50 protein-coding genes, 3 rRNA genes and 1 pseudogene (2 of these 54 cut by a window edge) are annotated in these 57,188 nt (G+C 69.3%); 36 read left to right on the top strand and 18 right to left on the bottom strand.

Annotation, left to right across the window (positions count from 1 at the left end; genetic code table 11):
• Both DEJ48_RS21080 and DEJ48_RS21075 read right to left on the bottom strand, forming a co-directional pair.
• Window positions 1-818 carry the 5' portion of a DUF2993 domain-containing protein gene (locus tag DEJ48_RS21080; protein ID WP_150217673.1) on the bottom strand. 457 nt of this gene lie to the left of the window's left edge, so the window shows 818 of its 1,275 coding nt (coding positions 1-818); its start codon is at window positions 816-818; its stop codon lies off the left edge, out of view.
• A gap of 126 nt (window positions 819-944) precedes the next feature.
• Window positions 945-2,780 (bottom strand): bifunctional metallophosphatase/5'-nucleotidase, encoded by a 1,836-nt coding sequence (locus DEJ48_RS21075; protein ID WP_150217672.1) that lies wholly within the window; start codon window positions 2,778-2,780, stop codon window positions 945-947.
• Window positions 2,781-3,169: 389 nt separating this feature from the next.
• On the opposite strand from DEJ48_RS21075, the gene mshD reads away from it, so the two are divergent.
• Entirely contained in the window at window positions 3,170-4,105 is a 936-nt protein-coding gene (gene mshD / locus DEJ48_RS21070) for a mycothiol synthase (RefSeq protein WP_150217671.1), read from the top strand.
• A 77-nt stretch (window positions 4,106-4,182) separates the two neighbouring features.
• Here mshD and DEJ48_RS21065 read toward each other — a convergent pair whose 3' ends face one another.
• On the bottom strand, window positions 4,183-4,515 hold the full coding sequence (locus DEJ48_RS21065; RefSeq protein ID WP_150217670.1) for a hypothetical protein: 333 nt from the start codon (window positions 4,513-4,515) through the stop codon (window positions 4,183-4,185).
• 163 nt (window positions 4,516-4,678) lie between these two features.
• Here DEJ48_RS21065 and DEJ48_RS21060 point away from each other — a divergent pair, with 163 nt between their 5' ends.
• The 10 genes from DEJ48_RS21060 to pstB all read left to right on the top strand — a co-directional run bounded on the left by DEJ48_RS21060 (window position 4,679) and on the right by pstB (window position 15,618).
• Window positions 4,679-5,104, top strand: a complete 426-nt coding sequence (locus DEJ48_RS21060; protein ID WP_150217669.1) for a GntR family transcriptional regulator — start codon at window positions 4,679-4,681, stop codon at window positions 5,102-5,104.
• A complete protein-coding gene (locus DEJ48_RS21055) occupies window positions 5,101-6,015 on the top strand; it encodes an ABC transporter ATP-binding protein (RefSeq protein ID WP_150217668.1) in 915 nt (304 codons plus the stop codon). The genes DEJ48_RS21060 and DEJ48_RS21055 overlap by 4 nt, the downstream gene beginning before the upstream one ends.
• Window positions 6,012-7,028, top strand: coding sequence for a hypothetical protein (locus DEJ48_RS21050; RefSeq protein ID WP_223832127.1), 1,017 nt, complete (start codon window positions 6,012-6,014; stop codon window positions 7,026-7,028). Before DEJ48_RS21055 ends, DEJ48_RS21050 begins: the two co-directional genes overlap by 4 nt.
• Before the next feature lie 114 nt (window positions 7,029-7,142).
• The gene (locus DEJ48_RS21045) at window positions 7,143-9,515 is read left to right on the top strand and encodes an RNA degradosome polyphosphate kinase (RefSeq protein ID WP_190537504.1); all 2,373 of its coding nucleotides are present in this window, start codon (window positions 7,143-7,145) and stop codon (window positions 9,513-9,515) included.
• On the top strand, window positions 9,496-10,617 hold the full coding sequence (locus DEJ48_RS21040; protein ID WP_150217667.1) for a CHAD domain-containing protein: 1,122 nt from the start codon (window positions 9,496-9,498) through the stop codon (window positions 10,615-10,617). The genes DEJ48_RS21045 and DEJ48_RS21040 overlap by 20 nt, the downstream gene beginning before the upstream one ends.
• The gene (locus DEJ48_RS21035; protein WP_223832124.1) at window positions 10,614-11,090 is read left to right on the top strand and encodes an NUDIX hydrolase; all 477 of its coding nucleotides are present in this window, start codon (window positions 10,614-10,616) and stop codon (window positions 11,088-11,090) included. Before DEJ48_RS21040 ends, DEJ48_RS21035 begins: the two co-directional genes overlap by 4 nt.
• A gap of 364 nt (window positions 11,091-11,454) precedes the next feature.
• On the top strand, window positions 11,455-12,579 hold the full coding sequence (gene pstS / locus DEJ48_RS21030) for a phosphate ABC transporter substrate-binding protein PstS (RefSeq protein ID WP_150217666.1): 1,125 nt from the start codon (window positions 11,455-11,457) through the stop codon (window positions 12,577-12,579).
• A gap of 114 nt (window positions 12,580-12,693) precedes the next feature.
• Window positions 12,694-13,716: a phosphate ABC transporter permease subunit PstC gene (gene pstC, locus DEJ48_RS21025; protein WP_150217665.1), complete on the top strand. Its 1,023-nt coding sequence runs from the start codon at window positions 12,694-12,696 to the stop codon at window positions 13,714-13,716.
• On the top strand, window positions 13,713-14,786 hold the full coding sequence (gene pstA, locus DEJ48_RS21020; RefSeq protein ID WP_150217664.1) for a phosphate ABC transporter permease PstA: 1,074 nt from the start codon (window positions 13,713-13,715) through the stop codon (window positions 14,784-14,786). Before pstC ends, pstA begins: the two co-directional genes overlap by 4 nt.
• Window positions 14,787-14,841: 55 nt before the next feature.
• Entirely contained in the window at window positions 14,842-15,618 is a 777-nt protein-coding gene (gene pstB, locus DEJ48_RS21015; RefSeq protein ID WP_150169539.1) for a phosphate ABC transporter ATP-binding protein PstB, read from the top strand.
• A gap of 116 nt (window positions 15,619-15,734) precedes the next feature.
• Here pstB and DEJ48_RS21010 read toward each other — a convergent pair whose 3' ends face one another.
• Together DEJ48_RS21010 and DEJ48_RS21005 are read right to left on the bottom strand one after the other, a co-directional pair.
• Entirely contained in the window at window positions 15,735-16,733 is a 999-nt protein-coding gene (locus DEJ48_RS21010; RefSeq protein WP_150217663.1) for an inorganic phosphate transporter, read from the bottom strand.
• Between the two features lie 9 nt (window positions 16,734-16,742).
• Entirely contained in the window at window positions 16,743-17,363 is a 621-nt protein-coding gene (locus DEJ48_RS21005) for a DUF47 domain-containing protein (protein WP_055567145.1), read from the bottom strand.
• 337 nt (window positions 17,364-17,700) lie between these two features.
• Here DEJ48_RS21005 and DEJ48_RS21000 point away from each other — a divergent pair, with 337 nt between their 5' ends.
• Window positions 17,701-18,060, top strand: a complete 360-nt coding sequence (locus DEJ48_RS21000; protein WP_150217662.1) for a metal-sensitive transcriptional regulator — start codon at window positions 17,701-17,703, stop codon at window positions 18,058-18,060.
• 850 nt (window positions 18,061-18,910) lie between these two features.
• Here the strand turns inward: DEJ48_RS21000 and DEJ48_RS20995 are convergent.
• A complete protein-coding gene (locus tag DEJ48_RS20995; protein ID WP_150217661.1) occupies window positions 18,911-19,117 on the bottom strand; it encodes a hypothetical protein in 207 nt (68 codons plus the stop codon).
• Between the two features lie 94 nt (window positions 19,118-19,211).
• Window positions 19,212-20,039 carry a hypothetical protein gene (locus tag DEJ48_RS20990; RefSeq protein ID WP_411757470.1) on the bottom strand — a complete coding sequence of 276 codons (828 nt, stop codon included), beginning with the start codon at window positions 20,037-20,039 and terminating at the stop codon, window positions 19,212-19,214.
• A gap of 118 nt (window positions 20,040-20,157) precedes the next feature.
• On the opposite strand from DEJ48_RS20990, the gene DEJ48_RS39770 reads away from it, so the two are divergent.
• The 4 genes and pseudogenes from DEJ48_RS39770 to DEJ48_RS41080 form a co-directional block, all read left to right on the top strand.
• On the top strand, window positions 20,158-20,328 hold the full coding sequence (locus tag DEJ48_RS39770) for a hypothetical protein (RefSeq protein WP_190537502.1): 171 nt from the start codon (window positions 20,158-20,160) through the stop codon (window positions 20,326-20,328).
• Between the two features lie 102 nt (window positions 20,329-20,430).
• On the top strand, window positions 20,431-22,026 hold the full coding sequence (locus tag DEJ48_RS20985) for an FAD-binding oxidoreductase (RefSeq protein ID WP_150217660.1): 1,596 nt from the start codon (window positions 20,431-20,433) through the stop codon (window positions 22,024-22,026).
• A 205-nt stretch (window positions 22,027-22,231) separates the two neighbouring features.
• Window positions 22,232-23,236, top strand: coding sequence for a hypothetical protein (locus tag DEJ48_RS20980; RefSeq protein ID WP_150217659.1), 1,005 nt, complete (start codon window positions 22,232-22,234; stop codon window positions 23,234-23,236).
• A gap of 26 nt (window positions 23,237-23,262) precedes the next feature.
• Window positions 23,263-23,772, top strand: a pseudogene (locus tag DEJ48_RS41080) (sortase domain-bontaining protein); the annotation flags it as partial.
• Here DEJ48_RS41080 and DEJ48_RS40790 read toward each other — a convergent pair.
• From DEJ48_RS40790 to DEJ48_RS20965, 3 genes are all read right to left on the bottom strand, one after another.
• Window positions 23,727-23,861, bottom strand: a complete 135-nt coding sequence (locus tag DEJ48_RS40790) for a hypothetical protein (RefSeq protein ID WP_263399447.1) — start codon at window positions 23,859-23,861, stop codon at window positions 23,727-23,729. The pseudogene DEJ48_RS41080 and the gene DEJ48_RS40790 overlap by 46 nt on opposite strands.
• A 44-nt stretch (window positions 23,862-23,905) precedes the next feature.
• Window positions 23,906-24,631, bottom strand: a complete 726-nt coding sequence (locus DEJ48_RS20970) for a phosphatase PAP2 family protein (RefSeq protein WP_150217658.1) — start codon at window positions 24,629-24,631, stop codon at window positions 23,906-23,908.
• A 248-nt stretch (window positions 24,632-24,879) separates the two neighbouring features.
• The gene (locus DEJ48_RS20965) at window positions 24,880-25,890 is read right to left on the bottom strand and encodes an NlpC/P60 family protein (protein ID WP_150217657.1); all 1,011 of its coding nucleotides are present in this window, start codon (window positions 25,888-25,890) and stop codon (window positions 24,880-24,882) included.
• A gap of 297 nt (window positions 25,891-26,187) precedes the next feature.
• Here DEJ48_RS20965 and DEJ48_RS20960 point away from each other — a divergent pair, with 297 nt between their 5' ends.
• The 13 genes from DEJ48_RS20960 (at window position 26,188) to DEJ48_RS20900 (ending at window position 39,161) form a co-directional block, all read left to right on the top strand.
• Window positions 26,188-26,610, top strand: coding sequence for a hypothetical protein (locus DEJ48_RS20960; RefSeq protein WP_150217656.1), 423 nt, complete (start codon window positions 26,188-26,190; stop codon window positions 26,608-26,610).
• A gap of 32 nt (window positions 26,611-26,642) precedes the next feature.
• Window positions 26,643-27,446, top strand: a complete 804-nt coding sequence (locus DEJ48_RS20955; RefSeq protein WP_150217655.1) for an ATP-binding cassette domain-containing protein — start codon at window positions 26,643-26,645, stop codon at window positions 27,444-27,446.
• Window positions 27,446-28,747 (top strand): hypothetical protein, encoded by a 1,302-nt coding sequence (locus DEJ48_RS20950; protein ID WP_150217654.1) that lies wholly within the window; start codon window positions 27,446-27,448, stop codon window positions 28,745-28,747. Before DEJ48_RS20955 ends, DEJ48_RS20950 begins: the two co-directional genes overlap by 1 nt.
• A 47-nt stretch (window positions 28,748-28,794) precedes the next feature.
• Window positions 28,795-29,517 (top strand): hypothetical protein, encoded by a 723-nt coding sequence (locus tag DEJ48_RS20945; RefSeq protein WP_150217653.1) that lies wholly within the window; start codon window positions 28,795-28,797, stop codon window positions 29,515-29,517.
• A gap of 72 nt (window positions 29,518-29,589) precedes the next feature.
• Window positions 29,590-30,285 carry a hypothetical protein gene (locus DEJ48_RS20940; RefSeq protein ID WP_150217652.1) on the top strand — a complete coding sequence of 232 codons (696 nt, stop codon included), beginning with the start codon at window positions 29,590-29,592 and terminating at the stop codon, window positions 30,283-30,285.
• 195 nt (window positions 30,286-30,480) lie between these two features.
• Window positions 30,481-31,215 carry a DUF4232 domain-containing protein gene (locus DEJ48_RS20935; protein ID WP_150217651.1) on the top strand — a complete coding sequence of 245 codons (735 nt, stop codon included), beginning with the start codon at window positions 30,481-30,483 and terminating at the stop codon, window positions 31,213-31,215.
• Between the two features lie 60 nt (window positions 31,216-31,275).
• Window positions 31,276-31,494: a hypothetical protein gene (locus DEJ48_RS20930; protein WP_150217650.1), complete on the top strand. Its 219-nt coding sequence runs from the start codon at window positions 31,276-31,278 to the stop codon at window positions 31,492-31,494.
• A 215-nt stretch (window positions 31,495-31,709) separates the two neighbouring features.
• On the top strand, window positions 31,710-32,018 hold the full coding sequence (locus DEJ48_RS20925) for a hypothetical protein (protein WP_055570172.1): 309 nt from the start codon (window positions 31,710-31,712) through the stop codon (window positions 32,016-32,018).
• A 250-nt stretch (window positions 32,019-32,268) separates the two neighbouring features.
• A complete protein-coding gene (locus DEJ48_RS20920; protein WP_150217649.1) occupies window positions 32,269-33,117 on the top strand; it encodes a hypothetical protein in 849 nt (282 codons plus the stop codon).
• Window positions 33,107-34,462: a hypothetical protein gene (locus DEJ48_RS20915; RefSeq protein ID WP_150217648.1), complete on the top strand. Its 1,356-nt coding sequence runs from the start codon at window positions 33,107-33,109 to the stop codon at window positions 34,460-34,462. Before DEJ48_RS20920 ends, DEJ48_RS20915 begins: the two co-directional genes overlap by 11 nt.
• Window positions 34,459-36,018, top strand: coding sequence for an SCO6880 family protein (locus DEJ48_RS20910; RefSeq protein ID WP_150217647.1), 1,560 nt, complete (start codon window positions 34,459-34,461; stop codon window positions 36,016-36,018). The genes DEJ48_RS20915 and DEJ48_RS20910 overlap by 4 nt, the downstream gene beginning before the upstream one ends.
• Window positions 36,019-36,064: 46 nt before the next feature.
• Complete coding sequence (locus tag DEJ48_RS20905) at window positions 36,065-37,465, top strand: ATP-binding protein (RefSeq protein ID WP_150217646.1); 1,401 nt, start codon at window positions 36,065-36,067, stop codon at window positions 37,463-37,465.
• Complete coding sequence (locus tag DEJ48_RS20900) at window positions 37,455-39,161, top strand: TraM recognition domain-containing protein (protein WP_150217645.1); 1,707 nt, start codon at window positions 37,455-37,457, stop codon at window positions 39,159-39,161. Before DEJ48_RS20905 ends, DEJ48_RS20900 begins: the two co-directional genes overlap by 11 nt.
• A 27-nt stretch (window positions 39,162-39,188) precedes the next feature.
• Here the strand turns inward: DEJ48_RS20900 and DEJ48_RS20895 are convergent, their stop codons facing one another.
• Window positions 39,189-39,926, bottom strand: a complete 738-nt coding sequence (locus DEJ48_RS20895) for an SDR family NAD(P)-dependent oxidoreductase (protein WP_190537500.1) — start codon at window positions 39,924-39,926, stop codon at window positions 39,189-39,191.
• 100 nt (window positions 39,927-40,026) lie between these two features.
• Here DEJ48_RS20895 and DEJ48_RS20890 point away from each other — a divergent pair, with 100 nt between their 5' ends.
• Window positions 40,027-40,962: a helix-turn-helix transcriptional regulator gene (locus DEJ48_RS20890; RefSeq protein ID WP_190537498.1), complete on the top strand. Its 936-nt coding sequence runs from the start codon at window positions 40,027-40,029 to the stop codon at window positions 40,960-40,962.
• 44 nt (window positions 40,963-41,006) lie between these two features.
• Here the strand turns inward: DEJ48_RS20890 and DEJ48_RS20885 are convergent, their stop codons facing one another.
• Complete coding sequence (locus DEJ48_RS20885) at window positions 41,007-41,558, bottom strand: GNAT family N-acetyltransferase (RefSeq protein ID WP_150217642.1); 552 nt, start codon at window positions 41,556-41,558, stop codon at window positions 41,007-41,009.
• Between the two features lie 129 nt (window positions 41,559-41,687).
• Between DEJ48_RS20885 and DEJ48_RS20880 the strand changes: the two genes are divergently transcribed.
• The 4 genes from DEJ48_RS20880 to DEJ48_RS20865 are packed head-to-tail and all read left to right on the top strand — an operon-like array spanning window position 41,688 to window position 45,428.
• On the top strand, window positions 41,688-42,650 hold the full coding sequence (locus DEJ48_RS20880; protein ID WP_150217641.1) for an ATP-binding cassette domain-containing protein: 963 nt from the start codon (window positions 41,688-41,690) through the stop codon (window positions 42,648-42,650).
• Window positions 42,647-43,450 (top strand): ABC transporter permease, encoded by an 804-nt coding sequence (locus DEJ48_RS20875; protein ID WP_150217640.1) that lies wholly within the window; start codon window positions 42,647-42,649, stop codon window positions 43,448-43,450. Before DEJ48_RS20880 ends, DEJ48_RS20875 begins: the two co-directional genes overlap by 4 nt.
• 53 nt (window positions 43,451-43,503) lie before the next feature.
• Complete coding sequence (locus tag DEJ48_RS20870; RefSeq protein WP_223832123.1) at window positions 43,504-44,757, top strand: sensor histidine kinase; 1,254 nt, start codon at window positions 43,504-43,506, stop codon at window positions 44,755-44,757.
• The gene (locus DEJ48_RS20865) at window positions 44,754-45,428 is read left to right on the top strand and encodes a response regulator (protein ID WP_150217638.1); all 675 of its coding nucleotides are present in this window, start codon (window positions 44,754-44,756) and stop codon (window positions 45,426-45,428) included. Before DEJ48_RS20870 ends, DEJ48_RS20865 begins: the two co-directional genes overlap by 4 nt.
• 81 nt (window positions 45,429-45,509) lie before the next feature.
• Here DEJ48_RS20865 and rrf read toward each other — a convergent pair.
• The 4 genes from rrf to DEJ48_RS20840 form a co-directional block, all read right to left on the bottom strand.
• A 5S ribosomal RNA gene (rrf, locus tag DEJ48_RS20860) occupies window positions 45,510-45,626 on the bottom strand.
• Window positions 45,627-45,713: 87 nt separating this feature from the next.
• Window positions 45,714-48,835, bottom strand: a 23S ribosomal RNA gene (locus tag DEJ48_RS20855).
• A 312-nt stretch (window positions 48,836-49,147) separates the two neighbouring features.
• Window positions 49,148-50,673 (bottom strand): 16S ribosomal RNA (locus DEJ48_RS20850).
• The 16S, 23S and 5S rRNA genes sit together here, the layout of an rRNA operon.
• A 674-nt stretch (window positions 50,674-51,347) precedes the next feature.
• Window positions 51,348-51,896 (bottom strand): MarR family winged helix-turn-helix transcriptional regulator, encoded by a 549-nt coding sequence (locus tag DEJ48_RS20840; RefSeq protein ID WP_055568202.1) that lies wholly within the window; start codon window positions 51,894-51,896, stop codon window positions 51,348-51,350.
• A 136-nt stretch (window positions 51,897-52,032) separates the two neighbouring features.
• On the opposite strand from DEJ48_RS20840, the gene DEJ48_RS20835 reads away from it, so the two are divergent.
• Complete coding sequence (locus DEJ48_RS20835; RefSeq protein ID WP_190537496.1) at window positions 52,033-53,319, top strand: MFS transporter; 1,287 nt, start codon at window positions 52,033-52,035, stop codon at window positions 53,317-53,319.
• A 23-nt stretch (window positions 53,320-53,342) separates the two neighbouring features.
• Here DEJ48_RS20835 and DEJ48_RS20830 read toward each other — a convergent pair whose 3' ends face one another.
• Both DEJ48_RS20830 and DEJ48_RS20825 read right to left on the bottom strand, forming a co-directional pair.
• Complete coding sequence (locus DEJ48_RS20830) at window positions 53,343-55,040, bottom strand: SpoIIE family protein phosphatase (RefSeq protein WP_150217636.1); 1,698 nt, start codon at window positions 55,038-55,040, stop codon at window positions 53,343-53,345.
• Window positions 55,041-55,205: 165 nt separating this feature from the next.
• On the bottom strand, window positions 55,206-56,600 hold the full coding sequence (locus tag DEJ48_RS20825; protein WP_150217635.1) for an NAD(P)/FAD-dependent oxidoreductase: 1,395 nt from the start codon (window positions 56,598-56,600) through the stop codon (window positions 55,206-55,208).
• Window positions 56,601-56,972: 372 nt separating this feature from the next.
• On the opposite strand from DEJ48_RS20825, the gene DEJ48_RS20820 reads away from it, so the two are divergent.
• A protein-coding gene (locus DEJ48_RS20820) for a TetR/AcrR family transcriptional regulator (RefSeq protein ID WP_150217634.1) crosses the window boundary here: on the top strand, window positions 56,973-57,188 show its beginning. Its footprint extends 552 nt past the window's final position; the window shows 216 of its 768 coding nt (coding positions 1-216); it begins with the start codon at window positions 56,973-56,975; the stop codon falls past the right edge of the window.

The raw sequence follows: 57,188 nt of genomic DNA, 5'->3' as shown, positions 1-57,188 counted from the left end.
TACGTCGCCAGGTCGCCGAGTTGCAGGCTCATGCCGCCGATGTCGGTGGAGATGCCGCGGTCGCCGTTGCGCTGGATGCGTGCGTCGGCGCGGACCTTGAGGTCGTGCCCGGCGACGGGCAGTGTGCCGCGGGCGAGAACCTGGTCGTCGCCGTGGCCGGTGAACGTGACCTGGGACGCCCCCAGTTCGCGGTTGAGGTCGTCGAAGGAGAGCAGGACCTCCCCGTTCATCTCGCCGATGCTGGCGCCCTTGATGGAGGTGGGCCCGTCGCCGTTGATCGTGACGTTCGTGGCGGTCGCGGAGACCTTCGCGAGCGAGACCCGGTCGGCCGCGACGTCGGGGACGGTGACCTTCACCTTGTCGACGCGCTTGTCGAAGACCTGCGTGAGGAAGGGGAACCCTTCGATGTCGACCTCGGGCGCCGCGCTCAGGTTCATCTGGTCCTTGAGCTTGTCCGCGGCCTCGTGCTCGGCGTAGAGCAGCGCCCAACGGTCGCCGAGCGCGAGGAACGCGGCGGCGACGAGGACGGCGACCAGGGCCTTCGCGGCGAGCGGGAGGCCCGCGAAGCGGTTGCGGCGGCGGCTGCCGCGCCGGTGGTTCGGCGGCGTCCACGGCTTCTCGGCCTCGGCCGTGCCGCTCTCGCTCCTGTCCTCGTGGAGGAACTCCTCCAGCGGGTTCGGCGCGAGTGCGGCGAGCTCGTCGTACGGGTTGGTGTACGAGGATGCGGGCAGCTCAGCGGTGTCGTCGCGGTGGTCGTCGTGCTGGTTCAGTGGGGCGTCGTCCGTCGGTCGCGTGGCTATGCGGTGGGGGGAACGCATCAAAGGATCTCACCATACGTTCACACCCCACCCCAAGCCTTACATCCGGTAACGCCCGGTTTCGGCGGCTTCTTTAACGCGCTGTTTTCATCACACGCCACCCGCGGTCCACCGGACGTACACTCCCTACTTCACGATCGTGATGCGGTCCGCCTTCGGCGGTGCGATCGGCTTGTCCGCCGAGGAGTTGGCGGTCAGGTAGTCGCTGAACGCCTTCAGGTCGTCGCTGCCGACGACCGGCTTCGTCCCCTTGCCGAGCTCCGCGAAGCCGTCGCCGCCGCCCGCGAGGAACGAGTTCATCGCGACGCGGTAGGTGGCCGCCGGGTCGATCGCCTTGCCGTTCAGCTTGATCGAGTCGGCGACGACGCGGTCCGCCCCGCTCTTGGTCATGTCCAGCGTGTACGTCAGCCCCTCCGACACCTGCAGAATCTTCGGCGAGGCCTCGTTCGACCCGCTGACCTGCTGCTTCAGCCCGGTGACGAGCTGCGCGCCGGTCAGGTCGACCAGGTTGACGGTGTTGCTGAACGGCTGCACGGTGAACGCCTCGCCGTACGTGACGACGCCGTCGCCCTCACTGCCGCTCGCCTTGAACACGATGTCGGAGCGGATGCCGCCCGGGTTCATCAGCGCCAGATCGGCCTCGGGGTCGAGGGACTTGGCGTGCGCGAGCTGCGCGTCGGAGATGAGGTCGCCGAGCGGGGACTCGGGAACGCCTGCGCCACGACCCGGGATGTCCCCGGAGATGTAGCCCACGGCCTTGTTGGCGACGGGCGCGGCGAGCTTGTCCCAGCGCGAGATCAGCGAGGTCATGTCGGGAGCCTTGGCCTGCTCACGACTGACGACGTGGTTCGCGGACTTCACACTGGTCCGGACGATGTCCTTGGTCCTGCGGTCGTACGTGAGCGTGGTGTCGGTGTAGAGCTTCCCGAACGAGGAGGCCGAGGTCACCATGCGCGGCTTGCCCGCGGGGTCGGGGATGGTGCAGACGTACGCGTTGTGGGTGTGCCCGGTGACGAGGGCGTCGACCTTGGGCGTGATGCCCTTGGCGATGGTGGTGATGGGGCCGGAGATCCCGTCGCCGGCGCCGGGCGAGTCACAGTCGTAGTTGTACGTCTGGGTCTTCGGCACGCCGCCCTCGTGGATGAGCGTGACGATCGACTTCACGCCCTGCTTGTCGAGGATCTTCGCGTACTTGTTGACGGTCTCGATCTCGTCGTGGAACTTCAGCCCCTTGACTCTGTCGGCGGAGACGATGTCAGGGGTGCCTTCGAGCGTCACACCGATGAATCCGACCTTGACGCCCTTGTGCTTCCACACCCAGTAGGGCTTCAGGATGGGCTTGCCGGTCTTCTCGTCGGTGACGTTGGCGGCGAGATAGGGGTAGTCGGCCCCCTTGAACTTCTTCCCCTTGCCCTTCCTGTCCTTCTCGAAGCAGCCGTCCTTGGGGTGGCAGCCGCCGTTCTGCATGCGGGCCAGCTCCTTGGCCCCCTCGTCGAACTCGTGGTTGCCGACGCTGGTGACGTCCAGGTCGAGCTTGTTCATCGCCTCGACGGTGGGCTCGTCGTGGAAGAGCCCCGAGAGCAGCGGGCTGGCCCCGATGAGGTCGCCGGCGGCGGCGGTGACGCTGTACGGGTTGCCCTTCCTGGCGGTCCGCAGCGACGTGGCGAGGTACTCGACCCCACCGGCGTCGATCTTCTTCTCGCTCCCGTCGGCCTGCCGCTCCGTCACCTGACCCGAGGATCCCGCGGGCGGCTGCAGGTTCCCGTGGAAGTCGTTGAACGACAGCAGCTGCACGTCGACGGTGCGCGAGTGCTTCCCCTTGCTCGCGCCGTCCGACTGATCCTGCCCCGCACTGGCGGGCAGGGACGCTGCCAGCGCCCCCACGGTGGCGAGCCCCGCCGCGACGGCGAGCACACGGGTCGCTCGACGCCTGGGCCGTCGATGCTTGGGTATGGCGGACACGTGTTCCCCCCGGGGGTTAGGAGTACGAGAAGACGGAGACCGTCGGCAGCCTAGAGTCAACGCGCGTAGCGCAACAGAGGGTTGCCGGTTACAGCCTGATTGCCCTTGAGCGTCCACGAGGTATTCACCCTGGCCGAGGACGATTCCAGCCCGTCGGGCGGGGGCGGGGTCCCCAGCCCGTCCGGCGGAGACAGGGTTTCCAGCCCACCCGGCGGGGGCAGGGTCTCCAGCCCGTCCGGCGTTTGAGGACGAGCACGCAGCGCGACAGCCCGTCCGGCGTTTGAGGACGAGCGCGCAGCGCGATGAACCACCCCCGGCGGGGAAGCCGACCGACAAACAGCACCCCCCGGAGCACCCCACCCCCCAAGGCGCCCCGCCAGAATAGGCGCATGACTGACGACCGCCCCGCCGACGCCCCCACCCCCCTCCGCCAGATCGAGACCCTCGCCGAGCTCACCCCCGCCCAGGCGGACGCCGTCCTCGCGCTGCTCGCCGAGGCCGCCCGTACGGACGGGCAGCAGGCGGTGTCCGAGCAGGGCCGGCTCCAGCTGCGCGGCGGCGCCCGCGACGGCGTCCGGCACCTGCTCCTCACCGTCGACGCCCAGCTCGTCGGATACGCGCAGCTGGAGGACACCGACCCCGTCGAGGCCCCCGCCGCCGAGCTCGTCGTGCACCCCTCGCGCCGCGGGCACGGGCACGGCAGGGCGCTCGGCACCGCGCTGCTCGCCGAGTCGGGCCGCCGCCTGCGCGTGTGGGCGCACGGCGGACACTCCGCGGCCCGCCACCTGGCCCAGGTGCTCGGCCTCGCGCTCTTCCGCGAACTGCGCCAGATGCGCCGCCCCCTGGCGGACCTGGACCTGCCCGATCCGACGCTACCCGAGGGCGTTTCGGTACGTACCTTCGTACCCGGAGAGGACGACGCGGCCTGGCTCGCGGTGAACGCGGAGGCCTTCGCCCACCACCCGGAGCAGGGCGCACTCACGCAGCGGGACCTGGACGACCGCAAGGCGGAGCCGTGGTTCGACCCGGCGGGCTTCTTCCTCGCCGTGCGCGAGAGCGACGGCGAGCTGGTCGGCTTCCACTGGACGAAGGTGCACGCCGAGGAGCGCCTCGGAGAGGTGTACGTCGTGGGCGTACGGCCGGGAGCCCAGGGCGGCGGCCTCGGCAAGGCGCTGACCACGACGGGCCTGCGCCACCTCGCGGACGCGGGCCTGCCGACGGCGATGCTGTACGTGGACGCGGACAACAAGGCGGCCGTGAGCGTCTACGAGCGCCTGGGCTTCGTCACGCACGAGACGGACCTGATGTACCGCACGGAGTCCTGACCGGCCAGACCAGGCGAAGGGCGCGGCACCCCGGACAGGGGGCCGCGCCCTTCGCGTCGGCGGGTACGGATGCCCCGCTACACCTTCGTGAGGCACATCGCGAACTGCACCCGCCCGTTCCGGGTCTGCTCGAACCGGCTCTGCCCCGGCTCGCACTCGTTCTCGAACTTGCTCGCGACCTTGTACTCCGCCTTGGCGTCCGAGCAGCCGATGACCTCCATGTCGGGCTCGTCGTCGGTCCCCTTGTTCTGTACGCAGTCACCGACCTCCGCGACCGCGGGCGCCTTCGCGCTCTCGCTGTCGGGGCCGGTGGTGTTGCCGCGGCTCGTGTACATCCAGACGCCCGCGATCACGGCCGCGATGGCGAGTACCGCGACCTTCATGAGGGGCGAGAGACGCTGCTGGGACATGGTGGAACCCCCGTAATTCAGACATGTGCACGTCAACGCTGAGCAGTGCTGAGCGGCAGACACTACAAGATCCACGGCACCTCCCCCAGTCAAGGCCTTGACCATCGGGGCACCTGTGCACCACCCTTTCACTACTCAATTAGTGAAAGGGTGGTGCAAGGCAGTGGTCGAGTACCGCATCGACCGGCGCAGCGGCGTCGCCACCTACCTCCAGATCGTCCAGCAGACCCGGCAGGCCCTCCGCCTCGGCCTGCTGGAGCCCGGCGACAAGCTTCCGACGGCCCGCGAGGTCGTCGAGGCCACGGCCATCAACCCGAACACCGTGCTGAAGGCCTACCGCGAGCTGGAGCGCGAAGGCCTGGTCGAGGCCCGGCGCGGCCTCGGCACGTTCGTCCGCAGGACGCTCGGCGGCGCACCGGCCGACTCACCGCTCCGGGGGGAGCTCGCCGAGTGGGCCGCGCGGGCCCGGCAGGCGGGGCTGGAGAGGGACGACGTGGCGGCGCTGTTCACGGCCGTACTGGAAGAGCAGTTCACCGCGCACACCGACGTACAGGAACGCGAGCCGGAGACCCAGGGGGACCCCGCATGACCGACACCGCCCTAGAGGCGACCGCACTGACCAAACGCTTCGGGCGGGGCCGATACGCCCTGCGGGACTGCACGTTCCGCCTGCCCGTCGGCCGCGTCTGCGCGGTCGTCGGCCCGAACGGCGCGGGCAAGTCGACGCTGCTCGCCCTCGCGGCGGGCCTCGACCGGCCCACGTCGGGCACGATCAGCGCCCTGGGCACGGGCCCCGCGCGGGCACGGGAGCGCATCGCGTACGTCGCCCAGGACAAGCCGCTCCACCCGCAGCTGACCATCGCGGGCACCCTGCGGCTCGGCGCCGAACTCAACGCGGGCAGCTGGGACATGGAGGCCGCCGAACGCGTCATCGGCGACGGCGGCCTCGACCGCACCGCCCGCGTCCGTACGCTCTCCGGCGGCCAGCGCACCCGCGTCGCACTCGCGCTCGCCCTCGGCAAGCGCGCCGAACTCCTCCTCCTCGACGAACCGATGGCCGACCTCGACCCGCTCGCCAGGCACCAGCTGATGGGCACGCTGATGGCGGAGGCCGCCGAGCACGGCACGACCGTGGTCATGTCCTCGCACATCGTGAGCGAACTCGCGGAAGCCTGCGACTACTTGCTGCTCGTCTCCGGCGGCGGCATCCGGCTCGCGGGCGGCATCGACGACCTGACCGGCGCGCACCGCCTGGTCACGGGCCGCGGCCCGGCCGACCGGCTCCACCCGCACACCGTCGTCGAGTCCCGCGCCGCGGGGCGCGGTCTGACGGCCCTGATCCGCACCGAGGGCCCGATCGGCGACGGCTGGGACGTCGAAGAACCTTCCCTGGAGGAACTGTTGCTGGCCCACCTGCGCGCGCCGGAAGCGCCACCGCTCCTCTCCCCCGGCAGCACGCCCCGGGAGCGCGGTGCGCAGGACCTGGAGGTGTCCGCGTGACCGCCACGACCACCGCGCCCGCCGAGCGGCAGGTCCGCCGCGCCGCCCTCGCCCTCCCGGGCCCGTACCGCGCGGTGCTGCGCCAGCACCGCACGGCCCTGTGGATCCTGTTCGGCCTGTTCGCGCTCGGCGCCGCCGCGCTGGCCGCCGACCGCCTGTGGGTGAGCCACGCCGCCGATGTCTTCGCGGCGACGGACTGCGTCATCGCGAAGACCACGCCGGACTGCGGCGGCACGGTCCGCGGCTACCTCGACGCCGAGCTCCAGTTCGACAGGAACCTCGACTACGCGGGCATGGCCATGCTCGGGCTGCCCGTCCTGGTCGGGGCGTTCGTCGCGGGCCCGATCGTCGCGAGGGACCTGGAGTCGGGCGCGTACAAATGGGCCTGGACGCAGTCGGTCACCCCGGCCCGCTGGCTCGCCGCCCGGCTCTCCGTGGTCGCCGCGCTCGTGGTGAGCGGAGTGGTGCTGTTCACCGCCGTCCAGCGGTGGGCGTGGACCACGGGTCCCGAGCTCGAGTACGGCCGGGCGGCCTGGTACGAGCGGGCCATGTACGGCTCCCTGGGCACGGTCGGCATCGGGTACGCGCTGCTCGGCCTCGCCGTCGGGGCCCTCGCCGGGCTCCTGGTGCGCCGCACGCTGCTCGCGATGGCGGCCGCCGCGACCGCCACCCTGAGCGCGGTCGTCCTGCTGCCGCTGGCCCGCTCCCACCTGTGGGCCACCGAGACGCAGACGTGGGCCCGCACGTACTCCGGGCCCGCCACGCCCGACTTCGGCCTCCCGGTGGAGCACGGCATGCTCACCGCCGACGGAACCCGGCTGCCGGAAGAGCTGTGCTGGGTGTCTGACCCCAAGGCGTGCTACACCAAGCACCAAGTCACCGGCTGGTACAGCGACTTCCACCCCTCTTCCCACTTCTGGCCGCTCCAGCTCGTGGAAACCGGCATCCTGCTCGTGCTGGCCGCCGCCGTCACCTACGCGGCGTTCCGCCTCTTGCGCCGACGCGTGGCCTGAACCGTACGATCGGCCGGAGGCGCCACGCTGTAGACGCCCCGGAGTCTTCGGCCGATGTCCCGCACGTCATGTCGCCGTAACCACTCATTCAGACAGCCTTGCGACGCTCGCTCAATGCAGCCCGCCGCGCCCGACCCGTCCCCGGACCACGGGAGCGCTTCCCCGGCAAACGGGAAGCTCCACCTCGCTCCCGCGCTCTCCGACGCGCCCATCGTCGTGCCCGCGCGGAACAATGGGTCCATGAGCCAGCAGAACACGCAAGGACACGTGCAGCACGCCCAGCCTTCCGTGGGTTCCATCGCCGCGCACCGGCCCGCCACCATCGCCGCCACCGTCTCCGACCTCGACCCCGACATCGACGCGGACCTCGACGCGTACGACGAGGACGCCGCGGTCGGCCACGACGGCGCCGAGCTGCCCCAGGGGCGGTTCCTGGACCGGGAGCGCAGCTGGCTCGCGTTCAACGAGCGGGTCCTCGAACTCGCCGAGGACCCGCACACCCCCCTCCTCGAACGGGCGAATTTCCTGGCGATCTTCGCCTCGAACCTGGACGAGTTCTTCATGGTCCGGGTGGCGGGCCTGAAGCGACGTATCGCGACCGGTGTCGCCACCCGTTCGGCCTCGGGTCTCCAGCCCCGCGAGGTGCTCGACCTCATCTGGAACCGCTCCCGCGAGCTCATGGCCCGGCACGCCGCCTGCTACCAGGACGACGTCGCGCCCGGCCTCGCCGACGAGGGCATCCACCTGGTGCGCTGGCACGAGCTGACCGAGAAGGAGCAGTCCCGGCTCTTCACGCTCTTCCGGCAGCAGATCTTCCCCGTCCTGACCCCGCTGGCCGTGGACCCCGCGCACCCCTTCCCGTACATCTCGGGGCTCTCGCTCAACCTCGCCGTGGTCGTCCGCAACCCGGTCTCCGGGCATCAGCACTTCGCACGGGTGAAGGTGCCTCCGCTGCTCTCGCGGTTCCTGGAGGCCTCCCCGCAGCGGTACGTCCCCATCGAGGACGTCATCGCCGCGCCCGCGCACCTCCAGGAGCTCTTCCCGGGCATGGAGATCCAGGAGCACCACATGTTCCGGCTCACCAGGAACGAGGACCTGGAGGTCGAGGAGGACGACGCCGAGAACCTGCTCCAGGCGCTGGAGAAGGAGCTCATGCGGCGCCGCTTCGGCCCGCCCGTGCGCCTGGAGGTCGAGGAGTCCATCGCGCCGAACATCCTCAGCCTGCTGGTGCGCGAGCTGAAGATCAGCGAGGCGGAGGTCTACCCGCTGCCGGGCCCGCTCGACCTCACCGGCCTCTTCAGCATCGCCAAGCTGGACCGGCCCGAGCTGAAGTACCCGAAGTTCGTGGCGGGCACCCACCGCGACCTGGCCGAGGTGGAGTCGGCGTCCGCCCCCGACATCTTCGCCGCCCTTCGCGAACGCGACGTGCTCCTCCACCACCCGTACGACTCGTTCTCCACGTCCGTGCAGGCGTTCCTGGAGCAGGCCGCGTCCGACCCGGACGTCCTCGCCATCAAGCAGACGCTGTACCGGACGTCGGGCGACTCCCCCATAGTCGACGCGCTGATCGACGCCGCCGAGTCCGGCAAGCAGGTCCTCGTCCTCGTCGAGATCAAGGCCCGCTTCGACGAGCAGGCCAACATCAAGTGGGCGCGGAAGCTGGAGGAGGCCGGCTGCCACGTCGTCTACGGCCTCGTCGGTCTGAAGACGCACTGCAAGCTGTCCCTCGTCGTGCGCCAGGAGGGCGAGTCCCTCGTCCGCTACTCGCACGTGGGCACCGGCAACTACCACCCCAAGACCGCCCGCCTCTACGAGGACCTGGGGCTGCTCACCTCCAACGCGGAGGTCGGCGCGGACCTCTCCGACCTCTTCAACCGGCTCTCCGGCTACTCCCGCAGGGAGACCTACCGCCGCCTGCTCGTCGCCCCCAAGTCCCTGCGCGACGGCCTGATTTCCCGCATCAACAAGGAAATACAGCACCACAGGGCGGGCCGCCCCGCCTACGTCCGCATCAAGGTCAACTCGATGGTCGACGAGGCGGTCGTCGACGCGCTGTACCGTGCGTCGCAGGCGGGCGTCGAGGTGGACGTGTGGGTGCGCGGCATCTGCGCGGTCCGGCCCGGCGTGGAGGGGCTCTCGGAGAACATCCGGGTACGTTCCGTCCTCGGCCGCTTCCTCGAACACTCCCGTGTCTTCGCCTTCGGCAACGGCGGCGAACCGGAGGTGTGGATCGGCAGCGCCGACATGATGCACCGCAATCTCGACCGCCGCATCGAGGCGCTGGTCAGGGTCCAGGACCCGGCGCACCGGGCGGCCCTGAGCCGGCTCCTGGAGACCGGCATGTCGGACACCACGGCCTCCTGGCACCTGGGCGCGGACGGCAACTGGACCCGCCACTCGGCGGACCCGGACGGCCAGCCCCTGCGCAACGTGCAGGAGATGCTCATAGACGCCCGGAGGCGCCGGCGTGGCACAGCAACACCATGAGATGACGGATACGGGTACGGGAGCGGGTCCGGGTACCGCGGGTGAGGCCCTCACGGGCTACCTGCAGGACCAGGCAACCGAGTTCCTCCGCTCGCTGCGGCTGCACCGCGAGTCCAGCACGGCCTCACAGGGCGCGGAGGAGTCCCTGGAGGCCGCCCGTTCGCTGCGCCGTGCGGCCCGCCGCATCGGCGGCACCCTGCACACGTTCCGTCCGCTCCTGGACGCGGAGTGGGCGTCGTCGCTCCGCCCCGAACTGGCCTGGCTCTCCGGCACGCTGGGTCAGGAGCACGCGTACGCCGGCCGTCTGGACCGCCTCCTGGAGGCCCTGCACCGGCTGTCGGGCCCGTCACCGGTGCCCGCCCCGGCCGGGGACCCGCAGCCCGCGTCGGCCGCCCTCGCGGCCTCGGGCGCCGGAGGCCGCACGGCACGGCAGAACGGCTGGGCGCAGCCCTCCGTGCCGAGCGCCGCCGACAGCGGCACCCCGCGCGGCCTCGCGGTCGGCGCCGCCAAGGCCGCCGCCCTCCTCGAGCGGCAGCTCACGCTCGCCAGGACCCGCGCCCACTCCACCGCCCTCCAGGCCTTCGGCTCCTCCCGCTTCCACGCCGTGGCGGACCACGTGGCCGTCCTGGCCAGCGAGGTTCCCCTGAGCGGGACCACGGAGGGGTTGGTGCCCCTCGCCGACCAGGCGGAGGCGGCGCTCGCCGAGGCCGTCGCCGTCCTCCCCCTCGGCCAGGCCGGGCACCCCTACAACGCCGGCGCGCTCTCCCACGGCCTCGCGCCCACGGACACCGCCCCGGACGCCCAGGACGCCCCCTGGCTGAAGGTCCGCTCACTGCTGCGCCTGTACCGGTACGCGCAGGAGGTCCTCGTCGGCCACGACAGGACCGACCCGCGCATCGCGGACGCGAGCCACGCGCTGAACGTCCACCGCGAGGCGGCGGCAGCGGCGGCGGCCGCGGCCCACGCGGCGCGGACCCCGCGGATCGCGCCCGCCACGGCGTACGCGCTGGGGGTGCTCCACGCCGACCAGCGCCACGAGGTCGAGGCGGCCCGGTTCGTGTTCCAGCGGGCGTGGCTGCGCGAGGAGGCGAGGACCCGGTGACGTACGGGAAGGAAGGGACGTACGGAAAGGAAGGGCTGCCCGGCGAGGAGACCACGGTCCTGGCGGCCGGCTGCGTCCTGTGGCGCCCGGACCGCGCCGGGCGGGACGGCATCGAACTCGCCCTGGTGCACCGCCCCAAGTGGTCGGACTGGTCCCACCCGAAGGGCAAGCTCAAGCGCGGGGAGACGGCGCGGGACGCGGCGCTGCGCGAGGTCCTCGAGGAGACCGGCATGGCGTGCGAACTCGGCGCCGAACTCCCCACCGCCCGCTACCGGGACGCCCAGGACCGCCCCAAGGAGGTCCGCTACTGGGCCGCCGAGGCGCTCTCCGGCACGTTCGCGCCCAACTCCGAGGTGTCGCACCTGCGGTGGCTCGCGCCCGAAGAGGCCCGCCGCCTCCTGACGCGCGAGCGGGACGCCGAACTCGTCAACGATCTGCTGGCGGCCCTGGCCGCACCGCGGGGCAGGGCCTAAGCGGCAGTACGCCGCCGCGCGCGGCACTCCTTGCAGTACGCCCGGCCGACCCAGAGGGCGGTGGCGGCGACGGCGAGCCAGACGGTGACGCCCACGAGGAACGGGTAGATCATGTGCCGATCGTATCCGGCGCCGCGGCACGACCAGCGTGCCTGACCCTGCGTAGCCGTACCGCTACTTTTTGTAGTGGAAAGCCTAACCAGGCCGACCGCCGAGGTTCACCCTCCGTTCACTCGTGCCCATCGGCCGCTTCACCTGCCCTGCCTAATTTCAGCCTTACAACACGACGCAAGTCGCGCAGTACGACGCAAGTCATCGCACGCCGCCAGCAAAGGGCCGGCGGCTCCCGGAAGGAAGACCCGAAGTGAAGCTTCAGCGCAAGAACCGGCTCCGCGCCCTCTCCCTCGGCGCCATCGCCGTCTCCGGCGCCCTGGCCCTCACGGCGTGCGGCTCCGACGACACCAGCTCGGGCGACGGCGGCAAGGAGACCAACGCCAACGCCAACATCAAGTGCGACGACGCCAAGGGCCAGCTCGCGGCCTCCGGTTCGTCCGCGCAGAAGAACGCGATCGACGCCTGGCGGAAGGTCTACACGACCAACTGCAAGGACGTGCAGCTGAACTACAACCCGACGGGTTCGGGCGCCGGCATCACCGCGTTCCTCCAGGGCCAGACCGCGTTCGCCGGTTCGGACTCGGCGCTCAAGCCCGACGAGGTCGAGAAGTCGAAGAAGATCTGCAAGGGCAGCCAGGCCATCGACCTGCCCATGGTGGGCGGCCCGATCGCCATCGGCTACAACGTCCCCGGCGTCGACAGCCTGACCCTGGACGCCAAGACCCTCGGCGACATCTTCAACAACAAGATCAAGACCTGGGACGACAAGGCGATCGAGAAGCTCAACCCCGACGCCAAGCTCCCCAGCACCAAGATCCAGCCCTTCCACCGCTCCGACGAGTCCGGCACCACGGACAACTTCACCAAGTACCTGAAGGGTGCCGCGCCCAGCGCCTGGCCGTACGAGCCGGGCAAGTCGTGGGAGCCCAAGGGCGGCCAGTCCGCGAACGGCTCCGCCGGTGTCGCGGGCCAGGTCAAGCAGACCGCGGGCGCCATCTCGTACTTCGAGCTCTCCTACGCCGGTGAGGGCGTCAAGACCGTCGACCTGAAGACCGAGGCCAAGGAGCCGGTGAAGGCCACCGTCGACAACGCCTCCAAGGCCATCTCCGAGGCCAAGGTCGTCGGCAAGGGCAAGGACCTCGCCCTGGAGCTGAACTACAAGCCGACCGCCGAAGGCGCGTACCCGATCACCCTCGTGACGTACGAGGTCGTCTGCGAGAAGGGCAACAAGGCCGACACGCTCGCCGCCACCAAGTCCTTCCTGACCTACATCGCCAGCGAGGACGGCCAGAACGTCCTCAAGGACAACGACTACGCGCCGATCCCGGCCGAGATCATCACCAAGGTCCGCTCCACCGTCGCGGGCCTGAGCTAGCTGAACCGAGTGCGGCCGGCCCCGCGGTACCAGGGCCGGCCGCACCGTCCGGTGCACCGCCGCCACGGAGCGCCTGCGACACCCGCACGGCGCCTCCGCAGACCGGAGAACCCCATGGACATACCAAGCAATACGACCGCTCCTCCCCCCGTCGAAGACGTCGAGCCGACCGCCCCGGTGAGCAAGGCCGCCGCGCGCGGCGCCACCCGCCCCGGCGACAAGATCTTCCTGGGCCTCTCCCGCGGCTCCGGAATCGTGCTCCTCGTGATCATGGCGGCCATCGCCGCGTTCCTGACGTACCGCACGACCGTCGCCCTCTCCGACAACACGGGCAACTTCCTCACCACCTTCGAGTGGGACCCGGCCGGCATCAACACGGACGGCAAGCCGTACTTCGGCATCGCGGTCCTGGTCTTCGGCACCGTGGTCAGCTCGATCATCGCCCTCGCGATCGCCGTCCCCGTCGCCATCGGCATCGCGCTCTTCATCTCGCACTACGCGCCGCGCAAGCTGGCCGCCCCCATCGCCTACGTGATCGACCTGCTGGCCGCCGTGCCCTCGATCGTGTACGGCCTGTGGGGCGCCCTCGTGGTCGCCCCCAACCTCACCGGCCTCTACAGCTGGCTGGACGACTACTTCGGCTGGACCGGCATCTTCGCCTACAACGGCGAGGCCCCGCGCTCCCTGATGACCGTCGGCATCCTCCTCGCGATCATGATCCTGCCGATCATCACGAACGTGAGCCGCGAAGTCTTCCTCCAGGCCCCGAAGATGCACGAGGAGGCCGCGCTGGCCCTCGGCGCCACGCGCTGGGAGGTCATCCGCATGTCGGTGCTCCCCTTCGGCCGCTCCGGCATCATCTCCGCCTCGATGCTGGGCCTCGGCCGCGCGCTCGGCGAGACGATCGCCGTCGCCACCGTCCTCTCGCCGAACTTCCTCATCAACACCTCGGTGCTCGACTACGGCGGCGGCACCTTCGCGCAGAACATCGCCAGCAAGTTCAACGAGGCCAGTGAGTACGGCCAGGACGCGCTCATCGCCTCCGGCCTGGTGCTCTTCATCATCACGCTGCTGGTCAACGGCGCGGCCCGCCTGATCATCGCGCGCCGCAAGGAGTACTCGGGGGCCAACGCATGAGCACCACGACACCCACCCCGACCGGCCCGCTCGTCAAGCGGCCCTCGACCCTCAAGGCCGCGACGCTGCCCCGCTGGACGCCGCTGGTCATGGCCGCGGGGTCGGCCGCCGTCGCGGTCGCCATCGGCGCCGCGGCCGGCCTGGACAGCCGCATCCAGTGGGGCCTGATCGCCGCCGTCCTGTTCATCGTCGGCTCGTACGTCCTCGCGATGGGCGTCGAAGGCTCCCGCCAGGCCAAGGACCGCCTCGCCACCTCGCTGGTGTGGGTCATGTTCCTGCTCGCCGTCGTCCCGCTCGCCTCGCTGATCTACGAGACCGTGCAGCGCGGCATCAAGGTCTTCGACGGCTACTTCCTCACCCACTCCATGGGTGTGGTGGCCGACGAGGAGACCGGCGGCGGCATCTACCACGCGATCATCGGCACCCTGGAGCAGGTGCTCCTGGCCTCCGTGATCGCCGTGCCGATCGGCCTGCTCACCGCGGTCTACCTCGTCGAGTACGGACGCGGGAAGCTCGCCAAGACCGTCACGTTCTTCGTGGACGTCATGACCGGCATCCCCTCGATCGTCGCGGGCCTGTTCGTCCTCAGCTTCTGGATCCTCATCCTCAAGTTCGACTACTCGGGCTGGGCCGGCGCCATGGCGCTCGCCATCCTGATGATGCCGGTGATCGTGCGCTCCACCGAGGAGATGCTCAAGCTCGTCCCGAACGAGCTGCGCGAGGCGTCCCTCGCCCTCGGCGTACCGAAGTGGCGGACCATCCTCAAGGTCGTCCTGCCCACCGCGATCGGCGGCATCACCACGGGCGTCATGCTCGCGGTGGCCCGCATCGCCGGTGAGACCGCGCCGGTCCTGCTCCTGGTCTGGGTGAACCCCCTGATCAACACGAACCCCTTCAGCGGGGCGCAGGGCTCACTGCCGCTGTACATCTACCAGCAGTACGCGGCCGGCACGGAGGCGTCGTACGACCGGGCCTGGGCCGCGGCGCTCGCCCTCATCGGCTTCATCATGATCCTCAACATGGCGGCTCGCGCCGTAGCGCGCTGGAAGGCCCCCAAGACGGGCCGCTGAGGCGGCCACATCAGCGACCCTCAGCACGCCCCATTTTTTCGAAAGCAGTGATCCCATGGCCAAGCGAATCGACGTATCGGGCCTGACCGCCTTCTACGGCTCCCACAAGGCGATCGACGACATCTCCATGACCGTGGAGCCCCGCTCCGTGACGGCCTTCATCGGCCCCTCCGGCTGCGGCAAGTCCACGTTCCTGCGCACGCTCAACCGCATGCACGAGGTCACGCCCGGCGGCCGCGTCGAGGGCAAGGTGCTCCTGGACGACGAGGACCTCTACGGCAGCGGCGTGGACCCGGTGGCCGTGCGCCGCACGATCGGCATGGTCTTCCAGCGCCCGAACCCGTTCCCCACGATGTCCATCTTCGACAACGTCGCGGCGGGCCTGAAGCTCAACGGCTCGTACAAGAAGTCCGAGCTGAACGACATCGTCGAGAAGTCCCTCAAGGGCGCGAACCTCTGGAACGAGGTCAAGGACCGCCTGAACAAGCCCGGCTCCGGCCTCTCCGGCGGCCAGCAGCAGCGTCTGTGCATCGCGCGGGCGATCGCGGTCGAGCCCGACGTCCTGCTCATGGACGAGCCCTGCTCGGCCCTCGACCCGATCTCGACCCTCGCGATCGAGGATCTGATCGGCGAGCTGAAGGAGCGCTTCACGATCGTCATCGTGACGCACAACATGCAGCAGGCGGCCCGCGTCTCGGACCGCACCGCGTTCTTCAACCTGGCGGCCGTCGGCCAGCCCGGCAAGCTCATCGAGATCGACGACACGGAGCGGATCTTCTCCAACCCGTCGGTCCAGGCCACCGAGGACTACATCTCGGGCCGCTTCGGCTGAGCCACCCCGACTCCCCGCGGTGCTGCATGGCGGTGCCACCGCAGGGACACCAAGAAGGGCCCGCCCCTGGCTCCCGGGGGCGGGCCCTTCCATGTGCTGTGGGTACGTCGCGCGCGCTACAGGAACGCGAGATCCACGACCCAGAAACTCAACGCGGCGACGATCGCGGCGGCCGGCATGGTGATGAACCAGCCCAGGATGATGTTCTTGGCGACACCCCACCGCACCGCGTTCACCCGCTTCGTCGCGCCCACACCCATGATCGCGGAGGTGATGACGTGCGTCGTCGAGATCGGCGCGTGGAACATGAACGCCGTGGTGAACATGATGCCCGCGCCGGTCGTCTCGGCGGCGAAGCCCTGCGGCGGGTCCAGCTCGATGATCTTGCGGCCGAGGGTCCGCATGATGCGCCAGCCACCCGCGTACGTACCGGCGGAGAGCATCAGCGCACAAGCGATCTTGACCCAGATCGGAATGGGGGCGTCGGCGCTCTGCACATCGGAGATGACGAGGGCCATCACCACGATGCCCATCGTCTTCTGCGCGTCCTGGAGACCGTGACCGAGGGCCATGCCGGCCGCGGACACCGTCTGCGCGATACGGAAGCCGCGCTTGGCCTTGTGCGGGTTGGACTTGCGGAACATCCACATGATCGCGCACATCACCAGGTAACCGGCGACGAGGCCGACCACCGGGGACAGGAACATCGGGATGACGATCTTGTCGACGACCCCGGACCAGATGACCCCGATGCCGCCGGCGAGCGCCGCGCCGACCATGCCGCCGAACAGCGCGTGCGACGAGGACGAGGGCAGACCGAAGTACCAGGTGATCAGGTTCCACACGATGGCGCCGATGAGCGCCGCGAAGAGGATCCACATCCCCTTGTCGCCGTGCGGGGTCTCGATGATCCCCTCACTGACGGTCTTGGCGACCCCGCTGCCCAGGAAGGCACCGGCGAGGTTCATCACCGCGGCCATGGCGAGCGCCGCGCGGGGCGTCAGCGCACGGGTGGAGACGGAGGTGGCGATGGCGTTCGCGGAGTCGTGGAAGCCGTTCGTGTACGTGAATCCGAGCGCGACGCCGATCGTCACGATCAAAGCAAAGGTGTCCATGGCGAGGCCTCAGGACTCCTTGACCGCGATGGTCTCCACAGTGTTCGCCACGTGCTCGAAGGCGTCGGCGGCCTCTTCCAGCACATCCACGATCTGCTTGAGCTTCAGCACCTCGATGGCGTCGTACTTGCCGTTGAAGAGCTGGGCGAGGAGCTTGCGGTGGATCTGGTCGGCCTGGTTCTCCAGACGGTTGACCTCGATCCAGTACTCGGTGAGGTTGGCCATCGTCCGCAGATTGGGCATGGCCTCCGCCGTGAGCTCGGCGGCCCGGGCGAGCACCTCGATCTGCTGCTCGACGCCCTTGGGGAGTTCCTCGACCTGGTAGAGGACGACCAGGTCGACGGCCTCCTCCATGAAGTCCATGATGTCGTCGAGGGACGACGCGAGGTTGTAGATGTCCTCGCGGTCGAACGGCGTGATGAACGAGGAGTTCAGCTGGTGGAAGATCGCATGCGTCGCGTCGTCTCCCGCGTGTTCCGCGGCCCGCATACGCTCTGCGATCTCGGCCCGTGCGGAAGAGTCCGCTCCGAGCAGTTCCATCAGGAGCTTCGAGCCCGTGACGATGTTGTCCGCGGATGCGGCGAACATGTCGTAGAAGCTCGTCTCCCTGGGGGTCAGACGAAAGCGCACGTGGGGTCCTCGGGGTGCTTTGGATGCGGTCAGGCTGATGCTAGGCGCATCATCCGGCCACGGCTAACCGGCCGCCCCCCAGTGTCGCCCATCAGGCACAGTGATCAGCACACCCCCCGTAGAATCGGCTACGATATACCCGTGGGGGGTATGTAAATGTGTGCTGTTTCCGGAGGATGGGGACGAGGGAGACGGGGTGGATGCCCCGCAAAAGTGCGCGAAGTCTCAGAACCCGGTACGAACTCTCAGCCCCCGCCCAGCATCACACCCCCCACCCCAACCCCGGACCAACCCCGGACCCTTGGCTCAAGACCCCGAAGTCCAGAAGGAGGACGCCATGACGACCACTGAGGCGGCCGACACGGCCGACGCGGCCGTACCGACCCCGGGGGCGCCCGAAGCGCCCTCCGACCAGGTGCACGGCTACCACAAGCAGAAGGACGAACACCTCAAGCGCCTGCGCCGCATCGAGGGCCAGATCCGCGGCCTGCAGCGCATGGTCGAGGAGGACGTCTACTGCATCGACATACTCACGCAGGTCTCGGCCGGCACGAAGGCGCTCCAGTCCTTCGCCCTCCAGCTCCTGGAGGAGCACCTGCGCCACTGCGTGGCCGACGCGGCGGTCAAGGGCGGCACGGAGATCGACGCGAAGGTCGAGGAGGCGACGAAGGCGATCGCGCGCATGATGCGGACGTAACGCTCCCGCGAGGGGTACGCCGACTCCCCCGTCGACCACCCTCGACCGCCACCCGGCCGAACCGCCGGCCCCACACACCCGCTGCCCCCCACCCACCCACCTTCGCTGCAAGTGAGTGGGGGACGGCAGGCCGCCCCCACACCGCGAGCGCCTCCCCACCTCCGGTGCAAGCGGGTGTGTGGGGCCGCGGGCCGCCCCACACACCCCCAGCACCCGCCCCGCACCGCGTGCCCGCTACGCGGGCTCTCCCCCACCCACCCGCCCATCGGTGCGCGACGCAACGACAGGCAGGAGGGCCACACCACACACGCCCTGCACCCCACCCACACCGCGAGCGCCTCCCCACCTCCGGTGCAAGCGGGTGTATGGGACCGCGGGCCGCCCCACACACCCCCAGCACCCGCCCCGCACCGCGTGCCCGCTACGCGGGCTCTCCCCCACCCGCCCACCCATCGGTGCCGGGCGCACGGCAGGCGGGAGGGTCACACCGCACACGCCCTGCACCCCGTCCGCGACGCGCGCCCGCTGCGCGAGCGCTTCCCCGCCCCCCGGTGCAAGCGGGTGGGGCGGGCGGCGGGTCGCCCCACAAACCCCCTGCACCCACCCGGCACCGCGTGCCCGCTACGCGGGCTCTCCCCCACCCGCCCACCCATCGGTGCGGGGCGCACGGGCGGGTGGGAGGGCCGCATCGCCGCGCAGCGGCGGACAGGGACCTGCCCGCGCCCATCGGTGCGGGGCGCACGGGCGGGTGGGAGGGGCGTATCGCCGCGCAGCGGCGGGCAGGGGGCTGCTCACCGCTTTCGGTGTGGGGTGGAACCGCGGGCGGGGCTACGGCGCCGGAGCGAGGCCCTCAGTCACGAGGAGAGCGACCCCCGGCCTCGCCGGGTACCCCCCGCTCGCGCCAGTCCGCAACCTGCAGCACCTCGTCGATCCGGTCGAAGCTCAACCGCTCGGCCGCCGCACTCGCCGCAATGATGAGTTCCCCGCACAGTTCGATCTCGGCGAGGGCGACGTGGTCCTGAACCGCCGTACCGCCACGCATCGGAGCCACGTTCATCACCTCTTCCTGATGCCGACCGACTTCCTAGGGTAGGGAGAGGTCTACGCACCGCGCATGGCACGGACGGACCATTTCCACCAGCCGTACGCGACTACGGACCCGCAATCTTCCCGGCGAAGATGTCCTTCTCGGCCGGAAGTCGCACCTTCGCCGGCACCCCGAAGCCGTAGAACAGCGTGGTGGACGCCACGTTCGCGTCGGCCACCGCGAACCGCTGCCGCAGCTTCCGCACGCGCCCCTCGTCGTCGAGGTAGACGTCGAAGGGCACGCTGCCCCTGCTGAACCCTTTCGCCGCCGCGACCCCGAGCGCACCGCGCTGACCTGCGGAAGCGGCCCGTGCGGCGGCACGCAGGTCGACGACGCCGCGGTAGTGCCGTACATCCACCCCACCGACCCGCTCCTCCCCCACGAACCCCACCTTGCGCGCCCCGCGCAGGAGTTCCGCCGCCGCGAGGGGATCCGTGGCGCCGCCGGTGACGAGATTGCCGTCGGACAGTGAACGTGTCTCGATCCGCACCCACTTGTCGGAGGGCACCCCGGCCCCCCGGTTCTTCATGTACAGCGCTCCCGAGGCCATCAGCTCGGTGATGGGCCGGTGCTCGTCCTTGCCCGCGGGATCCTGCGGGAGCACCACCTCGAACTGTCCGACCTGCCGCTCGAAGTCGTAGACGCCCTTGCCGCGGATGGTGACGCGCGTACCGCCGCTGGCCATCTCCATGGAGGTCGACGCCTTGGAACTCCCCGCGCGGACGAGGGAGTCGGCGGACCTGCGCACGACGTCGGCCGGGTCGCCGGGACCGCTGCCGTCGGCGGCGGCGCCGGACGGCGAACAGCCGGAGGCTGCGGCCATCAGACCGAACGCGACGGCGCCGACCACCACGCCGCCCGCACCACCCATGTGCCTGTGCCGGTGCCCCATCGCCTGTCTACCCCCAAGCGTTCTCCGCGCCTGCGATATCCCCCGTCGTTCCCCTAACGACCGGTGCGTTGACCCGTCACGCGGGCGGCCGTTCACCCGGGGTCGGTACGGTGGCCGTGTGGCCGATCAGCAAGCCCCCTCAGCCCACCCCACGACAGCCCACCGCACGACGACGGTCGAGAACGGCCGCTTCACCGCGGCCCACTGCACCTGCGGCTGGCGCGGCCCCGCCCGGCGGGCCCGCAGCAAGGCGCGTACGGACGCGACAGAGCACGAAGCCTCCCCCTGACCCCCACCCCCACCCCCATCCGCACCCGCCCCTCCCTCCCCCGGAGAAGGAACCCCCGCGCCCCCCACACCGTCTCGTCCTCGGGAAGCAACGGGAGGCGTCATGGAACGACGTACATTCATCGGCACAACGGCGGCCACACTGGCCGCCGCCACCGTCGCGGGCTGCTCCGGCGGCACTCCGGACGGGCCCGGCACGAGGACGGGCGCCGGGGCCACCGCGTCCGGCGGCGGCACCCGCAGCGCCGGCGGCACCCCGATCAGAACCTCCAGCGCCGCCTCCTCCTCCCCGGCCACCCTCAAGGCCCTCGCCCGTGACCTGGACGGCACCCTCGTCCAGCCCGGCCAGGCCAAGTGGGCGGCGGCCCGGCAGCTGTACAACACGCGGTACGACGACCTGAAGCCCACCGCCGTGGCCTATGTCGCGCACCCGGACGACATCCGCACCGCCCTCGCGTACGCCCGCGCCCACCGCACCAAGGTCGCGATCCGCAACGGCGGTCACTCCTACGCGGGTTGGTCGTCCGGCAACGGCCGGCTGATCATCGACGTCTCGAAGCTGAGCAAGATACGCGCGAGCGGCAGCTCCGCCACCGTCGGCGGCGGAGCCAAGCTCATCGACGTCTACCGCTCGCTCGCGGCGAAGGGCGTCACCATCCCCGCGGGTTCGTGCCCGACCGTCGGCATATCCGGGCTGACGCTCGGTGGCGGCCACGGCGTGGTGTCCCGCGCGTACGGCCTGACCTGCGACAGCCTCACCTCCGCCACGCTCGTCACGGCGGACGGCAAGCAGCTCACCGCCTCCAAGTCGGAGAACAAGGACCTGTTCTGGGCGCTGCGCGGCGCGGGCAACGGCCAGTTCGGGATCGTCACCGAACTCACGTACCGCACGCACGCCGCGCCCCAGGGCGTCTCCGCCTACATGACGTGGCCCTGGTCGAAGGCGGCCGCGGTCATCAAGGCCTGGCAGGAGTGGGGCCCCGACCAGCCGGACGAGATCTGGTCGTCCGCGCACCTGGCGAACACGCCGGGCGGCACCCCGACCGTGTCCGTCGCGTGCTTCTCCCTCGGGACGTACGGCGAACTGCAGAACGCCGTGGACCGCCTCGCCGACAAGATCGGCGCACCGGCGCGCAGCGTCTCCTTGAAGCGGCGTACGTACGAGGAGTCGATGGAGGTGTACGCGGGCTGCTCGTCCTTCTCCGCCGACGCCCAGTGCCACCTCCCCGGCGCGACGCCGGGCCGATCCCCGCAGGGCGCCCTCAAGCGCGAGACGTACGCGGCGAGTTCGGACTTCTTCGATCGTTCGCTGTCGGCGGCGGGCATCCGCACGCTGCTGTCGCAGATCGAGAACGTGACGGGCGCGAGCGGCGGCAGCATCGCGCTGACCGCGCTCGGCGGCGCGATCAACCGCGTCGACCCGACGGCGACGGCGTTCGTGCACCGGCGCTCGCGGATGCTGGCGCAGTACATCGCGTCGTGGCGCGCGGGCACGTCGGGCTCGGGTGCCCGCGCGTGGCTGAACAAGGCGCACGGGGCCATGGGGCGTTACGCGTCCGGTGCCGCGTACCAGAACTACACCGACTCGACGCTGACGAACTGGCGCGAGGCGTACTACGGGGCGGCGGCGCCGCGTCTGAAGAAGCTGAAGAAGCAGTACGACCCGACGCGATTCTTCGACTTCCCGCAGGCTCTGTGATCTTCGACTTCCCGCAGGCTCTGTGATCTTCGACTTCCCGCAGGCTCTCTGATCTTCGACTGCCCGCAGGCTCTCCGGCCGACGTACCGCGCCGGGCGGTCGGCCCTCGCCCCCGTCACCCGCCCGGCGGGTACCGCAACCCGTTCGGCCCCGCCCGACACGCCCCCAGGTGGCCCACCCCGCTGGACACGGGTGGCCTGGGGGCATGACCCCACCCCGTAGCACGCGCATACCCTCCGGCGCCCCGCGAATAGCCGCCGTCACGGCGACGGCGGCCGCGGCGGCCGTCCTCGCCCTGGCAGGCCCGGCCGTCGCCCTGGACAAGCCCACCGAGCCCGGGCAGCTGACCCTGATCGACACCCCTGAGGGCAAGGCGCTCGCCGACAAGGACGGCAATCCGCTCTACACGCGCGACGCCGACGACGCCGACACCCCCGACTGCACCGGGGAGTGCGCCACCGAGTGGCCGGCCGCGATCGGCTACCCCACCAAGGCCGACGACGTCTCGGGCCAGACCGCCCAGACCGGCGACGACGCGCCGGACGCCGACAAGCCGCAGGTCATCTACGAGACCCGCCCCCTCTACTACTACAAGGGCGACGAGAAGGGGCAGGACCCCAAGGGCCAGGACGTGAAGGGCTGGAGCCTGCTCGGCGCGGACGGCAAGGAGCTGGGCGCGGGCGCGGGAACGGACGGCGACTCCGACCCCGATACGGACTCCGACTCGGACTCCGATGCGACCGACAAGTCGGCGTCTCCCGAGACCTCGTCGACCTCCGCGGAGAAGTCCGCGCCCCCGATGGCCTCCTCAAGCCCGGCCCCTTCCACGGACGCCTCGACGGACGCCTCTACGGACGCCTCCTCGGACACCTCGACAGAAGCGGCCTCGCAACCGCCCGCGAACCCGTACACGACCCCGACGCCGAACCCGGACGCGTCCGCGACCAAGTCCCCGGACACGCGCGTCGGCGCCCTCGATGCCACCCCCTCCGGCGCGGCCCGAGGCGGCGCGACGCACGCCGCGGCCGAGGCCGAGCACCCCGCCGCCGGGCCCCTGACGTTCGCCTCCGCGGCGGTGACCGGCGCGGCGGCAGGCGTGGGCGTCTGGCTGCTGCGCCGCCGCAAGGCGCACGCGGCGGCCCCGGGCACGGACGCCGTTCCGGGCCCCGGCCGCGGTGCGGGCCCCGGCTCCGGCCCGGACCACCACTGAACGGCCGCCGTCCCTGCCGCCGCCCCGTGAAGCGCCTGCCGGGCCGTGCGGCGGTCCCCCTGTTGCTCGCGGCGACCGCCCTCCTCGCCACCGCGTCACCGCTGGGCGACGGGCCGTTTCCCGTCCGAGCCCTGGAGGGCCGCATCCGGATCCCCGCGATCGGCGTGGACGCGGACGTCCTGCCGGTCGGCCTCGACCGGCGGGGCGCGCTGGAGGTGCCGTCGTTCCGGGACGCCCTGAAGGTGGGCTGGTACGAGTTGGGCCCCCGCCCGGGAGCCCTGGGCCCGGCGGTCCTCGTGGGGCACCGCGACGCGCCCGCGGAACGGGGAGGGCGGGACGTCCGGGGCTACCGGGACGCCGTCTTCGCCCGCCTCGACCGCCTGCGCCCCGGCGATCGGATCGAGACGACGACATCGGCGGGGCGACGTACGACGTTCAATGTCACGGCGGTCGCCACGTACCGCACGGCGGACTTCCCCACCGCCACGGTCTACGCGCCCGTGGTCGGCTCCCAACTGCGCCTGCTCACCTGCGGCGGGCGCATCGGCAGGGACGGCCACTGGGACTCGAACGTGGTGGTGAGCGCGGCGCGCGTGGCGACGCCCGGAAGGACGCCAACGAGCACCGTTTCGAGAACGTGGACCTCAACGCCGACCCCTACGGCTACGGCTACGCCGCGAGGTCCCTCTCGTCCGGATCCACCGATGCCGCACCCGCCGCCTGCGTCGTCGTCGCCGTCCCGCTCAGCGGCGCCGCGACAGGAGCGACTTTCCGGTCCCACACCAGCCACCCCATCCGCCCGGAGCGGCCGATCATCTTGGTGAGCGGCGTGAGCAGCGCCATGGCGAGCGGCGAGAGGAGCAGGGCGACGGCGGTACCGAGCGCGAAGCCGCCGACGACGTCCGTCGGATAGTGCACGCCCATGAAGACGCGGAGGAAGCCCTCGACGGCGGCGAGGCAGAGGCCGACGATGCCGAACTTCCGGTTGGCGACGAAGAGTCCGGCGCCGATGGCCATGGCGAGCGTGGCGTGGTCGCTGACGAAGGAGTAGTCGTTCTTGCCGTCGACGAGGAGTTCGACGCCGCGGTGGAGGCGGAACGGACGCGGCCGTTCCACGAAGCCGCGGATGGGGACGTTGACGAGGACGGCGATGCCCGCGGCGAGCGGTGCCCAGACGACGGCGGCGACCGAGGACGCGGCGTCGTCGAGGGTGCCGCGCTTGCGCTGCCCCCACCAGCACCACACGACCAGGAGGACGAGGGCGAGCAACAGCCCGTACTCCCCCACGAACGCGGCGGCGCTGTCGAACCAGGACGGGGTGTCCTTGGCCAGGCCATTGATGTCGTAGAGCAGGCCGACGTCGGGGTTCGACCCGGATTCATCGAGTCCAGCCATGGCGCTGCGGCCCCTTGTCTCCTAGCCCGTGGGCGCACGTTTCCGTGCGCCCTGTTCATACCCCCGTGGTCGGTCCAGTCAAGGGAACGCCTTGTCCCCCGTCCTACGTTCCACTCTCCACCGAAAGATCACTCAGACGTTATCGAAGAGAGATACATCGCCGCAGCTCAGAGAAGTGTTCTTACGGAGGGTTCCAGCCACATCACACCTCGAATACCCCGTGGGCCCCATTCGTAACGAGGCCTCTCTCAGACCTCCGTCGGCTTGGCCGGCACGGCCTTGGCACCGTCCTCGGTGACTCGGGTCGCGCCGAAATAATCAGGTGTGTCGATGCGGTCGAAGCGGATGACGGCGCCGGTCCGCGGAGCGTTGATCATGTAGCCCCCGCCGACGTAGATGCCGACGTGCCGGATGGCGCGGGAATTGGTCAGGTCGTCCGAGAAGAAGACGAGGTCGCCGGGGAGGAGCTCCTCCCTCTTGGGGTGCGGCCCCGCGTTGTACTGGTCGTTGGCGACGCGCGGCAGCGTCACGCCGACGGAGCGGTACGCGGCGAGGGTGAGCCCGGAGCAGTCGAAGCGGCCGCCCTGTTCCGGGGTGCCGTTGCCGCCCCACAGGTAGAGGGTGCCCAGCTTCTTCTGGGCGTAGTAGATGGCGCCGGCCGCCTGCCTGGAGGGCTCCACGCGGCCGACGGGCCTGGCGAAGCTCTTCGAGAGGTCGGTGATGGTCTTCACGTAGTTCTGCGTCTCGCTGTAGGGCGGGACGCCGCCGTACTTGATGACGGCGTACGCGCCCGCGTTGTACGCGGCGAGCATGTTCTTCGTGGGGTTGCCGGGCGCGTCCTTCACGTACCCGGCGAGCTTGCAGTCGTACGACGCGGCGGACGGAATGGCATCCTTCGGATCCCACACGTCCCGGTCCCCGTCGCCGTCACCGTCCAAGCCGTGCGAGGCCCACGTCCCCGGGATGAACTGCGCTATCCCCTGCGCCTTGGCCGGACTCGTGGCCCGCGGATTGAACCCGCTCTCCTGGTACAGCTGAGCGGCGAGCAGCGCGGGGTTGATGGCTTTGCAGAGATTGCCCCACTTCTGCACGAGGGGCTGATAGGTGGCGGGCACGGCCCCCTTGGCGAGCCCGACGGACCCGCCGCCGACCCCGTTGGCCATGCTTCCCGCGGCCATGTACGTCCCGACGACGAGCAGCGCGATGAAGCTGAGGGCCCCGCCGATCCCGACGGACGCGACCAGCCACGCCTTACGCACCGTCAACCACCCTTCACCGGCCGGTAGTCCACCGGCGCTCAGTGTAGAGGTCACACGTGACCGCGCCAGGGCGCCTCACAAAGTGGGGCGCCACGTCGTCGTACTGATGGCGAGTGGAAGAGCGTCGCAGCGCCGATATCAGGCCAACTTCCGGCGATCAAGCACCGCCACGCCCCATGACTCATAAGTGATCATGTACACACTCGAACTAATGACCTACGGAGCGTCAGCGTCCTCCCCTAATGTGATCGGCGACCAAGCAGTTACGACCAATTCGTCGTGATTTTAGGAGAGTTCATGCGCAAGCGTTTTACGGGGAAGCGCAAGCTCGCGGTCGTGGGTGTGCTGACGGCGGTCGCCATCAGCGTGCCCGCCGTGGGTGCGGTGGCCGCGGAGATCAGCGGAAGCCGGCTGCCGTTCGCCCTCTCCACAGCGGGGAGCAAGGAAGACGGTGACCGCTGGAAGGGCAAGAGCAGCGGGCACGCCAAGGCCTGCGGCGACGTGCCGGTGAACGACACGCGGACGTTCAGCGCGTACATCTACCAGGACAAGAGCTTCCGCCCCGACCCGAAGATCGCCAGCACGTCCCGCAGCTACAAGCAGGGCTACGGCTGTGGCGCGTACAAGGGCACCAGCACCGGCGGCAAGTACTACACCAAGGCCACCTGGGCCGGCATACCCGGCAGCCGGGCCTACGGTTACGTGAACGCCCAGAACTGATTCGAACTCAGGATTCAGGACTCAGGAATCACGTGAGCACTCCCCACAGCGCCGCCGCGACCGGCTCCCAGCCGGTCGCGGCGGTCGCGGGCGTCACCGTCCAGTACGGCTCGACGACCGCCCTCGACGACGTCTCCCTCACCTTCCCCGCCGGAGTCACCGGTCTCCTGGGGCCCAACGGAGCGGGAAAAAGCACCCTGTTGTCGCTGCTGAGCACGGCCCGCAGGCCGAAGTCCGGCGACGTCACCCTCCTGGGCGAGACCCCGGGACGCACCCGCGTGCAGCGGCTGCGCAAGCAGATCGGGGTGCTGCCGCAGTCCTTCGGGTACTACCCCCGCTTCACCGTCCTGGAGTTCACCGAATACGCCGCCTGGCTGCGCAAGGTGCCCGCCTCCCAGCGCCGCGAACGCGCCCGCGAGGCGCTGCGCCTGGTGCAGATGGAGAAGCACGCGGGTACGCGGATGGGCGCCCTCTCCGGCGGCATGCTGCGCCGCGTCGGCATCGCCCAGGCCATGGTCAACGAGCCCTCCCTCGTCCTCCTCGACGAACCGACGGTGGGCCTCGACCCGGCCCAGCGCGTCGGATTCCGCAAGCTCATCAAGGAGTTGGGCGACCGCTGCGCGGTGGTGATGAGCACCCACCTCGCCGAGGACGTGGCCCACGTGTGCGACCGCGTCGCCGTCCTCCTCGAAGGCACGGTCCGGTTCACTGGCACGGTCGCCGAGCTGTGCGCGCTGCCCGACGGGGACACGGGTGACGCGGGCGGCGACATCGACGGGAGTGCCGTGGAAGCCGGATATCTGCACCTCGCCGGCACGGAAGCGGTGGCCGGCTGATGCGCGTGCTCCTCACCGAAATGCGCCGCGGCGAGGCCAAATGGGCCGCCGCCCTCATGGGTGCCATCGGCGTCTACTACTTCACCGCGGAGAGCCCCGACGAGAGCGACTGGATCGGCTGGTGGACCCAGACCAGCCTCCAGGTCCAGCTCTTCTCCGTCATCGTGATGGGCTCCGTGATGAGCGCGGCGGCCGCCTGGAGCGCGGGCCGCGCCTTCCGCCACCGCACCCGGCTCTGGGCCGACACCGCCGCCCGCGGCAGCTGGTCCCAGTCGCTGCTGCTCTGGCTCGCGGCCTGGCTCTGGGCCCTCCTCGCGTACGCCGTACTGATCGCCGTCGCCTTCTCCCGCACCGCCGGAGTCAGCGACGTCAGCGAACCCGCGTGGACGCCGCTGCTGCTCGGCGCGGGCATGATGGGCCTGGAGATCGCCGTCGGGGTCGCCGTCGGCTCCGCGCTGCCCTCCCGCGTGGTCGCCCCCTTCGCGGGCGTCTTCTGGTACAGCCTCTTCGTCGTCGTCGCGTTCGTCCCCGACACCCCGCTCGACAAGCTGTTCCCCGCGATAGACGAGTTCTGGAGCTCGGAGTTCGAGCCCAACACGACGCGCATGCTGGTCGCCGTCGCCTGGTGCCTGGCGTTCGGCCTCGCCCTCATCGCGCTGCCCGCGCTCTGGCGCGGCGCCGCCCTCGCGCCCCGCCCGGTCGCGCTCGGCGCGCTCACGGTGGCCGCGCTCGTCGCGGGCGGCACCCTCGTGGCCTTCCGCACACCGGTGCCCGACTCGTACTGGGCCGTGCGCAAGGAACAGCCCGCGCAGCCGCTCTGCACCACCAGCGGCCGCACGAAGGCGTGCCTGTGGCCGGACGACCGTCATCTGCTGCCCCAGGCCCGAGCCGCCGTACGGACCGTCGACTCCGGGCTCGGCTCCCTCTCCGGACTCAACCGCTCCTTCTACGCCGACGGCCTCGACCTCCCGTCCGGCGCAGGCAGCGCCGAACTGCCCCTCATGTCACCGGCGGCGACCAAGGACGACCTGACCGACGCGATGTTCTCGGCGGCCCTCCCGCAGCCCAGGTCATCGAAGTGCGCGCCGCACCTCCTCAAGTCGGCCGGCGGCTACCCCGACACGTTCCTGTTCGAAGCGGCCGTACGCGCCCGCATCGGGGCCCCCGGCGAGTACTACGGGGAGGAGTTCGGCCGCGCCCTCGAGCGCATCACCGGCGCTCCGCGCGCGAAGCAGGACCGGTGGATCGAGGCGGCGGCCGGCGACATCCGCGCGTGCGAGCCGGTCCCCGAACTCCCGTAGCTGCCGCAGCTCCCCCAGCTGCCCCCGAGTGAATCGACAGCGCCGCGATGCCCCCAGCGAATCCCGAACCGACCACTCCGAGCCCGACCACTCCGAGCCCGACCAGCCGCTCCGAGGAACCGGCCCGCTCAGGCCTGCTCCAAGACCCACGACTCGCCCCTGTCCTGGCTTTCGTACGCTGCCGGGGCCTGCCCCGCGCGGCGGCCGTCGCCCTGCTCGTGGCCCTGGCGGCGACCGCGTTCGCGGGCCAACGCGTCGCGGTACCGGAGTTCCGGTACCTGGTCGACTTCAGCGTCCCCGTGGCCGAGATCGTCCCGCTGGCCCACGCGGTGATCCTGGCCACGACGCTCTTCTCCCCCATGGCCGACCTGGAGCAGACGTCGGCCCAGCCGATGTCCCGCCACCGAGCCCTGTACCTGATCACCCTCCTCGCCCTGGCCCTGGGCCTGACCGCCCTGCCGCTCCTCGCCGGAGCCACGAGCGAGGTCTTCGTCTCGGCGGCCCGCAACGTCATCGGCTATCTGGGCCTCGGCATGCTCAGCGCCCGCCTCTTCGGCAGCGGCCTCGCCTGGCTGCTCCCGTTGGGCATGTTCGGACCCACGCTGCTCCTGGGAGTGGGCAGCGACAACACCCCCGAGCCCTGGGCCTGGTCCCTCCACCCGTCGACCCACACCCCCGCGATGATCACCGCCGTCCTGCTCTGGGCGGCCGGTGCCTGCGCCTCCGCGACGGCTGGGCCGCGCCAGTCGGAACGGGCTGAGCAGAACTAGGAGAGCCGGGGGCCGGCCCCTCCGTCGAAAACCACTGGTCAGCCCCCACACCCCCGCTGCTATCTTCCCGCCATGCCAGAGACCCGAGACGCCGCCGCCCGTGAGCCCGCCCCCGTCACCGCCGAGGACGTCACCACCGCCGTACGTCTGGCCGTGGCCGTCCTCCGCAAGGCCCCCGACGACGCCGACTGGAGCGGCAAGGCCGGTGGGCTGGACTGGGACTGCTGGGAGACCGTCGAGCACCTCGCCGACGACCTCTTCGCGTACGCCGCGCAGCTCGGCCCCGAGCAGCCGCCTCTGGGCACCGAGGTGCCCTTCCTCTGGTACCGGCGGCGGCACGGCGGGCCGTCCAACGTCACCTTCGCCGACCGCGAGGCCGGCGTCGCGGGGCTGTTGCAGGTCCTGGAGTCGTGCGGTGCCCTGCTGACCGGCATGGTCGCGACCACGCCCGCGACGGTCCGCGCCCACCACGGCTGGGGCGTCTCCGACCCCGAGGGCTTCGCCGCGATGGGGATCGTGGAGACGCTGGTCCACACGTACGACATCGCGGGCGGGCTCGGCATCGGCCACCTCTGGGCCCCGCCCGCCGAGCTCTGCGCCCGCGTCCTCCACCGCCTCTTCCCGGACGTGGTGGCGGACGCCGGGTCCGAGGTGGTGGCGGACGATCCGTGGGGCCTCCTCCTGTGGGCCACCGGCCGCGGCACCCTGCCCGGCCGACCCCGCCGAACCGAGTGGCGCTGGTACGGCGTTCCCGCGGGCGAACGCTGACCCCGGGCCCACCCCATCCCACCGAGCCGTTCCAGGGAGTGGCTGTTTAAGCAGGTCAGAGCCCACGCCGGCATTCCAGCGTTCCTGATCGTCCGGCACTCCTTGCCCCGCCCCGGAGGCACCCGCTTCGCTGTGGAGCAGGCCGAACAACCGGCCTCGTACAGCCCAGCCCACACCACCTCACGGGGACCCCACATGAAGCACACGCATGCCACCAAGACCCTCCTCGCCGGTCTCGCGCTGATCAGCACGCTCGGCCTGACCGCCTGCAACGGAGACGACACCGGCGGCACGGGTGCGGGGTCCGCCGACTCCGCCGCGAGCTCCACCGCGGGCGGTAGCGGCGGCTCGGGCAGCGGGTCGGACCAGGGGACCGGAGGCGGCACCTCCGGCAGCGGCGGCAGTGACAGCGGAGCCGGCACCGAGGGCAAGAGCGGCGGCAACGACAGCGGCAAGGGAACCGGTGCCGGCACCGGTTCCCACTCGAACGGCAAGATCGGCATCTGCCGCAGCGACGAACTGGAAGTCACCGCCGTCGACAACAGCACCGACAAGACGGAAGGCGTCGTCACCGTCCAGTTCGAGAACGGCGGCGGCCGCGACTGCGCCATCAACGGCTACGCGGGCGTCGACCTCAAGACCGCCACGGGCGACACCCTGTCCGTGGACCGCAACGGCGAGAAGGCCACGCCCGGCGTCCTGAAGGACGGCGAGTCCGCCGCCTTCAACATCACGTTCCCCATCAACAACAGCGGTGGCTCCGGCGTGCGCGTCTCCAAGATCCTCGTGACGCCGCCGAACGAGACGAAGACCGTCACCATCGCCTGGCCCGCGGGCTCCCTCCCCGCGGCCAACCCCGATGCCCCCTCCGGCGGCCCGAAGCTGTCGATCAGCCCGGTCGGCACGGTCAGCGACTCCCCCGCAGGCTGAGACACGGCCCCGGGCGCCCGGAGGACCATACGTACGCCCCGACGTACGTATGCGACCCCTGTGGCCAGGCGAAACGACCTGGCCACAGGGGTTCTCGGCGTTCGCGACCGCCGGACCACCGCTCCTGCACCGCCGACGCCGCCCGCCGGAGCGCACCACTTCCTCCACAAGCGAGCGGGCGTACGCAATCGAGCCGACGGCGCGAAGCTCGACCCCGCGGACCGCTACACCGACTGCTCCTTCGTGACCCGCGGCACCGCCGGGCTCGGGCTTACTTAACACCTGGTCAGGGGCACGCCGGGCCGTCATTGCCCGGCGTCGTACCGCGTGATACACAGAGTCACCGGACCTCGCGTACGAGGAAACGTACGAACTCAGCCAACGAATGGCGCCAAGGCGACATGCGCGGGCCCGATTGTCGGCGACAATGAGCTGTCCTCTGCACCGAGTGGGCAGAGGTGACAGAACAACCCACTAGGGGCGGTGAGTTACACATGCTTATGGCAGCCGAAAAGGGCGACATCACCACCATCATCGGCGGGATCGCCCCCGACTGGGGTCCCTTCGGGAGCCTGGGCAACGAGGCACGCGTGATGATCGAGGTCGTGATGGCGATCGCCATCCTCCTCTGTCTCGGCATCGCGATCTGGGGTGCGGCGAAGCAGCGCATCGGCGCGACGGCGCTTCGTGACACGTTCAGCGCGGAGCAGGGCAAGGGTCTGATCATCGCGGGGCTGACCGGCGTCTTCATCATCGGGTCGCTGGGCACACTGTTCACGATCGTCTACGGCATGGCGGTCTAGCGGTCCCCCGCGCACCCGCCGCCTTCCCTCTCCCAGGTCCCCGGTCCCCATGTCCCACGTCCCCCCACCCTGTCCCCTTCCCCCCTCTCCCTGTCCGCCCTCTCCCCCACCCGTCCGTCGTGCCCACCGGCTGAGGTTGCAACTCCCTGATGTCGAGTCACCACACCGCGCCCGCGCGGGAACCAGCAGGGCTACCGTCATACGTGTCCTACGAGACGGTCCAGCGAGAGGTTGAGGGGGCATGCGCGGCATGAGTCCCGACGACGACCGGAACGACGGCCTCTTCGGCGGCTCGGGAGAGACCCGGACGCGGCTTCCCGAGGGGGAGGGCGGGGGCGACGACGTCTACGGCGGCGGCCTGCGCAGATCCGCCCGCGGCGGACGCACGTCCTCGCGCAGTCTGGTCACTGTCGTGGGCGTCGTGGTCCTGCTGATCGCCGCGATCGCCTTCGCCAATCGGGGGGGCGATGATTCCTCCTCCGGAGGGGATGACGGGGACAAGGCCGCTTCGTCTCCGACGGCTGCTTCGGGGACGAAGCCGGTAGGCGGCAAGGCCGGTGGGATCGCCTCCGGCTTCGCCAAGACCAAGCAGGGTGCCGAGAGCGCGGCGGCGAACTTCGCCGTGCCCCTCGGCTCAGCGGAGATGTTCGACAAGAACAAGCGGAACGCCATCCTCAACACCGTCATGGCTCCGTCCAGCGTCGCCAAGTTCCAGACCGAGTTGGACAAGGCCTACACAGCCCCGTTCTTCAAGAACGTGGGCCTGAACGAGGACGGCTCGACGCCTAGCGGCTACCAGTTCATCTCTCGTACGACTCCGATCGGAACCAAGGCCACCGCCTTCTCGGAGGGCAAGGCGACCGTCGAGGTCTGGTGCAGTGGTCTGCTGGGCCTTGCCGGAGAGAAGTCCACCAAACCGGTCACCAACAGTTGGTTCACGCTGACCATGGAGCTGGCGTGGATTGACGGTGACTGGAAGGCGGTCACGCACTCCCAGAAGGACGGACCTGCCCCGGTCCCGGGTGACGAGCGTGCGTCCAACTCCGACGAGATCGCCAAGGCCGTCGAAGGATACGGAGGGTTCACCTATGCCCGGTAGCCGCCGTGTGCTCCGACTTGGCGCCACTGTCGCCACTGTCCAGACCGCCGCAATCCTGCTTGCGACGCGTGCTGTCGCCGCCCCGGACCCCAAGGACGAGGACGCCTGCGACCTCATCCACGGCCCCGCCAAGAAGTACTGCGAAAAAGGCCAAGAAGGCGGCGGAAGCGGCGGAGGCGACTACCCCACCGAGAGCCCCCTCGACTCGACCCTCGACCCCCTTAGCTCTTTGGCCAAGGGCTGCGCCGACGCCGCCTCCTGGACCGTCGACAAGCTCTCGGACGCCGTGAAGGAGACGGCGAACGTCGACTTCACGAACCCGGAGTTCCTGCAGCAGTACGCCGTCGTCTTCGCGGCGAGCACCGTGCTGACGCTCCTGCTGTGGCTCCTCGCCGTGGCGAAGAGGGCAGTACGCGGCGTGCCGCTCACCACCGCCCTGTCCGAAGCCATCGGCTTCCTCTGGCTCACGGTCCTCGCCTCCGCCTTCACCCCCCTGATCCTCTACACCGTCGTGTCCGCGACGGACGGCGTCACGGACGTCATCGCGAAGGCGACGGGCGGTCAGACGGACACGTTCTTCGGGACGTTCTCCGGCGCGCTGAAGAAGGGCGAGGACATCGGGGGCGGCCCGATCATGCTGATCGTCGTCTCGCTCGTGTCGATCCTCGCCGCCGGCGTGCTCTGGCTCGAGCTCGTGATCAGGGCGGCGCTCCTGTACGTAGGAGCGCTCCTCGGCACCGTCGTCTACGCGGGCCTCGTCGACAAGAACCTGTGGACGCACGTCCGCCGCTGGGCGGGCATCATGATCGCCGTCATCCTCGTGAAACCGATCATCGTCATCGTGCTGGGTCTCGCCGGCGCGCTCTCCGCCGACGACGGGCCGGACTCGTTCTCCGCGGTCGTCTCCGGGCTCTCGATCATCCTGCTCGCCATCTTCGCGAGCGCCATGATCTATCGTTTCGTCCCCGGCTTCGGGGACGAGATCGCCAACTCGCGGAACAACCGCATCATGCGCGGCGCCGAGAACAAGGCCGCCGCCGTGATCAGCTCCCCCGCCTCCCTCGTCTCGCAGGGCATCAAGACCCACAGTGCCCGCGGGAACGGGAACAGCGGCGGAAGTGGCGGAGGCGGCGGGAACAGCCAGGCCCGCCCCGCCAACCCCGCCAGCGGCGGCGTCGCCGCCCACAGCAGCCGCGGTTCCGGCGGCGGCTCCTCCAACGGCGGCGGATCTGTCCCCTCCGCCGCACCCCCGCCGCGCAGCAGCGCGACGGACACCCCGCACGCGGGCCACCGCGGCGGTTCACGCAACAGCAGTACCAACCGCACGGGAGGTGAAGGGCGTTGACGACCCAGTCCCACCTGTCCCAGCCGGTCGCGCCCCGCCGCACATATCTGATCGGCCGCGCCCGGCCGAACGCGATCGTCGGCAAGAACCGCGAGACCGGGGAGATCGCCCTGATCATCGTGGGCGCCTTCCTCGGCATGATGTGCGGGCTCCTCGTCCCCGTCCTCTCCCTGCGCATCATGCTGCTCACCGGTCTCCCGATGCTCGCCATCGCGGCGGTGTACGTCCCGTACAAGGGCCGGACGTTCTACAAGTGGTTCGAGATCAACCGGAGTTTCAAGCGGTCGTTGAAGCGCGGGACCGCCTACCGCTCCGCCTCGCCCGAGGCGGGCGTCCGGCTGGACGGCAGGGAGGTCGAGATCGGTCCGCCGCCCGGCATCGGCCGCATCAGCTGGCTGGCCGCGCCCTTCGGCCCGGACGAGATCGCCGTGCTGCTGCACGCCGACCGACGGACCGTCACCGCCGCCATCGAGATCGAAGGTCCCGGCGTCGGGCTGCGCGACAGCGAGGACCAGGAGGCCCTCGTCGACCGGTTCGGCACGCTCCTCAAGCACGTCGCCAACGGGGACGGGTTCGTCACCCGCCTCCAGATGCTCGCCCGTACCCTGCCCGCCGACCCGGACGCCCACGCCAAGGACGTCAGCGTGCGCGGCGACGACCGGGCGCTGCCCTGGCTCCAGCAGTCGTACGACCAGTTGCAGTCCATGGTGTCCACCAGCAGCGAGCAGCACCGCGCGTACCTCGTGGCCTGCATGCACTACTCCCGTGACCTCGCCGCGGAGGCGCAGGCGATGGCCCGCGCGGCCCGCCCGGCCGGCGGCAGGAAGCTCGACAAGGACGCCGGTCTCGCCGTCGTCATGGCGCGCGAGCTCACCGACATCTGCTCGCGCCTCCAGGAGGCCGACATCCGGGTCAGGCAGCCGCTCGGACAAGGGCGGCTCTCCTCTCTGGTGCACTCCATGTACGACCCGGACCACCCCATCGACCACATCCAGGCGATGACGAAGCGCAACGCCTGGCCCGCCGAGCTCGACGCCATGGAGCCCACCTACCTCCAGGCGAAGACCCGCGAGTCCTCCACCCGCGCCCCGTGGTGCCACGCGACGGCCTGGGTGAAGGAGTGGCCGATGACGCCCGTCGGCGTCAACTTCCTCGCCCCGCTGCTCGTCCACACCCCGGACGTCATCAGGACGGTGGCCGTGACGATGGACCTCGAACCCACCGAGGTCGCCATCGAGCGGATGCTCACCGAGAAGACGAACGACGAGGCGGAGGCGAGCCGCCAGGCCAAGATGAACCGCACGGTCGACCCCCGCGACATCGCCTCGCACTCCCGCCTCGACCAGCGCGGCGAGGACCTGGCGAGCGGCGCGGCGGGTGTCAACCTCGTCGGCTACATCACGGTCTCTTCCCGTTCCCCGGAGGCGCTCGCGCGCGACAAGCGCACCATCCGCGCCTCCGCCGGCAAGTCGTATCTGAAGCTGGAGTGGTGCGACCGCGAGCACCACAGGGCCTTCGTCAACACGCTGCCGTTCGCGACCGGCATCCGACGCTAGAGCGCGCGAGCGCTAGACGGTATCGACGTAGAGGCAGGCTGTTGCGATGCGGGATCCGCTGACCGTCCTCACGGACGCCTTCACCTCCTTCCTCTTCGGGAAGGTCGAGACGACCAGGCTTCCGGTGCGTACGTCCACGGGGCAGGCCCAGGCGGTCTACCTCCCGACGGCCGCGCCAGGACTCGGCGACTCGGGCGTGATCATCGGGCGTGAGGTGTACTCCGGCAAGGGGTACATCTACGACCCCTTCCAGCTGTACGGGCAGCAGCTGCCCGCTCCGCACTGGCTGGTGCTCGGCGAGTCCGGGAACGGCAAGTCGGCGCTGGAGAAGACGTACGTACTGCGGCAGCTGCGGTTCAAGGACCGGCAGGTCGTCGTCCTGGACGCGCAGGGCGAGGACGGCGTCGGCGAGTGGAACCTCATCGCCCAGGAGCTGGGGATAACTCCCATCCGGCTCGACCCGACGGCCGCCCTGGACATGGGCATCCGGCTCAACCCGCTGGACCCGGCGATCACGACGACCGGGCAGCTCGCGCTGCTCCGCACCATCATCGAGGTCGCCATGGGGCACGGCCTCGACGAGCGGTCGGGCTTCGCGCTGAAGGTCGCGCACGCGTACGTGAACGAGACCATCGTCGAGCGGCAGCCGGTCCTGACCGACATCGTCGAGCAGCTGCGCCACCCCGAGCCGGAGTCGGCCGAGGCCATGAACGTGGCCATAGACGACGTGCGGGCGTGGGGTCTGGACGTGGCGCTCGTCCTCGACCGTCTCGTCGACGGCGACCTGCGCGGCATGTTCGACGGTCCGACGACCGTCGGCATCGACCTCGACGCCCCCCTCATCGTCTTCGACCTCTCCCACATCGACCGCAACTCGATCGCGATGCCGATTCTGATGGCGATCGTCGGCGTCTGGCTCGAACACACCTGGATCCGCCCGGACCGCAAGAAGCGCATCTTCCTGGTCGAAGAGGCGTGGCACATCATCAACTCCCCCTTCGTGGCCCAGCTGTTCCAGCGCCTCCTGAAGTTCGGCCGACGCCTCGGTCTGTCGTTCGTCGCGGTGGTCCACCACCTCAGCGACGTCGTGGACGGGGCGGCGGCCAAGGAGGCGGCCGCGATCCTGAAGATGGCCTCCACCCGGACGATCTACGCCCAGAAGGCGGACGAGGCACGGGCCACGGGACGGGTCCTCGGGCTGCCCAGGTGGGCCGTGGAGATCATCCCGACGCTCACGCCCGGTATCGCCGTCTGGGACGTGAACGGCAACGTACAGGTGGTGAAGCACCTGATCACCGAGACGGAACGGCCGCTGGTCTTCACCGACCGCGCCATGACCGAGTCGTCGGCCGACCTCCCCCACGAAGCCCCGTCCGACGACGCGATGCGGGCGGCGGAGCTGGAGGCTGAGGAGCGGGCGGCGTACATGGAGCAGCATGCGGGATGAGTGGGAGCGGGGGCGGTCCCCGCACGGGCGGGGTCCGGCGGATCCCGGCGGCCCCCGCGGGGGCGGACGGGCACGGCCGTCCGGGTCCGGCTCCGGCGGGGTTCCCGACGGCCTCCTGGTGGGTTTCCTGGGCCTCCTGATCGGGGCCACGGTGCTCGTCTGGTCGGCCACGAACCTCGCGGGGCGGTTCGCGCGGGGCGCGTGGCCGGAGAAGGTCTCGTTCGGCCATACGCCGCCCGCGGTACGCCACTTGATCGGCAACCCGAAGGACGTGGCGGGCGCCTGGCCGGAGACCCCGGCGGACCAGCTGTCGGGCTACGGCCTGTTCTGGGGCCTGTTCATCGGCCAACTGCTGGTGCTCATCGTCATGACCGTCTTCGTGATGGGGACGGTCACGCGGTGGCGGGCTGTGCGGAGGGCTCGGCGGGAGGGGGCGGAGGCGCCGAGCTCTGCCCCTGGTCCGGCAGCGGTTCAGACACCGGAACCGGGACCAGCACCAGCACCAGCACCGACCCCAGCCCACGCAGCGGGACCGGCCCCCGCCCCGACACCGCCCCAGACCCCCGCACCGGAACCCACCGCGGTTCCAGCCCCGGCCCCGGCCCCCGGTCAGCCCCCCGTACCGGCCCCAGGACCCGCACCGGCGGAACCAGGCGCACCCGCCCCGGCCCTCGCCCCCCTCTCCACCGCCACGCCGGTCGAGTACGCCGCCCCCGTCGGCGCCGCCCCCGGCACCAGCGCACCCCTCACCGTCCCCACCCCCCGCGCCCCCCTGGTCCTCGGCGACCCGGCCACCCGCCGCCCCCTCGCCGTGCAGGCCGTCCAGGATGCCGAGGGTGCCGCGCTCGTCCTGACCTCCGATCCCACCCTGTGGGCCGAGACGAAGGACGCGCGGGCCAAGCTCGGGCCCGTCCTGCTCTACGACCCCTCCCACCTGTGCGACACCCCGGCCCGCCTCCACTGGTCCCCCACCACCGGCTGCGCGGACAAGGCGACGGCGGAGGCACGTGCCGCCGCGCTCCTCGCCCCGATAAGACCGGCGTCGAAGCTGGACGTCGCCGTGGCCGACACGGCCCAGATCCTGATGCGCAGCTTCCTGCACGCCGCCGCGGTGGCGGACAAGCCCATGAAGAACGTGCACCGCTGGTCGCAGGGCAACCAGGTGCAGGAGGCGGTACGCATCCTCCGTACGCATCCGAAGGCCGCGCCCGGCGCCGCGGGCGAGCTGGAGGCCACGCTCACCGCGCACCCCGAAAGGCGGGACATCGCGCAGGAGTTGACCGCCCGCGCCCTGGCCGCGCTCTTCACCGTCCACGTACGCGAATCCTGCGCACCGAACCGAACTGATGCGCTCTCTCTGGATTCCTTTGTCGATGAAGGGGGCACGCTTTTTGTGGTGGGTGAGGCGATCGAGGATCCCAAGGCCCGCCAAGGCCCGGGTGCCATGCCCCTGTTGACGGCACTCGCCTCCAGCGTGGTCGAGCACGGCCGGCGCATGGCCGCACGGTCATCCTCCGGTCGGCTCGACCCACCAATGACGCTCGTCCTGGACGACGTCGCCGCGGTGGCTCCGCTGCCTCAGCTGCCGGAGCTGCTCTCCACCGGGGCGGGCCGGGGCCTGCCGACCCTGGCTCTGCTCCGGTCCCGGGAACAGGGCAGGTCACGCTGGCCGGACAGCGAACTGCCGGTGACGTGACCGCACGGACCCCGATGGGGCCGTACGTCAGCGCTTGCCGCCGTCGACGTCCAGCGTCGTACCGGTCGTGAACGCGTTCTCCATCAGGTACGCCGCCGCGTGGGCGACCTCCTCGGCCGTGCCGGGCCGCCCCACGGGCAGCCGCTCGGCGATCTCCGCCCGGTAGGCCCGGTGCTGCTCGGGGCTCATCAGGTGGGCGTGCGTGTCGGTCGGACCGGGGGCGATCGCGTTGACGCGGAGCGGCGCCAGCTCGACGGCAAGGGACTTCACCGCGGCCTCGACCGCTCCGTTGACGGCGCCGAACGCGAAGTAGCCCGGGTCGGTCTTGCGGTAGAGGTAGCCGGAGACGAGCGTGACCGACCCCGTCTCCCTGCGCAGGTGCGGCAGCGCGGCCCGCAGGCACCGGTACTGCCCCCACCACTTGACCTCGAAGAACCGGCGCACCTCGGCCTCCGTGAGCTCCTCGAACGGCGCGACGACGCTGCCGGACGCGCAGGTGAAGAGGTGGTCGATGGTGCCGACCGAGCCCATGACCTCCTCGACGGCGGCGCCGTCGGTGACGTCCAGCGCCCGGTACTCGGCCTCCGAGCCGGTGAGTTCCGCGATCCGCTCGGCGTGCGGGCGCACCACCTCCGCGCTGCGGTCGGTGAGGACGACGCGGGCTCCGCGCCGCGCGACGAGTTCGGCGGTGGCGAGTCCGATGCCGCTGCCCGCGCCGGTGATGACGACGGTGCTGCGGGAGAGGGCTTCCTTCACGTGGACCACGTTTTCCGTCCTTCGAATCCAAAGCAGGTGCTCTTTACGGGTTCGAGTTTCGCCGTCACGAGCCGCGAACGCCTTGGAAAAGCCGGTGCATAATCATGCGATGCACGATGACGCACAAGGCCCCGGCACCGGCTGCCGCTGCGCCGCCACCGCGGAATCCCCCTGCGCCGCGGGCCTGAGCCGATACCGGGCCGCGGTCGTCAAGGGCTGCCTGCCGCGCGCGACGGCGCCCCGCTGCCTCGTACACCTCGGCCTGCTGACGCCGCCGCCGGACGACCCGGACGTCCTCGTACCGGTCTCGCCCAACGTCGCGGAGTCCGAACTCCTCCAGCCCGTACGGGAGTCGCTCGACGCCCAGCAGGAGTTGCTGAAGTCGATGAGCGCCGGGTTCTCGCCGGTCCACGCCATCTACCGGGCCGCGCGGCGCGAGTCCCAGGACTGGCTGACCGTCGTCGACGGCACGGACGCCGGGCCCGCGCTCCTGGAGCAGGCCGTACGCGGCTGCCGTACGGAACTCCTGACCGTCCAGCCGACAGGTGAGGCCCTGTTCCCGGCCGGCGCCGCCCACCGTGCCCTCTTCCCGCACGCGGCCCGCACCCATGCCGCGCGGTGGCGGCACCTCCAGGACATCGAGCGGTCGGGCGGCCGCGTCCGCACCCTGCACCAGCTGACCGGGCGCCTGCTCGTGTGCGACGGCAGCGTCGCCTACCTCGTCGGCCGCGCCACCGTGGAGATCCGGCAGCCCACCGTCGTGGCCCACCTCGCGGCCGTCTTCGAGGACGCCTGGGAGCGGGCGCGGCCCGTGGCCGAACCGACCGCCGCGCGCGGCCGCGAACCACTGATCGTCGACGAGGTCCGCCGCACGGTGATGAAGCTCCTCGTCTCCGGCCTCACGGACGACGCCATCGCGCGCCGCCTCGGGGTGTCGCGGCGCACGGTGGCGGGCCATGTGGCCGCGATCTCCGCCGAGTTGGGCTCGCAGTCACGGGCGCAGCTCGGCTACCTCATCGCGCGGACGGAACCGGAGCTGCCCTAGGGCCTGTGTCGCCTCTCGCCATGAAAGCCCCGTGGCCTGGCCGGTCAGGGCCGCTTCAGCACCAGCTCGAACTCCCGCGAGGACGGGTCCCCCGGCACGGGTACGACCCCACCGCTGCGTACGAACCCGAAGCGCCGGTAGAACGCCTGCGCCCGCGGGTTGCCCTCGTGGACGTACAGCCGCACCCGCTCCAGCCCGTCCAGGGACCACGACCAGCCCACGGCCGCCTCGAACAGCGCGTCCGTCGCGCCGGCGCCCCGGTGCTCGGGCCGCACGTAGACCCCCACGACGTGCGCCTGCCGCTGCTCGGTCACCCCGCCGAAGACGTCGTCCGCCCCCGCCTCCTCGACCAGCACGGTCACCGAGCCGACCCACACGCCGTCCGCGTCCTCCGCCACGAACTGCCGTACCGGAAGGCCCTTAGCCGCGCCCTCGGCACGCTCCCGCCAGAACGAGTCCGGCTTCGCCGCGGCCTCCTCGTAGGTCTCCAGGAAGGCGACCGGCGCCGCCGGATCCCGCAGCGCGGCCAGCCGCAACTCCCTGACCTGCGGCCACTCGTCGGCGCGGACGGTTCGTACGACGTACTCGTGTTCCATGCCGTGATCTTAAGTTCCCCCGTCAAGGGGCGTCTCAGGGTCACCGTCGTACCCCGGTACTAGTCCCCACGCCCACTCCCCGCCCCCGGTCCGACGATCCGCGCGCCCGCGAACGCCACCATCGAGAACATGATTCGGGCATACGGACTGACCAAGCACTACGGCGGCAAGTCCGCCAAGAAGGCCGTCGACGACCTCAGCTTCGAGGTCCTCCCCGGCACCGTCACCGGCTTCCTCGGCCCCAACGGGGCGGGCAAGTCCACCACCATGCGGATGCTCATCGGCCTCGACTCCCCCACCCGCGGCCGCGCCACCATCGGCGACCGCGCCTACGCGGCCCACCCCGCGCCCCTCCACGAGGTCGGCGCGCTCCTGGAGGCACGCTCGGTCCACCCGGGCCGCTCCGCGTACCACCACCTCATGGCGCTCGCCCACACCCACTCCATCCCGAAGAGCCGCGTCGACGCGGTCCTGGACCTGGCCGGCATCCACGAGGTCGCCCGCAGGCGCGTCAAGGGCTTCTCCCTCGGCATGGGACAGCGCCTCGGCATCGCGGCCGCCCTGCTCGGCGACCCGGCCACGGTGATCCTCGACGAGCCGGTCAACGGCCTCGACCCCGAGGGCGTCCTGTGGATCCGCAACCTCCTCAAGTCCCTCGCCGCCGAGGGCCGTACGGTCCTCGTCTCGTCGCACCTCATGAGCGAGATGGCGCTGACGGCCGAGCACCTGATCATCATCGGCCGGGGCAAGCTCCTGGCCGACACCACCGTCGAGCGCTTCGTACGCGAGTCGGGCTCCGGCGCTGTCAGGGTCGTGTCCCCCGAGGCGGGCCACCTGACCGAACTGCTCGCGGGGCCGGGCGTGCGGATCTCCGGCGACGCCCCGGGCGTCCTCGACGTACGCGGCACCGACGCCGAGCACATCGGGCGCACCGCAGCCGCGCACGGCATCCCGCTCTTCGAACTCACCCCTCAGACGGCGTCGTTGGAGCAGGCGTTCATGGACCTGACGCGGGACTCGGTCGAGTACGTGGCCGCCACCCGCCCCCCTGCCACCTCTGCCACCCGTCGTTCGGAAGGAGCTGCGGCATGAGCAGCACCACCCTCAACACCCCCGCCGTCCGCACCGCCCCTGCCTACCGCCTCAGCACCAAGGGCGTCATCCGCTCCGAATGGCACAAGCTGTGGACGCTCCGCTCGACGTGGATCACTCTGATCACCGCGAGTGCCCTGGTCCTCGCGGTCGGCATCACCATGGGCTCCACGTACGACGGCGACGACTCCGAGATCGACACCGTCGTCTTCACCCTCTTCGGCACCCAGCTCTCCCAGATCTGCCTCGCCGTCCTCGGCATCCTCGTGACCGCGGGCGAGTACTCGACGGGCATGATCCGTTCCTCCCTCGCCGCGGTACCGCGCCGGGCCCCCGTCCTGTGGTCCAAGGCCGGTGTCTTCACCGCGGTCGCCTTCACCGTGTCCCTCGCGACGAACATCGTGACGTTCCTCGTCGCCCAGATCTGGCTCGCGGACACCGACAAGGAGCTCGCGCTCACCGACCCCGGCGTGTTCGGCGCCCTCACGACCAGCGCCGTCTCCCTCACCCTGCTCAGCCTCATCGCGCTCGGTCTCGGCGCCCTGTTCCGCTCGGTGCCCGGTGCCATCGGCGCGTTCGTCGCGACCGTCCTGATCCTGCCCGAGGTCCTGTCGATGCTGCCGTTCGGCGCCGTGGACACCGCCATGAAGTACTTCCCCGCCCAGGCCGCGAGCTCCCTCGGCTCGGTGGCGCGCGTGGAGGACGCCGTCGCGCCCGGCACGGCCGTGTTCACGCTCGCCCTGTGGGCGGCGGCCATCATGGCGGCGGCGACCACGCTGCTCAAGCGACGCGACGTGTGAGGCCTCACGGCGGATGAGCTCCCAACTGATCACTCCTGTACGAGGATGAGGCCGTGACCGAGCCGAGAGCCGTGACCGAGCCGCACCCCCTCACCCAGCTCCTCCAGCGACTGACCCAGCGGGTGCGCGCCTTCGACAGGCGCCGCCCGCTCGTCTGGGACCTCCTGGTGACCACGTTCTTCGTGGGCGCCGCCCTCGTCGACGCGAGCGGCGGCTGGCGCAACGTCGCGCCCGACACGGACGTCCCGGACTGGCTGGTCTTCCTGATGTCGGTGGGGCTCTCGCTGCCCGTGCTGTGGCGCCGCAGGCACCCGATGGCGGTCCTCACCGTGATGGTGGCGACGGGGCTGGTCAACAGCTGGAGCGGCGCCATGCTGCAAGCCGCCCTGATCCAGATGCTCGTGCTCTTCAGCATCGCGATGCGGCTGCCCCTCAGGACACTCGGGTGGGCGGGCCTGATGATGACGGTGCCGCTCGTCGTGGGCGCGGTCCGGTATCCCGAGAACAGTTGGGACCAGCAGATCATCCCGAACGTGTGGGCGTACGCCGTGGTCGCCCTGCTCGGCATCGCGGTCCGCTCCCGCCAGGACTACACCGAGGCCCTCGTGGAGCGCGCCCGGCAGCTGGAGGTCGAGCGGGACCAGCAGGCGCAGCTCGCCGCGGCCGCCGAACGCACCCGGATAGCCCGGGAGATGCACGACATCATCGGTCACAACCTCTCCGTCATCACGGGCCTCGCGGACGGCGGCTCGTACGCGGCCGCCAAGTCCCCCGAGCGCGCGGCCCAGGCCCTGGAGGCGATCGGCAGCACCGGCAGGCAGGCCCTCGGCGAGCTCCGCCGCCTCCTGGACGTCCTGCGCGACGACGCCCCCGCCCCGGCCGAACTCGCCCCGCAGCCGGCCCTGACCGACCTGGACCAGCTCATCGACGGCGTCCGGGCGGCGGGCCTCCCCGTCCGGACCACCGTCCAGGGCAGCCCCGACACCGTCCCCGCGGGCCGCCAGCTCACGGTCTACCGCGTCGTGCAGGAGGCCCTCACGAACACCCTCAAGCACGGCGGTCCGGGAGCCACGGCGACGGTCGACGTCACGTACGCGGAGGAGGGGGTGACGGTGGAGGTGACGGACACGGGCGCGGGCGGCCCCCGGCCCTCGGGCGAGGGTTGGGGCCAGGGCCGGGGACTGACGGGAATGCGCGAGCGAACAGCCTTGTACGAGGGCACACTTGAGGCCGGCCCGCTGCCTCGCCCCACCGGCGGATGGCGGGTCCACCTCCATCTACCGAAGGACCGTGAGACAGCAACGTGACGACCGTGCTCATCGTCGACGACCAGCCCATGCAGCGCTTCGGTTTCCGCATGCTCCTGGAGAGCCAGGACGACATGGCGGTGGCGGGCGAGGCGGGCAACGGCAGCGAGGCGGTCCGCCTGACGGCCGAACTCCACCCCGACGTCGTCCTGATGGACATCCGCATGCCGGGAGTCGACGGCATCGAGGCCACCCGCCGCATCATCGCGTCGGGCGAGCGCACCCGCGTCCTCATCCTCACCACGTTCGACCTCGACGAGTACGCGTACGCGGGACTGCGCGCCGGAGCGTCCGGCTTCCTCATCAAGGACGCGCTGCCCGAGGAACTCCTCTCCGGAATCCGCGCGGTCGCCTCGGGCGACGCGGTGGTCGCCCCGAGCCTGACCCGCCGGCTCCTCGACGCGTACGCGGACCATCTCCCGTCGTCGTCCGGCCCGGCCCCCGCCACCCCGGCGGACGACCCGCGCCTGTCGTCACTCACCCACAGGGAACGCGAGATCCTGACGGTCATAGGCCAGGGCTGGACGAACGCGGAGATCGCCTCGCGCCTGCATCTCGCGGAATCGACCGTGAAAACCCACGTGGGCCGCATTCTCGCGAAGACGGGAACGAGGGACAGGGTGCAGGCGGTAATCCTGGCGTACGACACGAAATTGGTGACACCGTCATGACGGCAAGGTCATGACGCCGAAAACTGGCCCATAACGCAGAAAACCCCCGCACCGTACGGTGCGGGGGTTTTCCCAAAAAAAGTTCGGCGGCGTCCTACTCTCCCACAGGGTCCCCCCTGCAGTACCATCGGCGCTGTGAGGCTTAGCTTCCGGGTTCGGAATGTAACCGGGCGTTTCCCTCACGCTATGACCACCGAAACACTATGAAACTGTCAACCGCACCATGCGTGACCTTGCATGGGGTTGTTCGTGGTTTCAGAACCAACACAGTGGACGCGAGCAACTGAGGACAAGCCCTCGGCCTATTAGTACCAGTCACCTCCACCCGTTACCGGGCTTCCAGATCTGGCCTATCAACCCAGTCGTCTACTGGGAGCCTTAACCCCTCAAAGGGGGTGGGAATACTCATCTCGAAGCAGGCTTCCCGCTTAGATGCTTTCAGCGGTTATCCTTTCCGAACGTAGCCAACCAGCCATGCCCTTGGCAGGACAACTGGCACACCAGAGGTTCGTCCGTCCCGGTCCTCTCGTACTAGGGACAGCCCTTCTCAATATTCCTACGCGCACAGAGGATAGGGACCGAACTGTCTCACGACGTTCTAAACCCAGCTCGCGTACCGCTTTAATGGGCGAACAGCCCAACCCTTGGGACCGACTCCAGCCCCAGGATGCGACGAGCCGACATCGAGGTGCCAAACCATCCCGTCGATATGGACTCTTGGGGAAGATCAGCCTGTTATCCCCGGGGTACCTTTTATCCGTTGAGCGACGGCGCTTCCACAAGCCACCGCCGGATCACTAGTCCCGACTTTCGTCCCTGCTCGACCCGTCGGTCTCACAGTCAAGCTCCCTTGTGCACTTACACTCAACACCTGATTACCAACCAGGCTGAGGGAACCTTTGGGCGCCTCCGTTACTCTTTGGGAGGCAACCGCCCCAGTTAAACTACCCATCAGACACTGTCCCTGATCCGGATCACGGACCGAGGTTAGACATCCAGCACGACCAGAGTGGTATTTCAACGTTGACTCCACGAACACTGGCGTGCCCGCTTCAAAGTCTCCCACCTATCCTACACAAGCCGAACCGAACACCAATATCAAACTGTAGTAAAGGTCCCGGGGTCTTTCCGTCCTTCTGCGCGAAACGAGCATCTTTACTCGTAGTGCAATTTCACCGGGCCTATGGTTGAGACAGTCGAGAAGTCGTTACGCCATTCGTGCAGGTCGGAACTTACCCGACAAGGAATTTCGCTACCTTAGGATGGTTATAGTTACCACCGCCGTTTACTGGCGCTTAAGTTCTCAGCTTCGCACGCCCGAAAGCGCACTAACCGGTCCCCTTAACGTTCCAGCACCGGGCAGGCGTCAGTCCGTATACATCGCCTTACGGCTTCGCACGGACCTGTGTTTTTAGTAAACAGTCGCTTCTCGCTGGTCTCTGCGGCCACCCCCAGCTCACGGAGTAAATCCGATCACCAGGAATGGCCCCCTTCTCCCGAAGTTACGGGGGCATTTTGCCGAGTTCCTTAACCATAGTTCACCCGAACGCCTCGGTATTCTCTACCTGACCACCTGAGTCGGTTTAGGGTACGGGCCGCCATGAAACTCGCTAGAGGCTTTTCTCGACAGCATAGGATCATCCACTTCACCACAATCGGCTCGGCATCAGGTCTCACCCTCATGTCATCCGGATTTACCTAGATGACGGGCTACACCCTTACCCCGGGACAACCACCGCCCGGGCTGGACTACCTTCCTGCGTCACCCCATCACTCACCTACTACAAGTCTGGTTCGTCGGCTCCACCACTTCCCTCAACTCCGAAGAGATCGGGACGGCTTCACGGACTTAGCATCGCCTGATTCGATGTTTGACGCTTCACAGCGGGTACCGGAATATCAACCGGTTATCCATCGACTACGCCTGTCGGCCTCGCCTTAGGTCCCGACTTACCCTGGGCAGATCAGCTTGACCCAGGAACCCTTAGTCAATCGGCGCACACGTTTCTCACGTATGTATCGCTACTCATGCCTGCATTCTCACTCGTGAACCGTCCACCACTGCCTTCCGGCGCAGCTTCACCCGGCACACGACGCTCCCCTACCCATCCCAGCACCCGTTGGGGCTTACTGCTGGAATGACACGACTTCGGCGGTACGCTTGAGCCCCGCTACATTGTCGGCGCGGAATCACTAGACCAGTGAGCTATTACGCACTCTTTCAAGGGTGGCTGCTTCTAAGCCAACCTCCTGGTTGTCTCTGCGACTCCACATCCTTTCCCACTTAGCGTACGCTTAGGGGCCTTAGTCGATGCTCTGGGCTGTTTCCCTCTCGACCATGGAGCTTATCCCCCACAGTCTCACTGCCGTGCTCTCACTTACCGGCATTCGGAGTTTGGCTAAGGTCAGTAACCCGGTAGGGCCCATCGCCTATCCAGTGCTCTACCTCCGGCAAGAAACACACGACGCTGCACCTAAATGCATTTCGGGGAGAACCAGCTATCACGGAGTTTGATTGGCCTTTCACCCCTAACCACAGGTCATCCCCCAGGTTTTCAACCCTGGTGGGTTCGGTCCTCCACGACCTCTTACAGCCGCTTCAACCTGCCCATGGCTAGATCACTCCGCTTCGGGTCTTGAGCGCGCTACTATGTCGCCCTATTCGGACTCGCTTTCGCTACGGCTTCCCCACACGGGTTAACCTCGCAACACACCGCAAACTCGCAGGCTCATTCTTCAAAAGGCACGCAGTCACGAGGATGAAGCAAGCTCCATCCCGACGCTCCCACGGCTTGTAGGCACACGGTTTCAGGTACTATTTCACTCCGCTCCCGCGGTACTTTTCACCATTCCCTCACGGTACTATCCGCTATCGGTCACCAGGGAATATTTAGGCTTAACGGGTGGTCCCGCCAGATTCACACGGGATTTCTCGGGCCCCGTGCTACTTGGGTGTCTCTCAAACGAGCCGCTGACGTTTCGACTACGGGGGTCTTACCCTCTACGCCGGACCTTTCGCATGTCCTTCGTCTACATCAACGGTTTCTGACTCGTCTCACAGCCGGCAGACTGTAAAAGAGAGATCCCACAACCCCGTATGCGCAACCCCTGCCGGGTCTCACACGCATACGGTTTGGCCTCATCCGGTTTCGCTCGCCACTACTCCCGGAATCACGGTTGTTTTCTCTTCCTGCGGGTACTGAGATGTTTCACTTCCCCGCGTTCCCTCCACACTGCCTATGTGTTCAGCAGCGGGTGACAGCCCATGACGACTGCCGGGTTTCCCCATTCGGAAACCCCCGGATCAAAGCCTGGTTGACGACTCCCCGGGGACTATCGTGGCCTCCCACGTCCTTCATCGGTTCCTGGTGCCAAGGCATCCACCGTGCGCCCTTAAAAACTTGGCCACAGATGCTCGCGTCCACTGTGCAGTTCTCAAACAACGACCAACCACCCATCACCCCGGACCAGTAGCCCGAGTGCACTGGGGTCGGCATCGCGAAGGACAGGCTTGACAGCCCGTACCCTCAGATACCCAACAGCGTGCCCGACACCCTTACCGCTTCCCTCAACGCTCCACGCTCTGACGAGCAGTACTAGAAGGAGAAGACGATCAAGTGTGCCGAGTAGTCAACGTTCCACCCATGAGCAACCACCGTCGAACGTTTGCCGACGTAGTGGCCTCTGGGCTGCCGAGGCAGCCTAGAAGTGCTCCTTAGAAAGGAGGTGATCCAGCCGCACCTTCCGGTACGGCTACCTTGTTACGACTTCGTCCCAATCGCCAGTCCCACCTTCGACAGCTCCCTCCCACAAGGGGTTGGGCCACCGGCTTCGGGTGTTACCGACTTTCGTGACGTGACGGGCGGTGTGTACAAGGCCCGGGAACGTATTCACCGCAGCAATGCTGATCTGCGATTACTAGCAACTCCAACTTCATGGGGTCGAGTTGCAGACCCCAATCCGAACTGAGACCGACTTTTTGAGATTCGCTCCACCTCACGGTATCGCAGCTCATTGTATCGGCCATTGTAGCACGTGTGCAGCCCAAGACATAAGGGGCATGATGACTTGACGTCGTCCCCACCTTCCTCCGAGTTGACCCCGGCGGTCTCCTGTGAGTCCCCATCACCCCGAAGGGCATGCTGGCAACACAGAACAAGGGTTGCGCTCGTTGCGGGACTTAACCCAACATCTCACGACACGAGCTGACGACAGCCATGCACCACCTGTACACCGACCACAAGGGGGGCACTATCTCTAATGCTTTCCGGTGTATGTCAAGCCTTGGTAAGGTTCTTCGCGTTGCGTCGAATTAAGCCACATGCTCCGCTGCTTGTGCGGGCCCCCGTCAATTCCTTTGAGTTTTAGCCTTGCGGCCGTACTCCCCAGGCGGGGAACTTAATGCGTTAGCTGCGGCACCGACGACGTGGAATGTCGCCAACACCTAGTTCCCACCGTTTACGGCGTGGACTACCAGGGTATCTAATCCTGTTCGCTCCCCACGCTTTCGCTCCTCAGCGTCAGTAATGGCCCAGAGATCCGCCTTCGCCACCGGTGTTCCTCCTGATATCTGCGCATTTCACCGCTACACCAGGAATTCCGATCTCCCCTACCACACTCTAGCTAGCCCGTATCGACTGCAGACTCGGGGTTAAGCCCCGAGCTTTCACAATCGACGTGACAAGCCGCCTACGAGCTCTTTACGCCCAATAATTCCGGACAACGCTTGCGCCCTACGTATTACCGCGGCTGCTGGCACGTAGTTAGCCGGCGCTTCTTCTGCAGGTACCGTCACTTTCGCTTCTTCCCTGCTGAAAGAGGTTTACAACCCGAAGGCCGTCATCCCTCACGCGGCGTCGCTGCATCAGGCTTTCGCCCATTGTGCAATATTCCCCACTGCTGCCTCCCGTAGGAGTCTGGGCCGTGTCTCAGTCCCAGTGTGGCCGGTCGCCCTCTCAGGCCGGCTACCCGTCGTCGCCTTGGTGAGCTTCTACCTCACCAACAAGCTGATAGGCCGCGGGCTCATCCTTCACCGCCGGAGCTTTCAACCTTCCCCCATGCGAGGGAAGGTGTTATCCGGTATTAGACCCCGTTTCCAGGGCTTGTCCCAGAGTGAAGGGCAGATTGCCCACGTGTTACTCACCCGTTCGCCACTAATCCACCCCGAAGGGCTTCATCGTTCGACTTGCATGTGTTAAGCACGCCGCCAGCGTTCGTCCTGAGCCAGGATCAAACTCTCCGTGAATGTGTACCGGTAATCCGGTGCTCACACACGAGAGCGGAACGGTCGGGAGGAATAATCCCGTCCGTTCACAGCGTCCTCGCTGTGTTTTTTCAAAGGAACCTCCAACTCACCGAAGTGAGCCGGGGTTATCAACATATCTGGCGTTGACTTTTGGCACGCTGTTGAGTTCTCAAGGAACGGACGCTTCCTTTGTACTCACCCTTGCGGGCTTTCCTCCGGGCGCTCCCCTTCGGTGTTTCTTTTGTTCTTGCGTTTCCGACTCTATCAGACTCTTTCGTGTCCGATTTCCTCGGTGCCTTTCCGGTTCCCGCTCCGGCCTTTCGGCTTTTGCGTTTTCCTTTCCGGCGGTTCCGACTCTATCAGATCCTTTCGGGCCTGACTCCCAGTCAGAGTGGGTTGTCTTTGCGGCTGTTGGGCCGTTCCGACGTCTCAAACTCTAGCGTGTTTTCCCGGCGACTCATAATCGAGTCCTGGAATTGAATTCGGGCATGCCGAATCGGTTCCGTTGGGAGGTTGTGCAGAGTTTGGTTTGCCGCTTCTCGCGGCGGGAGGTGCTGTCGCAGAACCGTTACGGCTCCGTGGCAACCCGAAGAACTCTACGGATCGGGCAGGTGGCTGTCAACCCCACTCAGTACCCCGCCGAGCAGCCCCTCAGTCCTGCGGGACCGGCCGCTTCAGTCCAGGTCCGTCAGGCGTCCGCCCGCGTCCGGCTGGGCGTGCTCCACCCGACGTAGAAGACGGGTCAGCACCTCGCCCAGCGCGCCCCGCTCCTCCTGGGACAGGTCCTGGAGGAGGTCCTCCTCGAAGACCGTGGCGAGCCGCATCGCCTCCAGCCACTTCTCGCGGCCTTCCGCGGTCAGCTCCACGATGACGCGGACGCGGTTGTTCTCGTCGCGGTCCCGCGTGACCAGCCCCTCCGCCACCATGCGGTCGATCCGGTGGGTCATCGCGGCCGGCGTGAGGCCGAGCCGCTTGGCCAGGTCGCCGGGGCCCATTTGGTACGGGGCTCCGGAGAGGACGAGCGCCTTGAGGACCTCCCACTCGGCGTTGCTGATGCCGAGGGTCGCCGTCTGGCGGCCGTAGGCGACGTTCATGCGGCGGTTCAGGCGGCCGAGGGCCGAGACGATCTCCTCGACCTGGGGGTCGAGGTCCTGGAACTCCCGCTGATACGCGGCGATCTGCTCTTCAAGTGTCGGCTCACTTGGGCCGGGGGTGTCACCCATGGGCCGAGTATGGCACGGCCCCGCTTGGCATTGAAGTCCTTCGGTGTGTACAGTTTAGTCTCGAACTTTAGCTTCGAAGTCTTCACTTCTAAGCCATCACACGACTCTCTCAAGGCAGGTGAAAGTGACCAGGGCGATGGGCGCAGCGATGCGTCGTATTCAGGCAGGCAGCGCGCTGAGCGCGTTCGGCATCGGGTTCACGGTTCCGTTCCTCTACGTCTATGTGGCGCAGGTGCGAGATCTTGGATCCAGTGCGGCGGGCATCGTGCTCGCCGCGTTCGCCATGGCCGCGCTGATCGTCCTGCCCATCACCGGCCGTGTCATCGACCGTCGCGGCCCCCTGCCCGTGCTCGTGGGAGCGGCGGGTGTCGCCTCTGTGGGCGCGATCGCGCTCGGCTTCGCGAACAGCGAGCCGACGGCGATCCTCTCGGCGGCGCTGCTCGGTGCCGGTACGGCGGTCATGCAGCCGGCGCTGGCCACGATGATCGTCTGGTCCTCGACGCCGGCCACCCGTACGCGGTCCTTCGCGATGCAGTTCTTCCTGCAGAACCTGGGCCTCGGCATCGGTGGTCTCATCGGCGGGCAGATCGTCGACGAGAGCCGTCCGAGCAGCTTCACGCTGCTGTTCTCCATCGAGTCCGTGATGTTCCTGGTGCTCGCGGGCATCGCGCTGACCGTGCGGCTGCCGCACGCGCCGTCCATCCAGGACGCGATGCCGAAGGACGCCTCCGCTCCGCGGGGCGGCATGCGGGCGCTCCTGAAGCACAAGGCCATGGTGCAGCTGTGCGTGCTCGGCTTCGTGATCTTCTTCGCCTGCTACGGGCAGTTCGAGTCGGGGCTTTCCGCGTACGGCGTGGAGGCCGCGGGCATCTCGGCGTCGACGCTCGGCATCGCGCTGGCCGCCAACACGGCCATGATCGTGATCGCGCAGTTCGCCGTCCTGAAGTTCGTCGAGCGGCGCAAGCGGTCCCGTGTGATCGCGGCCGTCGGTCTGATCTGGGCCTTCGCGTGGCTGCTCGCCGGGTACGCGGGCGTCGGGCACGGCAGCCAGGCGATGGCGACCGCCGCGTTCATCTCGACGTACGCCCTCTTCGGGCTCGGTGAGGCGATGCTGTCGCCGACCGTGGCGCCGCTGGTCGCCGACCTGGCGCCGGGCGGCATGGTCGGTCAGTACAACTCGGCCTTCGCCCTGGTGAAGCAGCTGGCCCTCGCGGTCGGTCCGGCCGTGGGCGGGCCGATGGGTGCCGCGCTGCACGTCCCGTACATCGTGACGTTCGTTCTGTTCTCGCTGGGCATCACGGTGCTCGCGGTGCGGCTGGGGCGTCGGCTCACGCCGCTGCAGAACCAGCCTTCGCTGGCCAAAAGCCCAGTGGTGGCGCAGGGCGGCCCGGCCCCGGCCGAGCCGGAGACCGCGCACGCCTGAACGTCTGCTCGACGTCCATACGTCTACTTGGGGAGCGCGAACTCGCACCAGACGGCCTTGCCGCCGCCCGGTGTGCGGCGCGAGCCCCAGTTCGACGCGATCGTCGCGACGATGGCGATGCCGCGTCCCGCCTCATCCGCCGGTTCGGCGCGGCGGCGGCGCGGCAGGTGGTCGTCGCCGTCGGTGACCTCGATGATCAGCCTGCGGTCGGTGCGACGCAGACGCAGACGCATCGGCGGGGTGCCGTGCTGGAGGGAGTTCGCGACCAGTTCGCTGGCCGCGAGGACTCCCAGGTCGTGGAGTTCCGGGGAGAAGCGCCAGCTGGCGAGGACTCCCGTGGCGAAGGCACGCGCGCGTGGAGCGGCTTCCACGCCGCCGAGGAGTTCCAGGGCGGCGTTCCTGAACAGCTCGGCGTCGCCTCCGGCACGGGCCGGGTGCTGGAGGACCAGGACGGCCACGTCGTCGTCGTGGTCGGCCGTCACTCCCAGGGCGCGGATCAGGCGGTCGCACACCACCTGGGGTGTGCCGGTGGCGCCGGCGAGGGCGCGTTCCAGTGCGGCGACGCCTTCGTCGATGTCCTCGCTGCGGCGTTCGACGAGGCCGTCCGTGTAGAGGACGGCGGTGGAGCCGGGGCCGAGGGGGACGGAGCCCGAGGTGTGCAGCCAGCCTCCGGTGCCGAGCGGGGGCCCGGTGGGCTCCTCCGCGCGGTGGATCGTGCCGTTCTCGTCGCGCACGAGGATGGGGAGGTGTCCCGCCGATGCGTAGACGAGGCTTCCTTCGTTCGGGTCGTGCACCGCGTAGACACACGTGGCGATCTGGCTGGGGTCGATCTCGGTGGCGAGGCCGTCCAGGAGCTGCAGGACCTCGTGCGGGGGGAGGTCCAGGCGGGCGTAGGCCCGGACGGCTGTGCGGAGCTGGCCCATGACGGCGGCCGCGCGCACCCCGCGGCCCATCACGTCGCCGATGACGAGGGCGGTGCGGCCGCCGCCGAGGGTGATCACGTCGTACCAGTCGCCGCCGACCGCCGCCTCGGTGCCGCCCGGTTGGTAGGTGGCGGCGATGCGCAGGTCGTCCGGCTGCTCCAACTCCTGGGGCAGCAGGGACTTCTGGAGGGTGACGGCGGTCTCGCGCTGGGCGCGTTCGCTGGTGCGCAGGCGTTCGGCGGCCTCGGCGTGGTCGGTGACGTCCGCGGCGAACACCAGGACGCCGCTGCCCTCTTCGGGTCCCGCCGCGGAGCCGCCGAGCGGCAGCGTGACGGGGGTGCACGTGAACGTGTACGACCGGCCGGAGGCCGCCTTGCGGGACTTGACGGTGCGCGGCTTCGAGCTGCGCAGGACCTGGTCGAGCAGCGAGAGCAGGCCCAGCTCGGTCAGTTCGGGCAGGGCCACGCGCGCGGGTTCGCCGACGGGCCGGGGGCCGAAGGCGGCGGCGTACGCGTCGTTGACGTACGCGATGCGGTGGTCGGTGCCGTGCACCAGGGCGACGAGGGCCGGGATGCGGTCGAGCACCTCGCGGACGGGCAGTTCCTCGATGCCGTCGGGTCCTGTGAGGCCGACGGCGCCGCCCGGTGGGAGGGGTTCGCCCACCCCGGTGGGCCGCTCGGCGCGGGCCGCGGGGACGGAGCCGTCCCCGCGCGGTGCCGTGGAGACCGCTTGTTCGGTCCGCGCTGCTGCGCGGCGCTGCGTTCCGGGGAGCCGGGCGCTCCAGCGCGTGAAGTTCACTGCGGTAGGCCTCGTGGTGTCGCTTCTGGATCGGGAACACAGCATGTCGAGAGCGGACGTCCCTGGTGTCGGCCTGACGGCCTGCCCATGGTCACACGAACAGTCTGACCGAACGGACTGACATCCGTCAGACGCCGTCCCTGTGCGGGGAGTTCCTGACTCCGGTCAGGAGGACTCCTTCGGGCGCTCCCCACCGGCCGCGAGTTCGAACTCCGCGCGGGGGTGTTCGAGCGATCCCAGGGAGACGATCTCGCGTTTGAACAGGCCGGACAGGGTCCATTCGGAGAGCACTCGGGACTTGCGGTTGATGGTCGGCACTCTGCTCAGGTGGTAGACGCGGTGCATGAACCAGGCAGGGTAGCCCTTCAGCTTGCGTCCGTAGACGTGCGCGACACCTTTGTGCAGTCCCAGGGAGGCCACGGAGCCGACGTATTTGTGCTCGTACTCCTGGAGAGGGCGCTCGCGCAGGGTGGCGACGATGTTGTCGGCGAGGACCTTGGCCTGGCGCACCGCGTGCTGGGCGTTGGGTGCGCACTCCGTGCCCGGCTCGTCCGCGGTGACGTCGGGGACGGCGGCCGCGTCGCCCGCGCCCCACGCGTGCGGGGCGCCGTCGACGGACAGCTGTGCGGTGCACTTGAGGCGGCCGCGTTCGTTCAACGGCAGGTCGGTGGCGGCGAGCACGGGGTGCGCCTTGACGCCCGCGGTCCATACGACGGTGCGGGTGGGGTGGCGCGCGCCGTCGCTGAGGACGGCCACGCGGTCCTCGCACGATTCGAGACGGGTCTCCAGGCGTACGTCGATATTGCGCCTTCGCAGCTCGCGCACCGTGTACTTGCCCATTTCCTCGCCGACTTCGGGCAGGATGCGGCCCGTCGCCTCGACGAGGATCCACTTCATGTCCTCGGCCTTGATGTTGTGGTAGTACCGGGACGCGTAGCGCGCCATGTCCTCCAGTTCGCCGAGCGCCTCGACACCCGCGTAACCGCCGCCCACGAAGACGAAGGTCAGGGCGGCGTCGCGGATCGCGGGGTCGCGCGTGGAGGAGGCGATGTCCATCTGTTCGATGACGTGGTTGCGCAGGCCGATGGCCTCTTCGACGGTCTTGAAGCCGATGGCGTACTCGGCGAGTCCGGGCACCGGGAGGGTGCGGGCGATGGATCCGGGGGCCATGACGAGTTCGTCGTACGCGATCTGGACGGATCCGGTGCCCTCTTCCTCGGTGGCGAGGGTGGTGAAGGTCGCGGTGCGCTTGGCGTGATCGACCGATTCGACCTCGCCGATGACGATGCGGCATTGGTCGAGGGTGCGGCGGAGCGGCACGACGACGTGGCGCGGCGAAATGGATCCCGCGGCGGCTTCGGGCAGGAACGGTTGATACGTCATATAAGGATCGGGGGCGATCACGACGATCTCGACCTCACCCCGCTTGAGCTCGCGTTTCAGCTTTCGCTGGAGTCTCAGCGCGGTGTACATGCCGACGTAGCCACCGCCGACGACGAGAATGCGTACACAGTCCGGGGGCACGGGGGTCGTCCCCCGGGAGATCGCAGCCTTCACCATCCCATGACGCACCCGGCTTCGGCGTTTGTCCACAGGCCCGGCAATTTGTGTGACCGGGAGCGGTGCGCGGGAGTACCCCGGATTTCTCCTGTCGGGTGTGCCAGGTGTGCAGGTCAGCGGGGGCGAAGAGAGCGGAGAAGAGGGGTGGGGGAAGGCCGGAAAGGGCGCATACTCCGATCGGGGGGCACGCCGTGCGGAACCCGCCTCTTCTGAATTGACCCCCGCTCAACTATGTTCGTGTGACGTCGGGGTGTCGGGGGATGCGCTCGTCGGGCCGGTTTTCCGGCTCGTGGAAGGGCTCGCTCCTCACACTTCGGTAGTCAATGGCGGGGAGTGTCTCCGGGGGGAGACGTCATTACCGGGGGAACGCGTATGCACATTCAGGAGACTCACTGGACTTCCGCTGCCGTGTCGGCATCAGCCGTCGGCCCGGTCGGGAACGGACGCGACATGGGGGAAGGAGCGCGCACGACACCGCTGCGTGTCGACGCACAGCGCAATCTCGAACATGTACTGAGGGCGGCGCGCGAAGTCTTCGGCGAGCTGGGTTACGGCGCGCCGATGGAAGACGTGGCGCGCCGCGCGCGG

Origin of the sequence: Streptomyces venezuelae (genome assembly GCF_008642315.1) — a bacterium.
Taxonomy (GTDB): Bacteria; Actinomycetota; Actinomycetes; order Streptomycetales; family Streptomycetaceae; genus Streptomyces; species Streptomyces venezuelae_D.
The sequence above is the reverse complement of the archived record's forward strand: the minus strand, read 5'-3'. Positions and strand labels throughout refer to the sequence as shown.

Bases quoted from the DNA above. Each gene is read 5' to 3' on its own strand.
- mshD (WP_150217671.1), top strand. From the start codon at position 3,170: ATGACTGACGACCGCCCCGCCGACGCCCCCACCCCCCTCCGCCAGATC.
- DEJ48_RS21065 (WP_150217670.1), bottom strand. From the start codon at position 4,515: ATGTCCCAGCAGCGTCTCTCGCCCCTCATGAAGGTCGCGGTACTCGCC.
- DEJ48_RS21055 (WP_150217668.1), top strand. From the start codon at position 5,101: ATGACCGACACCGCCCTAGAGGCGACCGCACTGACCAAACGCTTCGGG.
- DEJ48_RS21045 (WP_190537504.1), top strand. From the start codon at position 7,143: ATGCAGCCCGCCGCGCCCGACCCGTCCCCGGACCACGGGAGCGCTTCC.
- pstC (WP_150217665.1), top strand. From the start codon at position 12,694: ATGGACATACCAAGCAATACGACCGCTCCTCCCCCCGTCGAAGACGTC.
- pstA (WP_150217664.1), top strand. From the start codon at position 13,713: ATGAGCACCACGACACCCACCCCGACCGGCCCGCTCGTCAAGCGGCCC.
- pstB (WP_150169539.1), top strand. From the start codon at position 14,842: ATGGCCAAGCGAATCGACGTATCGGGCCTGACCGCCTTCTACGGCTCC.
- DEJ48_RS21010 (WP_150217663.1), bottom strand. From the start codon at position 16,733: ATGGACACCTTTGCTTTGATCGTGACGATCGGCGTCGCGCTCGGATTC.
- DEJ48_RS21000 (WP_150217662.1), top strand. From the start codon at position 17,701: ATGACGACCACTGAGGCGGCCGACACGGCCGACGCGGCCGTACCGACC.
- DEJ48_RS20995 (WP_150217661.1), bottom strand. From the start codon at position 19,117: ATGAACGTGGCTCCGATGCGTGGCGGTACGGCGGTTCAGGACCACGTC.
- DEJ48_RS20990 (WP_411757470.1), bottom strand. From the start codon at position 20,039: ATGGGGCACCGGCACAGGCACATGGGTGGTGCGGGCGGCGTGGTGGTC.
- DEJ48_RS20985 (WP_150217660.1), top strand. From the start codon at position 20,431: ATGGAACGACGTACATTCATCGGCACAACGGCGGCCACACTGGCCGCC.
- DEJ48_RS20980 (WP_150217659.1), top strand. From the start codon at position 22,232: ATGACCCCACCCCGTAGCACGCGCATACCCTCCGGCGCCCCGCGAATA.
- DEJ48_RS20970 (WP_150217658.1), bottom strand. From the start codon at position 24,631: ATGGCTGGACTCGATGAATCCGGGTCGAACCCCGACGTCGGCCTGCTC.
- DEJ48_RS20960 (WP_150217656.1), top strand. From the start codon at position 26,188: ATGCGCAAGCGTTTTACGGGGAAGCGCAAGCTCGCGGTCGTGGGTGTG.
- DEJ48_RS20950 (WP_150217654.1), top strand. From the start codon at position 27,446: ATGCGCGTGCTCCTCACCGAAATGCGCCGCGGCGAGGCCAAATGGGCC.
- DEJ48_RS20945 (WP_150217653.1), top strand. From the start codon at position 28,795: ATGCCCCCAGCGAATCCCGAACCGACCACTCCGAGCCCGACCACTCCG.
- DEJ48_RS20940 (WP_150217652.1), top strand. From the start codon at position 29,590: ATGCCAGAGACCCGAGACGCCGCCGCCCGTGAGCCCGCCCCCGTCACC.
- DEJ48_RS20935 (WP_150217651.1), top strand. From the start codon at position 30,481: ATGAAGCACACGCATGCCACCAAGACCCTCCTCGCCGGTCTCGCGCTG.
- DEJ48_RS20925 (WP_055570172.1), top strand. From the start codon at position 31,710: ATGCTTATGGCAGCCGAAAAGGGCGACATCACCACCATCATCGGCGGG.
- DEJ48_RS20920 (WP_150217649.1), top strand. From the start codon at position 32,269: ATGAGTCCCGACGACGACCGGAACGACGGCCTCTTCGGCGGCTCGGGA.
- DEJ48_RS20915 (WP_150217648.1), top strand. From the start codon at position 33,107: ATGCCCGGTAGCCGCCGTGTGCTCCGACTTGGCGCCACTGTCGCCACT.
- DEJ48_RS20905 (WP_150217646.1), top strand. From the start codon at position 36,065: ATGCGGGATCCGCTGACCGTCCTCACGGACGCCTTCACCTCCTTCCTC.
- DEJ48_RS20900 (WP_150217645.1), top strand. From the start codon at position 37,455: ATGCGGGATGAGTGGGAGCGGGGGCGGTCCCCGCACGGGCGGGGTCCG.
- DEJ48_RS20890 (WP_190537498.1), top strand. From the start codon at position 40,027: ATGCACGATGACGCACAAGGCCCCGGCACCGGCTGCCGCTGCGCCGCC.
- DEJ48_RS20885 (WP_150217642.1), bottom strand. From the start codon at position 41,558: ATGGAACACGAGTACGTCGTACGAACCGTCCGCGCCGACGAGTGGCCG.
- DEJ48_RS20880 (WP_150217641.1), top strand. From the start codon at position 41,688: ATGATTCGGGCATACGGACTGACCAAGCACTACGGCGGCAAGTCCGCC.
- DEJ48_RS20875 (WP_150217640.1), top strand. From the start codon at position 42,647: ATGAGCAGCACCACCCTCAACACCCCCGCCGTCCGCACCGCCCCTGCC.
- DEJ48_RS20840 (WP_055568202.1), bottom strand. From the start codon at position 51,896: ATGGGTGACACCCCCGGCCCAAGTGAGCCGACACTTGAAGAGCAGATC.
- DEJ48_RS20835 (WP_190537496.1), top strand. From the start codon at position 52,033: ATGGGCGCAGCGATGCGTCGTATTCAGGCAGGCAGCGCGCTGAGCGCG.
- DEJ48_RS20825 (WP_150217635.1), bottom strand. From the start codon at position 56,600: ATGGTGAAGGCTGCGATCTCCCGGGGGACGACCCCCGTGCCCCCGGAC.